The organism is Streptomyces triticisoli, assembly GCF_003270085.1.
GTDB lineage: Bacteria > Actinomycetota > Actinomycetes > Streptomycetales > Streptomycetaceae > Streptomyces > Streptomyces triticisoli.
The window spans coordinates 1-57671 of the sequence record NZ_QFDQ01000055.1 but is presented as its reverse complement, the minus strand read 5'-3'; the positions used below and the strand labels follow the sequence as shown (position 1 = coordinate 57671).

49 protein-coding genes and 1 pseudogene (1 of these 50 running past the window's edge) are annotated in these 57671 nt (G+C 71.6%); 23 read left to right on the top strand and 27 right to left on the bottom strand.

From position 1 onward, the window contains the following. Nucleotides 1-478, top strand: partial view of a GntR family transcriptional regulator gene (locus tag DEP02_RS10220; protein ID WP_112467036.1) — the 3' portion only. The gene continues 173 nt to the left of window position 1, outside the view; 478 of the gene's 651 nt are visible here — the last part of the coding sequence; its start codon lies off the left edge, out of view; it ends in the stop codon at nt 476-478. Beyond that, a complete protein-coding gene (locus DEP02_RS10215) occupies nt 475-1791 on the top strand; it encodes an MFS transporter (protein ID WP_112467018.1) in 1317 nt (438 codons plus the stop codon). Before DEP02_RS10220 ends, DEP02_RS10215 begins: the two co-directional genes overlap by 4 nt. 153 nt (nt 1792-1944) lie before the next feature. Here the strand turns inward: DEP02_RS10215 and DEP02_RS10210 are convergent, their stop codons facing one another. Next, complete coding sequence (locus tag DEP02_RS10210; RefSeq protein ID WP_112467017.1) at nt 1945-2769, bottom strand: maleylpyruvate isomerase family mycothiol-dependent enzyme; 825 nt, start codon at nt 2767-2769, stop codon at nt 1945-1947. A gap of 181 nt (nt 2770-2950) precedes the next feature. Between DEP02_RS10210 and DEP02_RS10205 the strand changes: the two genes are divergently transcribed. Continuing rightward, the gene (locus DEP02_RS10205) at nt 2951-3745 is read left to right on the top strand and encodes a carbon-nitrogen family hydrolase (RefSeq protein ID WP_112467016.1); all 795 of its coding nucleotides are present in this window, start codon (nt 2951-2953) and stop codon (nt 3743-3745) included. A gap of 84 nt (nt 3746-3829) precedes the next feature. Here DEP02_RS10205 and DEP02_RS10200 read toward each other — a convergent pair whose 3' ends face one another. Then, on the bottom strand, nt 3830-4324 hold the full coding sequence (locus DEP02_RS10200) for an LURP-one-related/scramblase family protein (protein ID WP_112467015.1): 495 nt from the start codon (nt 4322-4324) through the stop codon (nt 3830-3832). Nucleotides 4325-4453: 129 nt separating this feature from the next. Between DEP02_RS10200 and DEP02_RS10195 the strand changes: the two genes are divergently transcribed. Beyond that, nucleotides 4454-6304, top strand: coding sequence for a thioredoxin-like domain-containing protein (locus DEP02_RS10195; protein ID WP_112467014.1), 1851 nt, complete (start codon nt 4454-4456; stop codon nt 6302-6304). A gap of 17 nt (nt 6305-6321) precedes the next feature. Here DEP02_RS10195 and DEP02_RS10190 read toward each other — a convergent pair whose 3' ends face one another. The 3 genes from DEP02_RS10190 to DEP02_RS10180 form a co-directional block, all read right to left on the bottom strand. Beyond that, entirely contained in the window at nt 6322-6573 is a 252-nt protein-coding gene (locus DEP02_RS10190; protein WP_112467013.1) for a DUF6458 family protein, read from the bottom strand. 134 nt (nt 6574-6707) lie between these two features. After that, nucleotides 6708-8012 (bottom strand): M18 family aminopeptidase, encoded by a 1305-nt coding sequence (locus DEP02_RS10185; RefSeq protein ID WP_112467012.1) that lies wholly within the window; start codon nt 8010-8012, stop codon nt 6708-6710. 81 nt (nt 8013-8093) lie between these two features. After that, nucleotides 8094-9920: an acyl-CoA dehydrogenase gene (locus DEP02_RS10180; protein WP_112467011.1), complete on the bottom strand. Its 1827-nt coding sequence runs from the start codon at nt 9918-9920 to the stop codon at nt 8094-8096. Between the two features lie 159 nt (nt 9921-10079). On the opposite strand from DEP02_RS10180, the gene DEP02_RS10175 reads away from it, so the two are divergent. The 3 genes from DEP02_RS10175 (at nt 10080) to DEP02_RS10165 (ending at nt 13211) form a co-directional block, all read left to right on the top strand. Then, a complete protein-coding gene (locus tag DEP02_RS10175; protein WP_112467010.1) occupies nt 10080-10562 on the top strand; it encodes an SseB family protein in 483 nt (160 codons plus the stop codon). Between the two features lie 153 nt (nt 10563-10715). Further along, complete coding sequence (locus DEP02_RS10170) at nt 10716-11693, top strand: pirin family protein (protein ID WP_112467009.1); 978 nt, start codon at nt 10716-10718, stop codon at nt 11691-11693. Nucleotides 11694-12176: 483 nt separating this feature from the next. Then, on the top strand, nt 12177-13211 hold the full coding sequence (locus DEP02_RS10165) for an AI-2E family transporter (RefSeq protein WP_112467008.1): 1035 nt from the start codon (nt 12177-12179) through the stop codon (nt 13209-13211). 9 nt (nt 13212-13220) lie between these two features. Here DEP02_RS10165 and DEP02_RS10160 read toward each other — a convergent pair whose 3' ends face one another. Continuing rightward, nucleotides 13221-15362, bottom strand: a complete 2142-nt coding sequence (locus DEP02_RS10160) for a SpoIIE family protein phosphatase (RefSeq protein ID WP_112467007.1) — start codon at nt 15360-15362, stop codon at nt 13221-13223. A gap of 187 nt (nt 15363-15549) precedes the next feature. Between DEP02_RS10160 and aspS the strand changes: the two genes are divergently transcribed. Next, nucleotides 15550-17313, top strand: a complete 1764-nt coding sequence (aspS, locus tag DEP02_RS10155) for an aspartate--tRNA ligase (RefSeq protein WP_112467006.1) — start codon at nt 15550-15552, stop codon at nt 17311-17313. A 94-nt stretch (nt 17314-17407) separates the two neighbouring features. On the opposite strand, the gene DEP02_RS33915 is transcribed toward aspS, so the two are convergent. The 8 genes and pseudogenes from DEP02_RS33915 to DEP02_RS10115 form a co-directional block, all read right to left on the bottom strand. After that, nucleotides 17408-20515, bottom strand: a complete 3108-nt coding sequence (locus tag DEP02_RS33915; RefSeq protein WP_112467005.1) for an FG-GAP repeat domain-containing protein — start codon at nt 20513-20515, stop codon at nt 17408-17410. A 223-nt stretch (nt 20516-20738) separates the two neighbouring features. After that, on the bottom strand, nt 20739-21077 hold the full coding sequence (locus DEP02_RS10145) for a hypothetical protein (protein WP_232839047.1): 339 nt from the start codon (nt 21075-21077) through the stop codon (nt 20739-20741). 93 nt (nt 21078-21170) lie between these two features. Then, nucleotides 21171-21770 carry an RpnC/YadD family protein gene (locus tag DEP02_RS10140; protein ID WP_232839046.1) on the bottom strand — a complete coding sequence of 200 codons (600 nt, stop codon included), beginning with the start codon at nt 21768-21770 and terminating at the stop codon, nt 21171-21173. 145 nt (nt 21771-21915) lie between these two features. Further along, nucleotides 21916-22239: pseudogene (locus DEP02_RS10135) on the bottom strand (hypothetical protein); the annotation flags it as partial. A gap of 197 nt (nt 22240-22436) precedes the next feature. Then, the gene (locus DEP02_RS10130) at nt 22437-23366 is read right to left on the bottom strand and encodes a hypothetical protein (RefSeq protein WP_112467004.1); all 930 of its coding nucleotides are present in this window, start codon (nt 23364-23366) and stop codon (nt 22437-22439) included. Next, nucleotides 23363-23947: a DUF6932 family protein gene (locus DEP02_RS10125; protein WP_112467003.1), complete on the bottom strand. Its 585-nt coding sequence runs from the start codon at nt 23945-23947 to the stop codon at nt 23363-23365. The genes DEP02_RS10130 and DEP02_RS10125 overlap by 4 nt, the downstream gene beginning before the upstream one ends. A gap of 60 nt (nt 23948-24007) precedes the next feature. Next, entirely contained in the window at nt 24008-24943 is a 936-nt protein-coding gene (locus tag DEP02_RS10120) for a helix-turn-helix domain-containing protein (RefSeq protein ID WP_112467002.1), read from the bottom strand. After that, complete coding sequence (locus tag DEP02_RS10115; RefSeq protein ID WP_438947745.1) at nt 24924-25388, bottom strand: ATP-binding protein; 465 nt, start codon at nt 25386-25388, stop codon at nt 24924-24926. Before DEP02_RS10115 ends, DEP02_RS10120 begins: the two co-directional genes overlap by 20 nt. Before the next feature lie 155 nt (nt 25389-25543). Between DEP02_RS10115 and DEP02_RS10110 the strand changes: the two genes are divergently transcribed. Together DEP02_RS10110 and DEP02_RS10105 are read left to right on the top strand one after the other, a co-directional pair. Beyond that, nucleotides 25544-26419: a helix-turn-helix domain-containing protein gene (locus DEP02_RS10110; RefSeq protein ID WP_112467001.1), complete on the top strand. Its 876-nt coding sequence runs from the start codon at nt 25544-25546 to the stop codon at nt 26417-26419. Next, nucleotides 26416-26625, top strand: coding sequence for a DUF397 domain-containing protein (locus tag DEP02_RS10105; RefSeq protein ID WP_112467000.1), 210 nt, complete (start codon nt 26416-26418; stop codon nt 26623-26625). Before DEP02_RS10110 ends, DEP02_RS10105 begins: the two co-directional genes overlap by 4 nt. 469 nt (nt 26626-27094) lie before the next feature. Here the strand turns inward: DEP02_RS10105 and DEP02_RS10095 are convergent, their stop codons facing one another. From DEP02_RS10095 to DEP02_RS10080, 4 genes are all read right to left on the bottom strand, one after another. Next, nucleotides 27095-27313 (bottom strand): DUF2191 domain-containing protein, encoded by a 219-nt coding sequence (locus tag DEP02_RS10095; protein WP_112466999.1) that lies wholly within the window; start codon nt 27311-27313, stop codon nt 27095-27097. Nucleotides 27314-27718: 405 nt separating this feature from the next. Beyond that, nucleotides 27719-28660: an RpnC/YadD family protein gene (locus DEP02_RS10090; protein ID WP_112466998.1), complete on the bottom strand. Its 942-nt coding sequence runs from the start codon at nt 28658-28660 to the stop codon at nt 27719-27721. A gap of 213 nt (nt 28661-28873) precedes the next feature. Continuing rightward, nucleotides 28874-30589, bottom strand: a complete 1716-nt coding sequence (gene metG, locus DEP02_RS10085; RefSeq protein ID WP_112466997.1) for a methionine--tRNA ligase — start codon at nt 30587-30589, stop codon at nt 28874-28876. A 146-nt stretch (nt 30590-30735) separates the two neighbouring features. Next, nucleotides 30736-32328 carry a VWA domain-containing protein gene (locus DEP02_RS10080; protein ID WP_112466996.1) on the bottom strand — a complete coding sequence of 531 codons (1593 nt, stop codon included), beginning with the start codon at nt 32326-32328 and terminating at the stop codon, nt 30736-30738. 278 nt (nt 32329-32606) lie between these two features. Here DEP02_RS10080 and DEP02_RS10075 point away from each other — a divergent pair, with 278 nt between their 5' ends. After that, on the top strand, nt 32607-34670 hold the full coding sequence (locus DEP02_RS10075) for a PhoX family protein (RefSeq protein ID WP_112466995.1): 2064 nt from the start codon (nt 32607-32609) through the stop codon (nt 34668-34670). A gap of 149 nt (nt 34671-34819) precedes the next feature. Here the strand turns inward: DEP02_RS10075 and DEP02_RS10070 are convergent, their stop codons facing one another. Both DEP02_RS10070 and DEP02_RS10065 read right to left on the bottom strand, forming a co-directional pair. After that, a complete protein-coding gene (locus tag DEP02_RS10070; RefSeq protein ID WP_112466994.1) occupies nt 34820-35758 on the bottom strand; it encodes a hypothetical protein in 939 nt (312 codons plus the stop codon). A gap of 126 nt (nt 35759-35884) precedes the next feature. Beyond that, nucleotides 35885-36340 (bottom strand): hypothetical protein, encoded by a 456-nt coding sequence (locus tag DEP02_RS10065; protein WP_112466993.1) that lies wholly within the window; start codon nt 36338-36340, stop codon nt 35885-35887. Between the two features lie 133 nt (nt 36341-36473). Between DEP02_RS10065 and DEP02_RS10060 the strand changes: the two genes are divergently transcribed. From DEP02_RS10060 to DEP02_RS10050, 3 genes are all read left to right on the top strand, one after another. Then, nucleotides 36474-37535 carry a hypothetical protein gene (locus tag DEP02_RS10060; RefSeq protein ID WP_112466992.1) on the top strand — a complete coding sequence of 354 codons (1062 nt, stop codon included), beginning with the start codon at nt 36474-36476 and terminating at the stop codon, nt 37533-37535. 631 nt (nt 37536-38166) lie between these two features. Next, entirely contained in the window at nt 38167-39510 is a 1344-nt protein-coding gene (locus DEP02_RS10055) for a tetratricopeptide repeat protein (protein WP_112466991.1), read from the top strand. A 176-nt stretch (nt 39511-39686) separates the two neighbouring features. Further along, nucleotides 39687-40460 (top strand): GAF and ANTAR domain-containing protein, encoded by a 774-nt coding sequence (locus DEP02_RS10050; protein WP_438947744.1) that lies wholly within the window; start codon nt 39687-39689, stop codon nt 40458-40460. 362 nt (nt 40461-40822) lie between these two features. On the opposite strand, the gene DEP02_RS10045 is transcribed toward DEP02_RS10050, so the two are convergent. Next, entirely contained in the window at nt 40823-41590 is a 768-nt protein-coding gene (locus DEP02_RS10045) for a hypothetical protein (protein WP_112466990.1), read from the bottom strand. A 408-nt stretch (nt 41591-41998) separates the two neighbouring features. Between DEP02_RS10045 and DEP02_RS10040 the strand changes: the two genes are divergently transcribed. Continuing rightward, nucleotides 41999-42973 (top strand): nucleoside hydrolase, encoded by a 975-nt coding sequence (locus tag DEP02_RS10040; protein ID WP_232839045.1) that lies wholly within the window; start codon nt 41999-42001, stop codon nt 42971-42973. A gap of 197 nt (nt 42974-43170) precedes the next feature. On the opposite strand, the gene DEP02_RS10035 is transcribed toward DEP02_RS10040, so the two are convergent. The 5 genes from DEP02_RS10035 to DEP02_RS10015 form a co-directional block, all read right to left on the bottom strand. Beyond that, nucleotides 43171-43938 carry a DUF4142 domain-containing protein gene (locus tag DEP02_RS10035; protein ID WP_112466988.1) on the bottom strand — a complete coding sequence of 256 codons (768 nt, stop codon included), beginning with the start codon at nt 43936-43938 and terminating at the stop codon, nt 43171-43173. 261 nt (nt 43939-44199) lie between these two features. Next, entirely contained in the window at nt 44200-44853 is a 654-nt protein-coding gene (locus DEP02_RS10030) for an Rv1733c family protein (RefSeq protein ID WP_112466987.1), read from the bottom strand. Nucleotides 44854-44894: 41 nt separating this feature from the next. After that, nucleotides 44895-45716, bottom strand: a complete 822-nt coding sequence (locus DEP02_RS10025; protein WP_112467032.1) for a rod shape-determining protein — start codon at nt 45714-45716, stop codon at nt 44895-44897. Nucleotides 45717-45718: 2 nt separating this feature from the next. Further along, complete coding sequence (locus DEP02_RS10020; RefSeq protein ID WP_112466986.1) at nt 45719-46093, bottom strand: TraR/DksA family transcriptional regulator; 375 nt, start codon at nt 46091-46093, stop codon at nt 45719-45721. 67 nt (nt 46094-46160) lie between these two features. Then, entirely contained in the window at nt 46161-46487 is a 327-nt protein-coding gene (locus tag DEP02_RS10015; protein WP_112466985.1) for a TraR/DksA family transcriptional regulator, read from the bottom strand. Between the two features lie 397 nt (nt 46488-46884). Between DEP02_RS10015 and DEP02_RS10010 the strand changes: the two genes are divergently transcribed. The 6 genes from DEP02_RS10010 to DEP02_RS09985 all read left to right on the top strand — a co-directional run bounded on the left by DEP02_RS10010 (nt 46885) and on the right by DEP02_RS09985 (nt 52522). Beyond that, nucleotides 46885-47838 (top strand): HAMP domain-containing sensor histidine kinase, encoded by a 954-nt coding sequence (locus DEP02_RS10010; protein WP_198668371.1) that lies wholly within the window; start codon nt 46885-46887, stop codon nt 47836-47838. A 2-nt stretch (nt 47839-47840) separates the two neighbouring features. Continuing rightward, nucleotides 47841-48500 (top strand): response regulator, encoded by a 660-nt coding sequence (locus tag DEP02_RS10005; RefSeq protein ID WP_112466984.1) that lies wholly within the window; start codon nt 47841-47843, stop codon nt 48498-48500. 68 nt (nt 48501-48568) lie between these two features. Continuing rightward, nucleotides 48569-49060, top strand: a complete 492-nt coding sequence (locus tag DEP02_RS10000) for a hypothetical protein (protein WP_112466983.1) — start codon at nt 48569-48571, stop codon at nt 49058-49060. 105 nt (nt 49061-49165) lie between these two features. Continuing rightward, the gene (gene secD / locus DEP02_RS09995; protein WP_438947743.1) at nt 49166-51436 is read left to right on the top strand and encodes a protein translocase subunit SecD; all 2271 of its coding nucleotides are present in this window, start codon (nt 49166-49168) and stop codon (nt 51434-51436) included. Nucleotides 51437-51600: 164 nt separating this feature from the next. Continuing rightward, on the top strand, nt 51601-51933 hold the full coding sequence (locus tag DEP02_RS09990; RefSeq protein WP_112466981.1) for a TraR/DksA family transcriptional regulator: 333 nt from the start codon (nt 51601-51603) through the stop codon (nt 51931-51933). A 223-nt stretch (nt 51934-52156) separates the two neighbouring features. Continuing rightward, nucleotides 52157-52522 carry a hypothetical protein gene (locus DEP02_RS09985; RefSeq protein WP_112466980.1) on the top strand — a complete coding sequence of 122 codons (366 nt, stop codon included), beginning with the start codon at nt 52157-52159 and terminating at the stop codon, nt 52520-52522. 22 nt (nt 52523-52544) lie between these two features. Here the strand turns inward: DEP02_RS09985 and DEP02_RS09980 are convergent, their stop codons facing one another. Further along, on the bottom strand, nt 52545-53462 hold the full coding sequence (locus DEP02_RS09980; RefSeq protein WP_112466979.1) for an NAD(P)-dependent oxidoreductase: 918 nt from the start codon (nt 53460-53462) through the stop codon (nt 52545-52547). A 483-nt stretch (nt 53463-53945) separates the two neighbouring features. On the opposite strand from DEP02_RS09980, the gene DEP02_RS09975 reads away from it, so the two are divergent. Together DEP02_RS09975 and DEP02_RS09970 are read left to right on the top strand one after the other, a co-directional pair. Then, complete coding sequence (locus tag DEP02_RS09975) at nt 53946-55979, top strand: SPFH domain-containing protein (protein WP_112466978.1); 2034 nt, start codon at nt 53946-53948, stop codon at nt 55977-55979. Between the two features lie 88 nt (nt 55980-56067). Next, nucleotides 56068-57671, top strand: a 1604-nt coding sequence (locus tag DEP02_RS09970; RefSeq protein WP_198668370.1) for a DNA repair ATPase, incomplete at its 3' end; no start/stop codon positions are given.

Sequence of the window (57671 nt, the reverse complement as noted above, 5' to 3'; positions counted from 1 at the left end):
CGAGGGGCTCATCAAGCTCTACCCGAAGAAGGGAGCCCTCGTCCTGCCGGTCTCCGCACAGGAGATCGCCGACGTCGTCGAGACCCGGCAGCTGGTCGAGGAACACGCGGCCAGAAAGGCCGTACCCGCACCACCCGGGCTCATCGAGCGCCTCGAGGAACTGCTCGAGAAGCAGAAGGAGCAGGCCGAGGCCGGCGACTTCGCCGGGGCCGCCGTCACCGACCGCTGCTTCCACGCCGAGATCGTCCGCAGCGGCGGAAACGAGATCCTGTCGCGGCTGTACGACCAGTTGCGCGACCGGCAGCTGCGCATGGGCGTCGCCGTCATGCACTCCCACCCCGACCGGATCGCCAAGACGCTCGCCGAGCACGAGGAGATCCTGGACGCGCTGCGCTCCGGGGACGCCGAGGCGGCCGTCGACATCGTGCACCGGCACGTCAGCTGGTTCTCCCACCTGGCGCGGGGTGAGGTCCGGTGAGCGCTCCGTCGGGTTCCGCCGCCTCCGCTTCCCTGCCCGGTGATCCGCCCGGCGGCCGGCGTGCCCTCGCCGTCTGGAGCATCGGCGTCGCCGTCTACTTCGTCGCCGTCATCTTCCGTACGTCCCTGGGCGTGGCCGGCCTCGACGCCGCCGACCGCTTCCGCGTGGGCGCCTCGGCGCTGTCGACGTTCTCGATCCTGCAGCTCCTCGTCTACGCCGGCATGCAGATACCCGTGGGCCTGCTCGTCGACCGGCTCGGCACCAAGAAGGTGCTGGCCATCGGCGCCGTACTCTTCACGGCCGGCCAGCTCGGCTTCGCCCTCTCGCCGTCGTACGGCACCGCGCTCGCCGCCCGCGCGCTGCTGGGCTGCGGTGACGCCATGACGTTCATCAGCGTGCTGCGGCTGGGCACCCGGTGGTTCCCCGCCCGGCGCGGGCCGTTGATCGCCCAGTTCGCCGCGCTGGCCGGGATGGCCGGCAACCTGGTGTCCACGTTGGTGCTGGCCCGGCTGCTGCACGGGGTGGGCTGGACGACCGCCTTCGCGGGCAGCGCGCTGGCCGGAGTGGTGGTGCTGGTGCTGCTGCTCCTGTTCCTCAAGGACCACCCCGAGGGCCACGAGCCGGAGCCGCTGCCGCACCGGGGCGCGGTGTACGTACGCCGGCAGATCGCCGCGTCCTGGCGGGAGCCGGGGACGAGGCTGGGGCTGTGGGTGCACTTCACCACGCAGTTCCCGGGGATGGTGTTCCTGCTGCTGTGGGGGCTGCCGTTCCTGGTCGAGGCGCAGGGGCTCACCCGGGCGACCGCCGGGGAGCTGCTCACGCTCGTCGTGCTGTCCAACATGGCCGTCGGCCTGGTGTACGGGCAGATCGTCGCCCGGCACCACGCGGCGCGGCTGCCGCTGGTGCTCGGCACGGTCGCGGCGACCGCGGCCCTGTGGGCGGTGACGCTGGCGTATCCCGGCGGGCCGGCGCCGATGTGGCTGCTGGTGGTGCTGTGCGTGGTGCTCGGGGCGTGCGGGCCGGCCTCGATGATCGGATTCGACTTCGCGCGGCCGGCGAATCCGCCGGAGCGGCAGGGGACCGCCTCCGGCATCACCAATATGGGAGGTTTCGTCGCCTCCATGGCGACGTTGTTCGCGGTGGGTGTGCTGTTGGACGGGACGGGGGGCGACTACGGGGTCGCGTTCTCGGTGGTGTTCGCTCTCCAGGCGCTCGGGGTGAGTCAGATTCTGCGGTTGCGGAAGCGGGTGGCCCGGCGGGAGCGGGAGCGGTTGGTTGCCAGCCGGGTGGAGACGGTGCACGTTCCCGTGTGACGGTGCCCGGTGTCGATGCGGGCGCGCTGGGGGCTGCCGCCCCCAGACCCCGCACCGGCCTGAACGGCCTCGCCCTCGATCTCCCCCGAGCTCTGCGAGCAGGAGGTACCCCCGGACGGGCTGGATGGCGCCGATCCGCGTCGCGCAGTCCCCTTACTGCGTCACCACGAAGTTGCGCAGGATCGCTGTTGCCAGGTCCTGGTCGCCCTCCGTCTTCACCCGGTCCGCCACCGCCTCCGGGGTCACGCGGCCGCAGGCCAGGCGAACGTAGGTCTCCCAGTCGAGGATGAGGGTCGCGGCCGGACCGAGAGCGGGGGCCGTTTCCAGGGTGCCGCGGCCCTTGATGTCGACGCGGATGGTGCGCAGGAACTCCACCGGGCCGTGGACGTCGAAGACGACCGCCGAGCTGCGTGGGGCCTCCGCCTTGACCGCGACCACGTCCGGGAGGGCGGCCAGCAGGTAGTCCCGGGTGACGTGGGCGCCCGGGGAGTCGAGGGTGCCGGGGTGGCCGAGGGCCGCGCGCAGGTCCTGCTCGTGCACCCAGATGTCGAAGGCGCGGTAGCGCATGGCCTCCTCGAGGGTGATCTCCGCGCCGAGCGGGCCGCGCACCTTGGTTCCGGGGTCACGGGACTCGTTCCGCAGCTGGCGGTTGCGGCGGATGATCGTGTACTCCAGCTCGGAGGTCATCTCCGGCGACGTGTGGTGGCGGCGGACGTCGACCTGCATCTCCATGTAGCGCTGGTGCTCGTTGGTGACGTGGAACAGGTCGCGCGGGAGCGTGTGGATGGGGCGCGGGTCGCCGAGCGCCTCGCAGTCCAGGCCGATGACGTGCGAGACGAGGTCGCGGACGGACCAGCCGGGACACGGGGTCCGCCGGTTCCACTCGCCCTCCACAAGGGGCTGCACCAGCTCGGATATCGCCTCGACGGAGTGGGCCCAGGCATCGGCGTAGGGCTGGAGGGTGGGATGCAGACTCACGGAACGGGACCCCTCGGCGGTTGGTACTCGGGCAGGTTGTCTCGGCATTGCCAGCGGGAGGTGGCTGCGGTCGGCGGCGTCTTGAGGTGCTAAGTTACGCTGCCCTGAGGCACCCCGGCAGTGCTTTCGTGTGACGATCGTAGGCTGCCGGGGAAAACTCGTATGCCAGGACGGTGGTAGTGTGCGCGCCTCGCTGATCCAGATTGCCGTGAACGAGGGCGAATCGGCCGAATCACGGCGGCGGCGGGCGGCCGCGCTGGTCCGCGAGCAGGCCGGCGCCGACCTCGTCGTCCTGCCGGAGCTGTGGACCACCGGGGCCTTCGCCTTCGAGGAGTTCGGGCGTGAGGCCGAGCCGCTGGAGGGCCCCACGTACGAGGCCATGGCGAAGGCGGCGAGCGACGCGGGTGTATGGCTGCACGCGGGTTCGATTCCCGAACGGGACCCTGAGGGGCCCCTCTACAACACCTCCCTCGTCTTCACCCCCTCCGGCGACCTGGCCGCCGCCTACCGCAAGATCCACCGCTTCGGCTTCGACAAGGGCGAGGCCGTGCTGATGGGCGCGGGCCGGGACCTGGTGACGGTCCGTCTGCCGGACACGACCCTCGGCCTGGCGACCTGCTACGACCTCCGTTTCCCCGAACTCTTCCGCGGGCTCGTCGACGCCGGGGCCCAGACCCTGGTGGTTCCGGCGGGCTGGCCCGAGCGCCGGCGTGCGCACTGGACGCTGCTGGCCCGGGCGCGGGCGGTGGAGGACCAGGCGTTCGTGCTCGCCTGTGCAACGGCCGGCACGCACGCCGGGGTTCCCCAGGCGGGTCACTCGATCGTGGTGGATCCCTGGGGCGAGGTCCTGGCCGAGGCGGGCCACGACGAGGAGGTCCTGACGGTCGACTTCGACCCGGCGAAGGTCGCGACCACCCGCGAACAGTTCCCGGCCCTGAAGGACCGGGTCCTGGGCCTGGAGCCACCACGCCGCTGAGCGCGCACCGCGCCGAGCGCCTGCCGCACTGGGCGCGCCCTGTGCTGAGCGCTTGCTGCGCCGGGTGTCCACCGCGCGGGGCGGCTACCGCTCGTCCCGCTCCTTCTCCGCCATGTGGATCACGCACACCGCCACGGCGATCAGCAGGGCCGGGTCGGCGTCGTCCCGCACGATGTCCACGCCGTACGTCTCCACGACGCGCAGCCACCGCCGGGAGATCACCGCCAGCAGCTCCCCGTCGTACTCGACGGCGAACTCCCGGTCGAGGATCTTGCCGCTGACGTCGAGCTCGGTGCCGTCCACCAGGGACACCCGGTAGTGGTTGCGCAGCAGCGACAGCCACTTGCGCCGGACCTTCGCCAGGGTCTCCCCGTCCCGCTCGATCACCATGGTGTCCCGCAGGGAGAGCATCTTCTGGTGGATGTCGATCAGGACCCGGCCCCGGGCGTCCTTCAGTTCGAAGGTGTCCCGCAGCCGCATCGCCTTCCCGTCGACCAGGAAGACCTTGTTGCCGTGCTCGTCCTCGATCCAGTAGTCCTCACCGATGCCGAAAATCCGGTCCCGCACAAGAAATCTCATGCCTTCACCGCTTCCCCGGCACCGACCCGGGAACGCCGCCGGTAGGCCGACGGGCCGAGCCCCGTCCCACGCCCGGCACAGGTGAGGCCGAGCGGATGAGGACGGGGAGCGGATGGCACCCTTGGTGCCATGAGCGACTCCGCACCCCGACGCGCCCGTGTCCGAGCCCCCGAACTGATCGGCAAGGGCGGCTGGCTGAACACGGGCGGCAAGCAGTACACCCTCGCCGACCTGCGAGGACGTATCGTCATTCTGGACTTCTGGACATTCTGCTGCGTGAACTGTCTGCATGTTCTCGACGAGCTGCGGGAGCTGGAGGAGAAGCACCGGGACACCGTGGTGATCGTCGGAGTGCACTCACCGAAGTTCGTGCACGAGGCGGAGCACCAGGCGGTCGTGGACGCCGTGGAGCGGTACGGGGTCGAGCATCCGGTTCTGGACGATCCCGAGCTCGTGACCTGGAAGCAGTACGCGGTGCGGGCCTGGCCGACGCTCGTCGTGATCGACCCGGAGGGGTACGTCGTCGCGCAGCACGCCGGTGAGGGGCACGCGCACGCGATCGAGCGGCTGGTGGAGGAGCTGGAGGCCGAGCACGGGGCGAAGGGGACGCTGCGGCGCGGCTGGGGGTACCTCCCATGCTCTTCAAGCAATGGGGGAGGGCCGTACGTGCCGCCGGAGCCGGAGCCGACCACCCTGCGCTTCCCGGGCAAGGCCCTCCTGCTGCCGTCCGGCAACTTCCTGGTCAGCGACACCACCCGGCACCAGCTGGTGGAGCTGGCGGAGGACGGGGAGACCGTGGTGCGGCGGATCGGGTCCGGGACGCGCGGGTTCGCCGACGGGGGCCCCGCGGACGCGACCTTCAGTGAGCCGCACGGGCTCGTGCTCCTCGACGACGGGTCGGTCGTCGTCGCCGACACGGTCAATCACGCGCTGCGCCGCCTCGACCTCGCCTCCGGCGAGGTGACCACCCTGGCCGGGACGGGCCGGCAGTGGTGGCAGGGATCCGCGACCTCCGGGCCGGCCCGCGAGGTCGCCCTGTCCTCGCCCTGGGACGTGGCCTGGTGGAACGGCAAGGTGTGGATCGCCATGGCGGGCGTGCACCAGCTGTGGGCGTACGACCCTGCCGACGGCACCGTGTCCGTCACTGCCGGGACCACCAACGAAGGGCTCGTCGACGGGCCGGGTGGGGACGCCTGGTTCGCGCAGCCCTCCGGGCTCGCGGCCACGCCCGAGCGGCTGTGGCTCGCCGACGCCGAGACGTCCGCACTGCGCTGGGTGGACCTGGACGGCCACGTCCACACGGCCGTCGGCACCGGCCTGTTCGACTTCGGCCACCGGGACGGCGCCGCCGGACAGGCCCTGTTCCAGCACCCCTTGGGCGTGACCGCCCTCCCCGACGGCTCGGTCGCCGTCAGCGACACCTACAACCACGCCCTGCGCCGCTACGACCCCGCGACCGGCGAGGTCACCACGCTCGCCACCGACCTGCGCGAGCCCAGCGACGCCGTGCTCGTCGGCGAGGACATCGTGGTCGTGGAGTCGGCGCGGCACCGCCTGACCCGGCTGCGGCTGCCGGAGGAGGCCGTACGCGTCGAGGCAGTCGCCCACCGCACCCAGCGGGCGGCGACGGAGGTGGCCCCCGGTGCCCTCCGGCTGGACGTGATCTTCCAGGCCCCGGCGGGCCAGAAGCTGGACACGCGCTACGGCCCGTCCACCCGTCTGCTGGTCTCCGCCACCCCGCCCGAGCTGCTGTTGAACGGCGGGGGCACGGGAACGGACCTGTCCCGCCCCCTGCACCTCAACCCCGCCGTCCCGGAGGGTGTCCTGCACGTCTCCGCGATGGCGGCCTCGTGCGACGACGACCCGGCGAACGAGTACCCCGCCTGCCATGTGCACCAGCAGGACTGGGGTGTCCCGGTCCGGCTGACCGAGGGGGGCGCGGAGCGGCTGCCGTTGGTCCTGGCCGGCATGGACGCCTGACCGGGCGCCGGGCGCGCTCAGACGCCGTAGCCGTCGCTGTAGCCGTCGCGTGTGTGGTGGTGGCGGTCCTCTTCGACGACCGCTGTCGTGGGGGGCACCATGATGCGGCGGCGCCGGTAGATGCTGCTGAAGGTGGTCACGCCGATGAGGCCGACGATCATCAGGATGACGCCGACCATCTGCAGGTTGACGCCCTGCATGTGCCAGTCGGTCGCGAAGGTGAGGATGGCTCCCACGGCGATGAGGATGATGCACCCGCCGAGGCCCATGAGTGTCGCCTCCTTGTCCGGTGTCGGGTCCGGTGGTTCCGGCCTGTTCCAGTCCCTTCCGGTCAACTCCGGGTACCCGCAAGCGGGGTGACCATGCGGAGGCGGCCCCTCATGGGCCCGGCGGTCGGGCCCTCTCAGCCCTCCAGGAACGCCACCAGGGCGTTGGCGAGGAGGAACGGGTCGTCCGCGGCGCACAGTTCGCGGGCGCTGTGCATCGACAGGATCGCCACGCCGATGTCGACGGTCCGGATGCCGTGCCGGGCCGCGGTGATGGGGCCGATGGTGGTGCCGCAGGGCATGGAGTTGTTGGAGACGAAGGACTGGAAGGGGACTTCGGCCTTCTCGCAGGCCGCCGCCCAGACCGCGCGGCCCGAACCGTCCGTGGCGTAGCGGTTGTTGACGTTGACCTTGAGGATGGGGCCGCCGCCCGCGCGCGGGTGGTGGGTCGGGTCGTGCCGCTCGGCGTAGTTGGGGTGGACGGCGTGACCCGTGTCGGAGGAGACGCAGACCGCGCCGGCGAAGGCACGCGCCCGGTCCTCGTGCGATCCTCCCCGCGCGAACACCGAGCGCTCCAGCACCGAGCCGAGCAGCGGGCCGTCCGCGCCGGTGTCCGACTGGGAGCCGTTCTCCTCGTGGTCGAAGGCGGCCAGCACCGGGACGTACGGCAGGTCCGCCGCCCCCGGGCCGGTCGCCACGGCGGCCAGCGCCGCCGTGCCGGCGTGCACCGACAGCAGGTTGTCCATGCGGGGGCCCGCCACCAGCTCGCGGTCCCGGCCCAGGTAGGCGGGCGGTTCCACGGAGTGGGTCATCAGGTCCCAGCCGGCCACCTCGCCCGCCGGGAGCCCGGCCTCCTGCTCCAGGAAGGCGATCAGGTCGCCGTCGCGGACGTCGTCGCCGAGGCCCCACACCGGCTGCAGGTGGCGCTGCTTGTCGAGCTTGAGGCCGTCCGTGGAGACCGAGCGGTCCAGGTGGATCGCCAGCTGGGGGACGCGCAGCAGCGGGCGGTCGACGTTCACCAGGTGACTGGAGCCGTCCCGGAGCGTGAGCCGGCCCGCCAGGCCCAGGTCGCGGTCGAGCCAGGAGTTCATCAGCGGGCCGCCGTAGATCTCCACGGCGACCTGGCGCCAGCCGTGCGCCCCGGTGTCGGGCAGCGGCTTGACGCGCAGGTTCGGGGAGTCGGTGTGGGCGCCGACGATGCGGAACGGGGTGTGCGGCGCGGCGCCCTCGGGGACGTACCAGGCCACGATGGCCCCGCCGCGCAGCACGTACTTTCCGCCGCTCGTACCGTCCCAGGCGTCCGTCTCGGCGACCCGGCGGAATCCGGCCTTCTCCAGCCGCTCGGCCGCGTTCGCCACGGCGTGGTACGGCGACGGGCTCGCCGCCAGGAAGGACATCAGGTCGTCGGTGTGGCCGAGGTCGAAGCGCTGGCTTGTACTCATGGGGTTCACCTTAACGACGCCACGAGGGTCCGCTCCCGCCGACGGGAGCGGACCCTCGTGAGCACCGCGGCTGCCGGGGGGCTAGAACGCGTCCTCGTCCAGCTCCATCAGGTCCAGGTCCACGTTCTGAGCGACCTTGCGGGCCAGGGTGACGCCCGGCAGGACGTTGGCCGCGAAGAACTTCGCCGCCGCGATCTTGCCCTGGTAGAACGCCTTGTCCCTGCTCGACGCCGTCGGAAGCTTCTCCGCGGCGATGGCCGCGCCCTTCAGCAGCAGGTAGCCGACGACCACGTCACCGGAGGCGAGCAGCAGGCCGGTGGTGTTGAGCCCCACCTTGTAGATGTTCTTGACGTCCTGCTCGGTGGCCGCCAGGTCGGTCAGCATCAGGCCGACGATGGCCTCCAGCTCGACGGCCGCCTTGGCGAGGTGCTCGCGGGCGCCGGCCAGCTCCTCGCCGCCGGTGCCGAGCGCCAGGAACTTCTTGATGTCCTCGGCGAGCGAGTTCAGCGCGGCGCCCTGGTTGCGGACGATCTTCCGGAAGAAGAAGTCCTGGCCCTGGATCGCCGTGGTGCCCTCGTACAGGGTGTCGATCTTGGCGTCGCGGATGTACTGCTCGATCGGGTACTCCTGCAGGAAGCCGGAGCCGCCGAGGGTCTGCAGGGACTGGGCGAGCTGCTCGTAGCCCTTCTCGGAGCCGTAGCCCTTGACGATGGGCAGGAGCAGGTCGTTGAGCGCGTGCTCGGTGGAGGCGTCCTCGCCGCCGGCCTCCTTCACGGCGATCGCGTCCTGGACGGAGGCGGTGTAGAGGACGAGGGCGCGCATTCCCTCGGCGTACGCCTTCTGCGTCATCAGCGAGCGGCGCACGTCGGGGTGGTGGGTGATGGTGACCTTGGGCGCGGTCTTGTCCATGAAGTTCGCCAGGTCCGGACCCTGGACGCGCTCCTTGGCGTACTCCAGCGCGTTGAGGTAGCCGGTCGACAGCGTGGAGATCGCCTTCGTGCCGACCATCATGCGGGCGAACTCGATGATGCGGAACATCTGGCGGATGCCCTCGTGCTTGTCGCCGATCAGCCAGCCCTTGGCGGGGTGGCGGTCGCCGAAGGTCATCTCGCAGGTGTTGGAGACCTTCAGGCCCATCTTGTGCTCGACGTTGGTGGCGTAGACGCCGTTGCGCTCGCCCAGCTCGCCGGTCTCGAAGTCGAAGAGGTACTTCGGGACGAGGAAGAGGGACAGGCCCTTGGTGCCGGGGCCGGCGCCCTCGGGGCGGGCGAGGACGTAGTGGAGGATGTTCTCCTCCATGTCGTGCTCACCGGAGGTGATGAAGCGCTTCACGCCCTCGATGTGCCAGGAGCCGTCCTCCTGCTGGACCGCCCTGGTGCGGCCGGCGCCCACGTCGGAGCCCGCGTCGGGCTCGGTGAGCACCATGGTGGAGCCCCACCGCTTGTCGACGGCGATCTGCGCGAGCTTCTTCTGCTCCTCGGTGCCCTCCTCGAAGAGGATGCGGGCGAACGCCGGGCCGGAGGAGTACATCCACACGGCCGGGTTGGAGCCGAGGATCAGCTCCGCGTACGCCCAGATGAGGGACGGCGGAGCGGTGGTGCCGCCGATCTCCTCGGGCAGGCCGAGCCGCCAGTACTCGGAGTCCATGAAGGCCTCGTAGCTCTTCCTGAAGCTCTCCGGTACCGGCGCGGTGTTGGTCTCGGGGTCGAACACCGGCGGGTTGCGGTCGGCGTCGGCGAAGGACTCGGCCAGCTCGTTCTCGGAGAGGCGGGCCAGCTCCTCCAGGATGGTCCTGGCGGTGTCGGTGTCCATCTCCTGGAACGGTCCGGTGCCGTACAGCTCGTCACGTCCGAGCACTTCGAAGAGGTTGAACTCGATGTCGCGGAGATTCGACTTGTAGTGCCCCATGGCCACGGCTCCCGTCGATGACTCGGCGAGGCACTGACTCCTCGCATCTGGTTCACGTACCAACTAGTAACTCCGATGATGCTACCCGCCGGTAATAAGAAGCAACCCTGATCCGGGTTACTGTGACCCAGCCCTCGCCGGGTCAGTACGCTTTGGGGCATGTACGGATACGGCCAGCCGATGGACAACGGGGCAGCACAGCAGGGATACGTCCCCCCGCAGCAGCAGATGCCCGGCGGCGTCGGAGGGTACGGGCAGCAGGCGCCGCTCTACCCCGAGCCGTCGCCGCCCTCGCTCGCGGACGCGGTACGCGCCTTCACCACGGGGCAGCTCATCGCGGAGGACTTCCAGCAGATCTTCGCGACCTCCAAGGTGTACTGCCCACGCGGGGACAACCCCGGGTTCCTCGCGCTGCACAACACCCAGCAGCCGGTGATCCCGATGTTCACCTCGCTCAAGGAGCTGCGGCGGTACGCCGGCAAGGAGTCCAAGTACTTCGTGATCACCGGTGCCGAGGTGATCGACCTGCTGCCCACCGGCTACGGCTTCGTGCTGGACATGGAGGGCGAGCACCGGATCGTGTTCGACGCCAAGGCGGTCGAGCAGATGGTGGAGTTCGCGATGCGCCGGATGTACGGCTGAGGCGCGGCCGTACGGCTGAGGCGTGGCCGGGCCTGTCGGCAGCGGTGCGCTCGGCGTGAGGGGCCCGGAGGGAATGTCCTCCGGGCTCCTTGCTGTTGAATCTGGTAGAAAGTTCAACGCTCAACTAAGCTGGGCGCACAAGGAGGAACCGACATGCCTGCAGTGACCGTCGAGAACCCGCTGACGCTGCCCCGTGTGGCAGCTCCGGCCGATGCCGTGGCACGTCCCGTGCTCACCGTCACGACCGCGCCGAGCGGCTTCGAGGGCGAGGGCTTCCCGGTGCGCCGGGCGTTCGCCGGGATCAACTACCGCCATCTCGACCCGTTCATCATGATGGACCAGATGGGTGAGGTGGAGTACGCGCCGGGTGAGCCCAAGGGCACCCCCTGGCACCCCCACCGCGGCTTCGAGACCGTTACGTACATCATCGACGGCGTCTTCGACCACCAGGACTCCAACGGCGGTGGCGGCACCATCACCAACGGCGACACCCAGTGGATGACGGCGGGCTCGGGCCTCCTCCACATCGAGGCGCCGCCGGAGCACCTGGTCATGTCCGGCGGTCTCTTCCACGGCCTGCAGCTGTGGGTGAACCTGCCGGCCAAGGACAAGATGATGGCCCCCCGCTACCAGGACATCCGCGGCGGTCAGGTGCAGCTCCTGACCTCCCCGGACGGCGGCGCGCTGCTCCGGGTGATCGCCGGTGAGCTGGACGGCCACGAGGGCCCCGGCATCACGCACACGCCGATCACGATGATCCACGCGACCCTCGCGCCGGGCGCCGAGGTCACCCTGCCCTGGCGGGAGGACTTCAACGGCCTGGCGTACGTCCTGGCCGGCCGCGGCGCGGTCGGCGCCGAGCGGCGGCCGATCCACCTGGGCCAGACCGCCGTCTTCGGCGCGGGCTCCTCGCTGACCGTCCGCGCGGACGACAAGCAGGACTCCCACACGCCCGACCTGGAGGTCGTCCTCCTCGGCGGGCAGCCGATCCGTGAGCCGATGGCCCACTACGGCCCCTTCGTCATGAACACCCGCGAGGAACTCCAGCAGGCCTTCGAGGACTTCCAGAAGGGCCGCCTGGGGACCGTCCCGGCCGTCCACGGCATGACGGAGAAGGGCCCGCGGGACTGACGACCGAGGACCCCGGGCCCGCTGCGGCGACTCACCCCTGTGCGGGGGTGGACTCCCCACGGGGGTGAGCCCGTACGGGGCGGGCCCCACCGGCCCGGGGTCCGTGTCGGGCGGCCTCCACCGGTTCGGGGTTTGTGTCGGGCGGGCCCCACCGGTTCGACGTCCGGCGGGCGGTGCCGCCCGGAGCCGTCCCTTTTCGCCAGGTTTCCGTCAGGTATTCGTCGGGTTGTCCCGTGCGGGCCCGGTGCTTGCGGGGACGGCGCCCCGGTCGGTACCTCGAACCGGGGTTCGGGGCCGGGATGCGTCCGTGGGGACCTTCGAGGCCGCGTCCGTATCCATCAACCTGTCCGTCCTTCGAGGACGAGGCCGTTCAGGCCGAAGTGCCGAAGCGGGGGTCCGGGGGCGGGCGGTCCCCGGCGGCCGGACAGGGGACCTCGGGCGGGTCGCGGGGCGCTCGCGGGTGACGTGTAGTCAGCTGTTCCTGTGCTGTTACTGCCCGAGCCCGTCCGGCGTCTCGCCTCCTGGTGTGCCGTCGTGCTGCTGGTGTCCGGGGTGGTGTGGATCGGGGTCCGGCTGTGCGTGACCTTCCGGACCGCCGTCACGCCCGTGCTGCTCGCCCTGCTGGGGACCGCTCTGCTGCGGCCGTTGTTCCGGCGGCTCGTGGCCGGGCACGTCAACCGTTCGCTCGCCGCGGGGATCACCTGCGTGGCCGTCGTGGTGGTCGTCGGCGGGGCCGTCTACATCGTCGTGACCGCGCTGATCGACAGCGGGGACCAGATCGTCGCCTCCCTCAAGCGGGCCGGGAAGTCGCTCGCCACGTACTTCGGCGGGGCCGGGACCTCGCTGGACGACCTGGCCTCCCACGGCAGGCGGCTGCTGGAGAAGTTCGGCGGGACGGCCGTGTCCAACGTCATCAGCGGGGTCAGCGTGGTCGGGGAGTGGCTCGCCATGGCCGTACTGGCCCTGCTGCTCGTGTTCTTCTTCCTGCGCGACGCGGACCGGGCCACCGGCGCCCTGCGCACGTTCGTCCCGCCCGGCACCGCCGACGCCGCGGAGGCCATGGCCCGGCGGGCCTTCGAGGGCGTGGAGGGCTTCATGCGCGGTACGACGTTCATCGCGCTCATCGACGCCGTCTGCATCACGGCCGGCCTGCTCCTGCTCCGGGTGCCGGGCGCCCTGGGACTCGGCGCGCTGGTCTTCGTCGGCGGCTACATCCCCTACCTGGGCGCCTTCCTCTCCGGTACCGTCGCCGTGCTCGTCGCCCTCGCCGACCGCGGGTTCGTCGTCGCGCTGTGGGTGCTCGGCGTGGTGCTCGCCGTGCAGGTGCTGGAGGGGCACGTGCTGCAGCCGATGATCCAGAGCCGGACCGTGCGGATGCACCCGGCCGTGGTGCTGCTGGCGATCACCGCGGGCGCGTCGGTCGCCGGGATCGTCGGGATGCTGCTCGCGGTGCCGCTCACGGCGGCGGTGTTCGGGATCACCCACGAGCTGCGGGAACGGTACGCGGCTGCCCCGTAGGGGCGGGCTTCACGGGCCCGCCGGAGACTCGTACAGCTCGAACCAGATGTTCTTGCCCCGCCCCCGCGGCACGACCCCCCACGCGTTCGCGAGCAGCTCGGTCAGCACCAGGCCGCGCCCGGAGGAGGCCAGCTCCCCGGGCCGGCGCTTGTGCGGCAGGTCGTCGCCGGCGTCGGTGACCTCCACCCGCAGCCGCCGCTCGCCCTTCTCCCCGCCGACCTCGGCCAGCAGCAGCGCGTCGCTGTCGGTGTGCACGAGCACGTTGGTGAGCAGCTCCGACAGCAGCAGCACCGCCGAGTCCACCTGGTCCTCGGACGCCCAGTCGTGCAGCACCTCGCGCAGCTGCTGCCGGGCGGCCGCCACCCGCTCGGGCTCGTCCTGCGCGACCGTCAGCAGGGTGCGCCGCACTTCCGGGAGGAGGACGCCTTCCTCGCCGTGCCGGCTCAGCAGCAGGACGGCGATGTCGTCCTCGCGCCGGTCGATCAGCGGCCCCGGGGTGTGGTGCGAGGAGGGCCCGTACACGGCCTGGACGAGTGCGTCGGCGAGTTCCTCGGTGTCGCCCCCGTGCCGCTCCAGGGCCGTACGGATCCGCTGCCAGCCGGTGTCCAGGTCGTGGCCGCCGGTCTCGATCAGGCCGTCCGTGCAGATCATCATCGTCTCGCCCGGTTCCAGGGTGAACCGGGTGGTCGGGTAGTCGGTGTCCGGGTAGACGCCCAGCGGCAGCCCGCCGGCCGTCGGCCGCATCAGCACCGTGCCGTCCGCCATGCGGATCACCGGGTCCGGGTGGCCCGCGCGGGCGATCTCCACCACGCCGCTGCGGGGGTCGACCTCGGCGTACAGGCAGGTCGCGAAGCGCAGCTCGGCGCCGCCCTCGCTGCTGTCACCGCCGGTCATGCCGTGCAGGAAGCGGGAGGCGCGGGAGAGCACCGCGTCCGGCGGGTGCCCCTCGGAGGCGTAGGCGCGCAGTGCGATGCGCAACTGGCCCATCAGGCCCGCGGCGCGTACGTCGTGTCCCTGGACGTCCCCCATGACCAGGGCGAAACGCCCCGAGCCGGACTTCGTGCCGGACCGCGAGGTGCCCCCGGGCAGCGGGATCATGTCGTACCAGTCGCCGCCGATCTGGAGGCCGCCGCCGGTGGGGACGTAGCGGGCGGCCACGTCCATGCCGGGGACATCGGGGCCCAGCGTGGGCATCATCGAGCGCTGCAGGTTCTCGCTCAGCTCCCGCTCGGTCTCGGCGGTCCCGGCGCGGGACAGGGCCTGGGCGAGCATCCGGGCCACCGTGGTCAGCACCGAGCGCTCGTCGGGCGTGAAGGCCACCGGGTAGGAGAAGGCGGCCATCCAGGCGCCCATCGTGCGGCCCGAGACGGTCAGCGGCAGGAAGGCCCAGGAGCGGCGGTTGAAGCGTTCGGCGAGCGGCCAGGTGAGCGGGTAGCGGGACCTGTACTGCTCCGGGGAGGACAGGTAGACCGCCCGTCCGGTGCGCACCACCTCGGCGGCCGGGTAGTCCGTCTCCAGTGTCATGTGCAGGAAGGGGCCCTCGTCACCGGGCCGCTGTCCGTGGTGGCCGACGACCGTCAGCCGGTCGCCCTCCACACCGAAGACGGCCAGCCCGTCCGGCGAGAACCCGGGCATCGACAGGCCCGCCGCGACCCGCAGCACCTCCGCGGTGGAGCGGGCCTCGGCCAGCGCCCGGCCGGCGTCCAGCAGGAACGCCTCGCGGGAGCGCCGCCAGTCGCCGGTGACCGCCCTGCGCCCGGCCGGGGAGCCCGGTGTCGGCTCGGCGACCTCCTGCAGCGTGCCGATCAGTTCGTACGCCTTCCTCCGGGCGTCGAAGGTCGGCTTGGAGCGGCTGCGCACCACCCGGATGATCCGGTTCCGCTCGTCCATGATCCGGATGCGCACCTCGGCGAGGGTGTCCTCGGCGACGGCGAGCTGCACGACGCCCGTGATCTCGTTCCAGTCGACCGGGTGAAGGCGGGCCCGTACCTGGGCCTCAGTGAGGGTGGCCCGCTCGGCGGGCAGGCCGAGCAGCCGAGCCGCCTCGGCGTCGACCGACACCGTCCCCGTGGCGGTGTCCCAGTGCCACATGCCGGTCGCGAGGGCGGCGAGTACGTCCCCCACGGCGGGCAGGGGCTCACCAGTGCGCATTGACCCACTGTAAGAAGAGACGATCGAACACTGCCACTGATGGCGTACGGGTGCGCGGTCCCGTACGGCTCCGCTGTGCCGCCCTCAAAGGGTGGGGAGCCGAGGTGGGGGCGGCCGGTACGCTGGGTAGGTCCGGGCCGTGTCCGCGCCCCGGTGATCCCGATCCGCGAAGACTGGATGAACGACGATGCATCGGTACAGGTCCCACACCTGCGGCGAGCTCCGCGCCTCTGACGTCGGCACCGGCGTCCGGCTCAGTGGCTGGCTGCACAATCGGCGCGACCTGGGCGGCATCCTCTTCATCGATCTGCGCGACCACTACGGCATCACGCAGCTCGTGGCCCGTCCCGGCACGCCCGCGTACGAGGCGCTGGACAAGCTGTCCAAGGAGACGGTGGTCCGCGTCGACGGCAAGGTTGTTTCACGTGGAACCGAGAACGTGAACCCGGAGCTGCCCACCGGTGAGGTCGAGGTCGAGGTCGGCGAGGTCGAGGTGCTCGGCGCGGCGGCCCCGCTCCCCTTCACGATCAACACCGAGGACGGGGTCAACGAGGAGCGGCGCCTGGAGTACCGCTTCCTGGACCTGCGCCGCGAGCGCATGCACCGCAACATCATGCTGCGCACGGCGGTGATCTCGGCGATCCGTCACAAGATGGCGGCGATGGGCTTCAACGAGATGGCGACGCCGATCCTGTCCGCCACCTCCCCCGAGGGCGCCCGCGACTACGTGGTCCCCTCCCGGGTGCACCCGGGCAGGTTCTACGCCCTCCCGCAGGCGCCGCAGCAGTTCAAGCAGCTGCTGATGATCTCCGGCTTCGACCGCTACTTCCAGATCGCGCCCTGCTTCCGCGACGAGGACGCGCGCGCGGACCGCTCGCCGGGCGAGTTCTACCAGCTCGACGTGGAGCTGAGCTTCGTCGAGCAGGAGGACGTGTTCCAGCCGATCGAGCGGCTGATGACGGAGCTGTTCGAGGAGTTCGGCGGCGGCCGTCACGTCACCTCGCCCTTCCCGCGGATCCCGTTCCGCGAGGCGATGCTGAAGTACGGCTCCGACAAGCCGGACCTGCGTGCCCAGCTGGAGCTCGTCGACATCACCGACGTCTTCGAGGGTTCGGAGTTCAAGGCGTTCGCGGGCAAGCACGTGCGCGCGCTGCCGGTGCCGGCGGTCCAGGACCAGCCGCGCAGGTTCTTCGACCAGCTGGGTGACTTCGCGGTCTCGCTGGGCGCGAAGGGCCTGGCGTGGGTGCGGGTGACCGAGGACGGCTCGCTGACCGGCCCGATCGCGAAGTTCCTCACCGAGGAGAACGTCGCCGAGCTGACCAAGCGCCTCTCCCTGGCCCCCGGCCACGCGGTGTTCTTCGGCGCGGGCGAGTTCGACGAGGTCTCGAAGATCATGGGCGCGGTCCGGGTCGAGGCCGCGCGCCGGGCGGGTCACTTCGAGGAGGGCGTGTTCCGCTTCTGCTGGATCGTCGACTTCCCGATGTACGAGAAGGACGAGGAGACCGGCGGGATCGACTTCTCGCACAACCCGTTCTCCATGCCGCAGGGCGGCCTGGAGGCCCTGGAGACCCAGGACCCGCTGGACATCCTGGGCTGGCAGTACGACATCGTCTGCAACGGCGTCGAGCTGTCCTCCGGCGCCATCCGGAACCACGAGCCGGAGATCATGCTCAAGGCCTTCGAGATCGCGGGCTACGACCGCGAGACGGTGGAGGAGAAGTTCGCGGGCATGCTCCGCGCCTTCCGCTTCGGCGCCCCGCCGCACGGCGGCATCGCCCCGGGCATCGACCGCATCGTCATGCTGCTGGCCGACGAGCCCAACATCCGCGAGACCATCGCCTTCCCGCTCAACGGCAACGCCCAGGACCTGATGATGGGCGCGCCCACGGAACTGGACGAGGCGCGGCTGAAGGAACTGCACCTGACGGTGCGCAAGCCGCAGCCGAAGTAGGGCGGGACCACAACATGAAAGCGGCTCGGAACCGGTGTCCGGTTCCGAGCCGCTTTCTGTTCGGACGTGGTCGGGGACGTGGGTGGTACAGGGCTCAGTACAGGGCCTTGTATCCGCCCCAGCCGGTGCCGATCTGCGTCCGCGCGCCGATGCCGCCCTTTCCGTTGCCGTAGTTGCGGAACAGCCTGCCGGAGGTGTCCCGGGAGATCAGGTCGCCGATGCCGTCGCGGTTGAGGTCGCCCACGCCGACGACGGCGTTGTAGGAGCCGCCCCACTTGGTGGCGATCCTGACGCGGGCCTTGAAGGTGCCGGTGCGTGTGCCGTTGTAGCGGTAGAGGTTGTTGGACTTGTCCTGGGCGAGCAGGTCGCCGATGCCGTCACCGGTGATGTCGCCGACGGCGACGATCTTCTTGTACTTCTTCCAGTTGCTCGCGATCTTGACGCGGGCGGAGAGCTTGCCCGTGCTGGTGCCCTTGTGGAGGTACATGTCCCCGGTGGACGCCTTGCGGGTGATCAGGTCCGGGCGTCCGTCCCCGGTGATGTCACCGGTCGAGACCATGACGTCGTACTGGTTCCAGCCGCTCTTGCCGATCGTGGTGTACGGCGTCGACGCCTTCAGCGCGGCCCCGCACTTCGGCTTGTACAGCCGCAGCGAGCCGTTGCCCGGCCGCACGACGAGGTCGTTGCAGCGGTCGCCGTTCAGGTCGCCGAAGGGCACGACCGTGGTCCCCTTCGGCCAGCCGGTTCCGCTCACCTTGGTCGAGAGGGTGCCCTTGGCCGTGCCCCGGTGGATGGTCAGGGAGCCCTTGGAGTTCATGGTGAGCAGGTCGCCGATGCCGTCCGAACCGAGGTAGTCGTGGCGTACGGGCGAGCCTCCGATCAACGAGCCGCTGCCGCTGCCGACGGTCACGGCCTTGGAGGTGCCGAGGCCGGTCGCCTTCAGGGTCCACTTGAACCGCCCGTTGGGGAAGCGGACGCCGCCCGCCGTCTTGCCGTTCCACTTGGCCGTCACCCGTGCGGTGGCCGCGCCGCCGGTGAGGGTGCGGGTGGCCCTGCCGGTCTCGCCGATCTCCGCCGACGTGAACGTCAGCGACCAGGAGGTGACGGGGCGGGACAGCAGCCAGGTGCCGGTCCAGGGCGTCGAGGTGGTCAGGTTGATCTGGGTGGCGGTGTCCGTCTCGAACGCGGTCGGGGCCGACGGGGTGAAGCCGGTCGTGGCGACGTGGGTGCGCTCGTGGACGTCGAACCAGGCGACCAGGCCCGTGTACTCGTCCACGGTCCAGCGTTGGCGGCGGTCGGCGGCCGGGCCGGTGTCCGGCACATCGGAGGCCAGGACGCGGGTGGCGCCGGTGGCCGCGTCGGTCAGGACGAGGGTGCCGGCCCCGTGGTCGTGCCGGACCGTGAAGCCGTCGCCGAGCAGGACGTCACCCGGGGTGACAGCGCGGGAGGTGCCGGCCTTGGTGTCGTACACGCCCGCCGAGGTGGTGCCGCAGGCCCAGTACAGCCAGCGGCCCGCCGCCTGCAGCTCGCTCGGGACGCAGCGCGCGCCCGGGACGGTGACCGTGGTGAGGGTCTTCTTCTCCGTCAGGCTGTAGGAGGTGACCCGGCCGGCGGTGGTGGTGGCGCTCCACAGGACGGGGCCGTTGAGGGCGGCCGCCCGGACCGAACGCTTCAGCAACTGGCCGTAGCCGAACCGGCCGACGTACTGGGCCGGGGCGGCACCGCGGGAGTCGTAGACCACGTAGTCGTCGGAGACGTCGACGATGCTGCCGCCCGTGGTGTTGAACCACAGGGGCTGGTAGCCGATCGGGACCAGCCGGTCCGTGCCCGGCAGGGGGTCGTCCTCGTCCTGGTGGGCGACCTCCTCCAGGTAGACGTCCCGGGGCGAGGTGACCATGTTGCCCCACAGCGTCGGGCACGGGGTGTCCGGGTGGGGGCACTTCGGGAGGATCTTGGTGCTCTCGGTGGCAGGGGACGCGGTGAGCGCCGTACCGCCGTTGGTCGTCAGGGTCCGTACGGAGGTGGTGTCGAAGCCGTTGGCGTGCTCGGGGTCGTGCTCCGCGACCCGCAGGCTGCCGCGGCTGAGGGCGATGCCCGTCTTGGCGTTCTCCCGTGCGGGCACCTGGTACAACTTCGTCAGCTCCGGCGTGCCGTCCGCGGTCAGGCTCACGCGCTGCACCCACCAGTCGGTGGCGCCCGTGCCGCCGGTGACGAGAGCAGTGTCGCCGGGGCCGCGGACCGCGGCCTTGCCGGCCTTGTCCAGCAGGGTGCGGGACGAGCCGTCGATGAGGGAGAGGGCCGTCAGACTGGTGGTGCTGGTGCCGGCGCCCGTCTGCGGAGGCAGCAGCAGCCAGTCACCGGTCAGGACGGGCTTGGCGAACTGGTAGGGCCCCGGCAGCTCGACGAACTCCTCCTCGCCACCCGGCTCGCTGCGCGGCTTGAAGTGCAGGCCTCCGTCGCCGTACCAGCCGATCCGGCCCTCGCTCAGGACGACGGGGGCGGTGGCGGAGACGCCGCTGAACGCCTTGGTGGCGGCGGCCGACTCGATGTCGATGTAGTACAGACCGGTGCCCCACCTGACCAGCACCCCGGCCGCGTCGGCGGCCATGACGTAGCCGTTGTTGACGGTCACCTCGGCCGGAGTGAAGGGGCGTTCACGGCGCTCGCCGTCCACGGTGTCGATGAGGGTACGGCTGGTGACGACGGTGGTCCCGGCCAGCGCCCGGTAGGGGTACGCGGACGTCACGGTCGACGTCTTGCGCGTGGCCGGATCCCACAGGGTGACGGTCGTGTCGGACGTGCTCGTCGGCAGGGCGACGAGGTCACCGTCCGAGCCGTACCAGGCCTGCTGGCACGTCGAGCTGAAGGTACTGCACGGTCCCGTCGGCGTGAAGAGGCCGTCCGGGGTGCGCACACTGACGGTGGTGCCGTCGGCGTAGCTCGTCCACAGCAGTCCGGCAATCCCGGACTGCCCGTGCAGGAAGCCGCTGGGGCCGGCCGCGAACGGCTGGTCGAAGCGCGGCTGGGCCGAGGACGGGTCGGTGAGCGTGATCTCGGTGGTGCCGGCCGCGTTCTGCGCGCCCGCGGCCTGGGCGGGGTCGCCGCCCCCGGCGAGGACGGTGGCGGACGCGGCCATGACGGCGACCGCGAGCGTGGCGACGGTGGCGGCCAGTCCGCCCCGTCCCAGGGCGTGTCTGCCCACGTGAGGTTCCCTCCCGGCGAGGGTCCCCTGCCCTCGCCCAAGTGGGCGGACTTTACCAGGGTTTTGCTGTCCTTTTCCGCGTTCCCTGGATCTCGAAAGGGCGTCGACCGCATCGTCATGCCACCGGCCGAACCCGATGAAGGGGGTGCCTACGGAGACGAAGCGGCCCGGAACCGATCAGGGGGCTCCGGGCCGCTTTTCCGTGTGGGTGGTTACTGGGGACTCAGGCCGGGGGCTCGGTGAAGAGGTCCTCGGCCCGGGTGACCGTGGTGGCCAGCTTCAGCCACCGGGTGAGGGTGGCCAGATCGGAGCAGGTCGTCACGCGTTCCCATGTGTTGCCGGTGACCTCGATGTCCCGGCCCTGCAGGAGCCGCAGGACCGCTGTGGCCCGTCCCTCGGCGAAACCGGCGGCCCAGCCCTGCATGTACTCCTCGGTCCAGTTGCCCGCCATGGCGCGGAGACAGACGACATCGTCGAGGGACAGGGAGTCCCTTCGGCTGATCTCGTTCAGATGCGCCTTGTGATCGGCGATCGCCGCTTCCGGGGCCACCCCGATGGCCATGCAGAATGCCGTGACCCCGGCTCGGCCCGACACTTTCTCCCGCATTTCCGGGCTCATGCGGCGGTGCAGTCGAGGAAAGGGGATGTGCGGGGCTCATGCATGGCCAGGGCCGTCCTTGGAGGTCTCCGGGTCCTCCTTGAACATGTCCTCGGCCTTGGCGGCCGTCAGGGAACGGTCGAACCAGGCGGTGAGTGTGTCGAGGTCGGTGCAGGCGGTGACGCGTTCGCGGACGTTGTCGGAGATCGCGAGTTCACGAACTTCCAGTACGCGCAGGATGTCCTCGGCCTTGCCCTTGACCTTGCCTGCTGCCTCGCCCTCCGCCTTGCCTTCCGCCTTGCCTTCCGCCTTGCCCTTCAGGTACGTCTCCTCGAAGAGGGTTCCCCGGCCGGGGAAGTAAGTGGCGACCATCTTCTGCAGTCCTCTCCATGTCTCTCTGGCCGGAGTGTCCTCCAGGCCGACTTCCAGGAACTCGCACCAGTACTTCGCCGTCGGCTTGTCGGTGGTAGGCCCGCCTCGGGTTTCCTCGATCTTCGAGTCCCCGCGCTCGTACCGCGCCCGGGCACAGTCGACCGTCAGTTCCTGGACCTGGCTGTCCACACGGAAGGTCAACCCCAGCGTCGACGGATGGAGACTCGGCATGGTGGGCGCGGACAGGTCGGGATCCCCGGCCTCCGGCTCCTGCTCAGACGCCATGCCCGCCGGGGGACAGGTCGGGGCGCCGGGCGATCTCGGCAGCCGCGGGGTCGCCCCTCAGGAGCGCGCGCCTGCGCTCCCGCCGTACACCGCCCTACCTCCAGACGTCCGCGTACCGGGTCGGCCTCTCTGCCAAGGTCTGGAGCTACTCGTCCGTAAAGACGTCTTCGGCCGTCGGGGCTGTGACGGCACGCCGGTGCCAGTGGCGCAGGATCTCGGGGTCGCCGCAGCCGGTGATGCGTTCCCGGACCGCTTCGGGGACGTCGATGCCGCGCACTTCCAGGATGTCCAGGACATCCTCGGCGGCGCGTCGTCGCGCCTCGCCCTCGGCTCGGCCCTCCTCGCGGAGCTCCTCGGAGAGGGGTGACTTGTAAAAGGAGAGGTCCACGGCCACCAGTTTCCTCCACAGTTGTGCGGCTGGGTGCTTGTCCGGGCCTTGTGCGATGAATTCGATGATCGGGTTGGCGATGGGAGTGAGGTGGTAAGAGACGGAAAGGGTATTGCCTCTGGCACATGCCAATACGTGTTCTGCAGGGAGCATATGACTTCAACTCGGCCCGGCACGAGCGCAGTTGCTGATGTTCACCCGGAGGGGTGAAGACGGCTGCGAGCCGATCTCCAGCGGGCGCCGGGCCCTGGCCGACCCGTCAGGCGGCCGGGGCGCGCCTACGGTTCGAGCGGAAGGGATGTCTGTTCGGCCGCCGGGCCAAGGTAGGTGTACTCGGTGGACCGTGCGATGCCCACAGAGTCCAGCCGTTGCCGGAAGCGGACCCGGAAATGGACGTTGTCCCCGAGGCCCGGGCGCATGCGCAGCAACTCTTCCGGCTCTTCGAATCGGACATCGTAGGCGTACGCGTTCTTGGCGGTCCCTGTTTTGACCTTCACCCAGCCGCTTTCGCGTAGTTCGGTGATGCGGCCGGAGATCGTGATCTCCTGGTCGCGGTCCCGGGTCTCCCGCAACCGTTCCACGTAGCGCCTGCCTCGTTCAGTCAGTTGCGCGCGGCGCATGCCCCCGTCGGCGGCGTACCAGGTCATCCCCAGGTCGAGGCTGTACCTGCTCAGGGCGCGGGACAGCGAGTCCACGGCGTCGAAGAGCCGGGCCCACTCGCGGACATCGCTCTCCGACTCCAGCGCGGTCAGCAACTCGGTGAGAGCGCGCATGCCCGTGCTTGCCGCGGAGGCGGCGGGGGCGTCAAGGGTGTACGGCTCCGGGGAGGCACCGGTGGCCACGGGCCGGGCGTGCACCACGGTGCTGCCCGCCGAGACGCCGGTGAGTTCCAGAAGGACGGGCGTGCCCGCGGCAGCGGAGATCGCTGCCTCGACCGGGTGCAGGAGGGCGTCCCCCCATTGGAAGCGGAGCGCACCTGCTTCGGTGTCCGGGCCGGTCAGGCGCAGCTGAAGCTCCTCGTCGAGCCGTGCCCCCGGCGCGTATTCGCGTGCCGCGGTGAGACGACTGGCCCGGTGTTCGGCCTCGATCTCCTCGTCGTCCCTGTCCTCGGTGCCCAGCTCGTCCAGGAGCCGGGCTGCCCGGTCCGCCGCGGTCGGATCGTCCCCCAGGAGCGCGCGCCTGCGCTCGCGCCAGCTGTCGCCGTTCACAGTCGCACCTCCAGATATCCGCGCGCCGGGGCGGCACTCTGTTCGGAGGGCGAGCGGTCGGCCTGGCCGGGCAGCCTGCAGCGCTGCCACCAGTCGTCCCACACACCCCGTTGCGTGAAGTATGTCCGCTCTTCAGGTGTGAAGCGCTCCGGCTCGAAGATACGGGCAACCGGCTGGTACCCGATGCGGAGGGGAGAGACGCCGAACTTCTCCCTCATTCTGTCCCGGCTCTGGAAAGCGGTGGTCAGCCATTTGGAGCCGGGTTTGCCGCGCACCGCACGCTCGGCCCGGGTGTCGATCAGAAGCGTCGCGTCGATGTTCCTGGGGTCGGGTTTCGTACTGACGAAGCTGCCACCGAGCCACATCCGGTGAATGAGCCGGAGGCCGGCAAGGACGTCCGCGTACGCGTCCTCGAGCGTGAGGAAACGGTCGACATAGTCGAGTAAGCCGTCCCACAGAGCCGTGCGCGTCGTGCAGTCCTGAAACTCCGGGGCGCTGACCAGCATGGACTTCGCCTCGTCGAGGGAGACGGAGTACCAGCCCAGGGGGAGGAATCCGTTGGCGGCGAAGGTGGGCAGCACGTGAGGTCCTGTTGAGTGTCGGAGAACATCGTCACAGTGGTCGGGGCAGGGCGGTACGAGTCATCCTGCCGGGGCGGCTTCGGGGGCGCTGACGGTTCCGGACAATTGCTTCGTTGACGCGCACCCCTGGCAGTTGTGTGGGTCGGGGCCCCGGTAGCCGCGGTCGCAGGTGTCGCAGTTGCGGAGTGGGTGCCGGACGGGCGGGGGCGGCTCGGGGGCGCGGAACGGTGGCAGGGGCGGGAGCTGGGCGGTGAGGCGGTGGGCCAGGAGGGCGGCAGGGCGGCGCAGGGGCTCCGCCGGCAGGTCGCTGGTCAGGGCGTGGCGTACGGCGGTGGGGGTGAGGTCCCGTTCCAGCCAGGCGGCGACGCCGGGCGCGAGGTGCTCGGCGTCGGTGGCGGAGAGGAGTAGGCGGGGGTCCGTGCGGCGCAGGCCGGCGAGGACCTCGGTGGCTGTTTGGAGGAGGGCGGGGGAGCTGTACACGGGCTTCGGTACGGCGGGCAGGGCCCGGCGGCGTTCGGGTTTCTGCTGCGGGGCGGTGGCCGCGCGGCGGGTCGGGGGCCTCGGCGGTTCCGCTTCGGGCGCGTCGCGGTGACGGCCCGGCTGGTTGCAGGAGACGGTGCGCGTGACGATGCGGCCGGTCTCGGTGCGCTCCCGGGTGCGGCGCAGGTAGCCGTGGGTCTCCAGCTCGCGCAGGGCGGCGGCGATCCGGGTCGGGCCCTCCGGGAAGCGGTTGGCGAGGGTCTTGATGTCGACGGGGGCACCGGTGGGAAGGGACTGGATGTGCACCGCCAGCCCGATGGCGAGCCCCGACAACTCGGGGTACTGGGCGAGGTGGTTGCCGATCACCGTGAAGCGGGTGGTGTGGCGGGTGTTCTCGTGCGTGACGCCGTAGGCACGCGGGCGGGCAGAGGTGCGTGGATTCGCCCGGGAGTGGGGTTCGTCGGCGGCAACGGCTGACTGGGAGTGCGGGGGCACGCTAGGGTCGTGGGTATCCATCAGGAAGGTCCGTTCTTCCTCGGTGGTCAGGCCCTCGATCGGGATTGCTACTCCCGGCCGGGGGCCGATCGGCCACGCCCCAGCGGTCGGCGAGCGCGGCCACGAGGAGCAGGCCGCGCCCCGACTCGGCGTCCGAGGCGGGCTGCTGGGGTGCGGGGAGCCGGTCACCGCGGGTGTCGGTGACCTCGATGCGCAGCGTGTCGCCGATCAGGTGGAGCGTCAGCCGGAAGTCGCGTCCGGGAACGCGGCCGTGCGTGATGGCGTTGGCCGCCAGCTCGGCCACGAGAAGGTTCGCGGGCTCCGTGGGCAGCCCCCAGCGGCGCAGCTGCGCCTGGGCGAGCAGACGCGCGAGACGGGCCCCGCGCCGTGTGGACGACAGCAGCACGCTGAAGTTGGGGAACTGGACGCTCTGCTCGGCCGTGAGGTCGGCGATTTCCTGATTCACGTCACTCAGAGTGGCCGAGCACACCTACCGTGAGGAGTGACTGAACGGTTGCGTGCGGTGACTGTCGGCTGCTTGTCCGGTGCTGTCCGGGCCGTCGGCACCGTTGGTAGGGGTAGGGCGTCGCGGTGCGGCGCGGGACTAGGGAGGGGTGCGGCATGTCGGTGGACGGCGGGGCGGTACGGCTCGGGGGCGAGGCGGACGAGCCGGGGTGGGAGGTGGACCCGGATGACGAGTGGGGAGTCGCGGTGATTGCCACCGTGGGGCGGCAGTTGAAGCTGCGGCGGGAGGCGGTGGGGATGCGGGCCGCCGAGTTCGGGGCGGCGATGGGGTACGGGGAGGACCTGGTCTACAAGATCGAGGGCGGGAAGAGGATCCCGCGGGAGGAGTACCTGGACAAGGCCGACGAGGTGCTGCGCGCGGGTGGGCTCATCTCGGCGACCTGGGAGGACGTGAGGAAGGTCCGGTACCCGAAGAGCGTGCGGGCGCTGGCTGATCTTGAGGCCAAAGCGGTTGAGATCGGGGTGTACGTCGGGCTCAGCATCCACGGCCTGTTGCAGACACCGGAGCATGCGCGAGCCTTGTTCGAGGCCTGGCAACCGCCGTACTCGGAAGAGGAAGTGGAGCGCTTGGTCGAGGCTCGGATGGCCCGAAAGTCGATCTTCGAGCGGTCACCTGCTCCGGCTCTCAGCTTCGTCCTGGAAGAGGCGACGCTACGCCGACGGGTTGGGGGCACAATGGGGTGGCGTCAGCAGCTCGAACACATGCTGGAGGCGGGGCGGTTGCGCAACGTCACGCTTCAAGTGATGCCGACGAGCGCAGGGGCCCACCCTGGGCTGGACGGCAGGATCGAGGTGTTGAAGTTCGCCGACGGCACGGCGGCGGGTCGTTCCGACGGTGCGTTCAATGGCCGGCCGACTTCGGATCCGAAGCAGTTGCGGATCCTTGAGCTGCGGTATGGGACCATCCGTGCGCAGGCTCTCACGCCGCGGGAGTCGCTGGCCTTCATCGAGCGAGTGCTGGGAGAAACATGATCCGCAAGGCCTCTGCCGGGGACGCCTCCGAGCTGGTCTGGTTCAAGAGCAGTTACAGCGACGGCCCTGATGGCAACTCCTGCGTCGAGATCGCGACAGCGCCCTGCACCATCCACGTCCGTGACTCCAAGAACATCGAGGGCCCTCGGCTCGCGCTCGGGCCCGGCGCTTGGGCCCACTTCGTGATGTACGCCTCGGAAAGCTGACCCTCAGCGGCACGTGCCCCGCTCCTGGTTGTCACCGGGTGCGGGGTGCTGTGGTGTCTTGGGTCAGTTGCTTCGTGCTTCCCCCGGACCGTGGGGATGTCTGGTCTCACCTTGGCGATGGCCGCGAAGTCGTCGTCGACATGGAGAACGGTCAAGTGGTGTTGCTCGGCGGTGAGAGCGATCAGGATGTCCATGGGGGAAGGGTCGCGATGGTGGCCGATCTTCGCCAGGTCCCGCTGCACCTCCACGACCTTCGGCCAGGGATCGTCGAGTGCCGGCACCCAGCCGAAGGTCTGGCCGAGCATGGTGAAGAAGGGCTCGTAGTCCCGGTCGGAGCGCAGGCCGGGCATCAGTTCGGCCTCGACGGGTGGGTAGATGGCGACCAGTCCTCATGCCACGTGACTGGGCCACGGTGAGCCGAGCTTCCCGCGCGGCAGCCGCCACACGGCGGAGGTGTCGGCCAGGTAGGTCACAGGCCCGCCCGTTCCCTGTCCTCAAGGACATCGAAGTCCAGGAACGCGTCGGCGTTCTCCTGAAGCCGGCGCAGGGCACGTGCCCGGTCGTCGGCGCTGATCGCGGACGCTGTGGTCAGCGCGCGGTCGATGGTCTCCCGTTCGGTCCTGGTGCCGAGCTGCCGCTGAGCGAAGGCCGGCTTGTCGTCGTCGATGTCGGCCAGAGTCCTGGACATGAGACCTCCCGCAGTCAGGCTTATGTATCAGCACCAAGCTGATATCAATCCGCGCCGGCCGGGGCAGGTGTGATGCGTGCCCGGATCTTGGACAGGGGGTCGGGTGAACAGCGAAGGGCGCGACCGTTCACCCGACCATCCTGCTCTCCCTCTGCCAAGCCCTTGGGTACCCATGATCCCGACGAGTGCGACGCAGGGCCCACTCCGGGCGCCTTGAGATGGACCCGACGTCACAACGGACATGGCATGGAGAGGCTTGCCGGGCCCGGTCGAGGTGTGCGCTGTGATCTGCGAGCGCTTTCCTGGCGTCCAGTCGGATGGCCCTGACAAGTGCTGCGACCGCTTCCTGACTCTCCACGATCTCCCGCAGATCCGGGCGGGCATGGCCGGCCAGGGCGTGTCCTTTCATGCGGGAGTGTCCGTGGCGGACTCCGGGTCCTCCTTGAACATGTCCTCGGCCTTGGCGGCCGTCAGGGAACGGTCGAACCAGGCGGTGAGTGTGTCGAGGTCGGTGCAGGCGGTGACGCGTTCGCGGACGTTGTCGGAGATCGCGAGTTCTCGAACTTCCAGTACGCGCAGGATGTCCTCGGCCTTGCCCTTGACCTTGCCTGCTGCCTCGCCTTCCGCCTTGCCTTCCGCCTTGCCCTTCAGGTACGTCTCCTCGAAGAGGGTTCCCCGGCCGGGGAAGTAAGTGGCGACCATCTTCTGCAGTCCTCTCCATGTCTCTCTGGCCGGAGTGTCCTCCAGGCCGACTTCCAGGAACTCGCACCAGTACTTCGCCGTCGGTTTGTCGAAGGACCGCATGCCGCGGGCCAGCATGTCCAGTATGGCGGCGATGTGCTTGCTCTCGCTGTGCACGATGGCCGCGATGGTCGCCAGCGCGGGCTCCCGCACGATCATCGACTCGTCCGTGATCTCCGGAATCGTGTCCGGCCCGAGGACGAACGGACGCGTGACCTGGGTCGCCCAGGGACCGACGCGGCACTCGAAGGGTCCAGCGGCCCAGGAAGCCGTGGACCGGTTCTTGCAGACGGCGACGAGCAGCACGGGAAGGTCGTACTTCGCGCGCATGTACGCCACGTAATAGGCCCAGTTGGCCCCCTTGTCCGGGGCGCGCTTCGTCTGCATCTCGACGGCGACCATGAAGCCGTCCCCCTCGGAGGGCTCCACCTTGAGCACCGTGTCCACACGGCGCTCCATGGGACGGAGCTCCGTGGCGTCAGGTGAGAGCGCTGCGATGTCCGCCTTCGCCGGCGGCGGCAGGCCCAGCGCCTTGAAGACGGGGGCGAGGACCTCCGGATGCTCCTGGAAGATCCGGTGTGCGGCCTCGTGTGTCGATGTGACCATGTGTGCAACCTAGGTCGCCCAAGGAGCGGGCTGCCCGGGAGATCCAGAGTGTTCACTCTTTCGGGAAGTGAGTGAACGTTCAGCCCGGCAGTCGTGCTGCGGCGCCTTCAGGTGAACCTTGACGCGGGCCGTGGAAGCACGACACCCGCCGGGAAGCGGACGGCCCCACGGCTGTATCGGCAACGTGGGGTCGTCCGAGGGGTGGAACCAGGATTACTGCTCCTCGCCGCCGAAGCGCTCCTTGTACGTCTCCAGGTCCTCGTCCGTCAGCTTGGTGAAGAGGACCGGCGGGACCGTGAAGGGGGTGCCCGGGGTGAGGGTGGTGAGGGAGGTCGCCTCCTCCTGGGTGACCCAGGTGGCCGTGTCGTCCCGCAGGTCGAACGCCGCGCGCATCGCCGCCGACGAGGCCGGGATGAACGGCTCCGAGACCACCGCGTAGAGGTGGATCAGGTTCATCGCGGTGCGCAGGGTGAGGGCCGCGCCCTCCTTGTCGGTCTTGATCTCCAGCCAGGGGGCCTTCTCCTCCAGGTAGGAGTTGCCCGCCGACCACAGGGCGCGCAGCGCGGCCGCCGCCTTGCGGAACTGGATGGCCTCCATCTGCTCCTCGTACTCCGCGAGGAGGCGGGCGATCTCCTCCCCGAGCCTGGCCTCGGCCTCGCCCGGCTCGCTGCCCTCCGGGACCTCGTCGCCGAAGCGCTTGCGGGAGAAGGACAGCACCCGGTTGACGAAGTTGCCCAGGGTGTCCGCCAGGTCCTTGTTCACCGTGGCCGTGAAGTGTTCCCAGGTGAAGGAGGAGTCGTCGGACTCCGGCGCGTTCGCCATCATGAAGTAGCGCCAGTAGTCGGCCGGGAGGATCTCCAGCGCGTCGTGCGTGAAGACGCCGCGCCGTTGCGAGGTGGAGAACTTGCCGCCGTAGTAGTTGAGCCAGTTGAAGGCCTTGATGACGTCGACCTTCTTCCACGGCGCGCGGGTGCCCAGCAGGGTCGCCGGGAACATCACGCTGTGGAAGGGCACGTTGTCCTTGCCCATGAACTGCGTGTAGTGGACGTCCGCCTCCGACTCCCACCACCACGAACGCCAGTCCCGGTGCTCCGGATCCTGGTCCGCCCACTCCTTCGTCGCGCCGATGTACTCGATCGGGGCGTCGAACCAGACGTAGAAGACCTTGCCCTCGGCGGCCAGGTCCGGCCAGGTGTCCGCCGGAACCGGGACGCCCCAGTCCAGGTCACGGGTGATCGCACGGTCGTGCAGGCCCTCGGTGAGCCACTTGCGGGCGATGGAGGAGGCCAGCACCGGCCAGTTCTCGGCCCGCTCGTCCACCCATGCCTCCACCTCGCCGGCCAGGACCGACTGGAGCAGGAACAGGTGCTTGGTCTCGCGGATCTCCAGGTCGCTGCTGCCGCTGATCGCCGAACGGGCGTCGATCAGGTCGGTCGGGTCCAGGACCCGCGTGCAGTTCTCGCACTGGTCGCCGCGTGCCTTGTCGTAGCCGCAGTGCGGGCAGGTGCCGATGATGTAGCGGTCGGGCAGGAAGCGGCCGTCGGTGTTCGAGTACACCTGGCGGATGGCCCGCTCCTCGATGAACCCGTTCGCCTTGAGCTCGCGGGCGATCTCCTGCGTGATCTCGTGGTTCTGCGGGGAGGAGCTGCGGCCGAAGTAGTCGAAGGCCAGGTTGAAGCCGTCGTAGACCGCCTTCTGCGCGTCATGGGCCTGCGCGCAGAACTCGTCGACCGGGATGCCCTGCTCCTTGGCCGCCAGTTCGGCGGGCGTGCCGTGCTCGTCGGTCGCGCAGATGTACAGGACCTCGTGGCCGCGCTGGCGCAGGTAGCGGGAGTACACGTCCGCCGGGAGCATGGACCCCACCATGTTGCCCAGGTGCTTGATCCCGTTGATGTACGGAAGGGCGCTGGTGATGAGGTGTCGAGCCATCGCGGGCTGCTCCCAGGTCGCTGCTGAGGGTGACGATCTCGTCGGGTTCGGGTCGTCTACGGAACCTTGAAATCGTAGCCGACACGGGTGGGCCGCCCGCTTCCCGTTTTACTGGACGGGAAGGGGCGGCCCCTGGTGCGTGTGGATCACGGACGCCAGTTCGCCAGGACGCCCTCGTAGAGCTCCTGGTCCGTGAGCTCGCGCGGGGTCGGGCCCGCGTGGAAGAAGGACGCGGTGTCGGTCTTCAGTCTGCGGAGGTAGTCGAAGGCCTTGTTGTCGTGCTCGCCGAAGGCGACGAAGGAGAAGAAGACGGTGGGGTGCTTCTTCGCCGCCTCGGTGAGGGACTGGGTGGCCGGGGTCTTGGCGTCCGGGGCGCCGTCCGTCTGGAAGATCACCAGAGCGGGGGCGGCCGGGTCGTCCGCCGACTTCGTGTGGTGGTCCAGTACGGCTTCCACGGCCGCGTGATAGCTCGTACGGCCCATGCGGCCGAGGGAGCCGTGCAGGTCGTCGATCTTGTTCTCGTGCTCGGTGAGGGTGAGCTCACCGGTGCCGTCCACTTCCGTGGAGAAGAACGTGACGTGGACCGACGCCTCGGCGTCGAGGTGGGCGGCGAGGGCGAGGGTCTGCTCGCCGAGCGCCTGGGCGGAGCCGTCCTTGTAGTACGGGCGCATGGAGGCGGAGCGGTCCAGGACGAGGTAGACCTTGGCCCGGGTGCCGGTGAGGTCGTGCTTCTTGAGGGCGGCTCCGGCGGCCTTGTAGGCGGTGGTGAGGCCGGGGGCGCGGGACTGCACGTGGGTGAGGGGGGTGGCGGAGGGGGTCGGCGGGGTGGGTTCGGCCGCCTCGACGGTTTCCTCCGGGAGCGGGGCCGGTTCGGCCGCCTCGGCGGTCTCCTCCGGGAGCGGGGCCGGTTCGGCCGCCTCGGCTTCGCCTTCGGCGGGGTCGTTCCCACCCGCACCACCCGTGCGGGTTTCGTGGTCGGGTGCGGGTGGCCCCTGTGGGGTGTCCTCGCCGTCGGCGGCTGCGGGTTCGGCCGTGGCCGCCGGCTCCGGAGCGGCTGTCTCCGCGGCCGGGACGGGCTCGGGCTTCGGCTGCGCAGGCTCCGCCTCGGTCGCCGCTTCCGGAACGTTTCCGGCCTCGGTCTCCGGCTTGGGCTCGGGCTCTGCTTCCGCCGGCTTGTCCTCTTCTGTCGCCGGTTCGGTTTCTGTTACCGGTTCGGTTTCCGCTACTGGCTTGGTTTCTGCTGCCGGTTCGGTTTCCGCTGCCGGTTCGGCTTCTGCTGCCGATTCGGTTTCCGTCGCAGGCTCGGCCGCGGCCTCGGGTCGGGGCTCCGGCTCGGGGGCCGGCTCCGCTTCCGGAGTTGGCTCCGGCGCCGTCTCCTCAGCGGCGGACGGCGTTTCCGTCGGCACCTCCTCGGCGGCCGACCCCTCCGGTGCCGGCCGGTCCGCAGAGCGGGTGGGCTTCGGCACCGCCACGTTGTCGAAGGACGCTGAGACGAGGTCGTGCTCGTCGCGGGGTTCCGGAACGGAGGCCGTGGGCTTCGGCGTCGGTTCGGGGGACGGGGAGGGGACCTTCGGGGACGGGGTCGTGGCCTCGGCCGGCTCCGGGGCCGGCTCGGACGGCGTCGGGGTGGCCTCGGCCGCACCGTGCGTTTCGGCGGCCTGCGCCGCACCCTCCGCCTCGGCGGTCCTCGCTCTGCGTGACCGGCCGAACGCGTTCCGCAAGAGAGTGAGAATGCCCATGTGCGCAACCCTTCGCTGAGTTGAAGCCCGTCAATCCCTGGCCAGGACGGACACGTAAGGTTAGCTGCCCCCATGGACGATCTTGGGCAGGGTCGGGTCTCCGGTGCCGCGGCTGTCAAGAGCGGTATCCGGCCCGTGTACGGCGCCGTACGGCGACTTCGGGGCAACTTCCTTGATGCTGCCGCAGGTTCACTTGTCGTTCATCCTGGCGCCCGGCTATCGCAGATATGTGTTCCTACGGTTCGCGTTGGCATCACGGGCACCCGAGGAGAGAACCATTGCGCAAGCTGCTGCCGTTGATCAAAACGCCCTCCGGCTCGCATCCCGGTGGACGGTCCGCCCTGACCTGTCGTTTCCGGTGTGGTGACGCCTGCTTCCAGGAAGTACCCAACACCAGCTCCAACGAGTACGTCGGCGATGTCGTCGCCGGCGTACTTGCGCGCCGTTCGGTGCTGAGGGCCGCCACGGTCGTCGGCGTCGCGGCCGGCACGGCCACCATCCCCGGGGCCCGTCCGGCGGAGGCCGCCCCCGCGGACCCGGCGCCGTCCCGGAAGAAGCCCACCGGCGCGCGCGGGCTGCGGTTCGCGCCCGTCGCGCCCAACACCGCCGACACCGTCACCGTCCCCGACGGCTACCGGCAGAACGTCGTCGTCCGCTGGGGCGAGCCCATCCTGCGCGGGGCACCCGCCTTCGACCCGGAGCACCAGACCGCGGCGGCTCAGGCCGGGCAGTTCGGGTACAACAACGACTTCCTGGCCCTGCTGCCCCTGCGGGGTGAGCCGCACCGGCAGCTCCTCGTCGCCAACCACGAGTACACCGACGAGGTGCTCATGTTCCGGGGATACGACCCGGAGAACCCCACCCGGCAGCAGGTCGAGGTCGCCTGGGCCGCGCACGGGCTGTCCGCCGTCGTGGTGGAGGAGGACCGCAGGACGGGGAAGCTCACCGCGGTGCCCCGGCACCACCTCAACCGGCGGGTGACCGCCACCACCGAGTTCCGGCTCACCGGGCCCGCCGCGGGGTCGGACCTGCTGAAGACCTCCGCCGATCCGAGCGGGCGCCGGGTGCTCGGCACCCTCAACAACTGCTCCGGCGGAACCACGCCGTGGGGAACGACCCTGCACGGCGAGGAGAACTTCAACCAGTACTTCGCCCACGGCGGCCGGGACACCGACCGGCGTTACGGCATCGGCACCGGGGCCACCGAGCGCAAGTGGGAGCGGTTCGACCAGAGGTTCGACGTCGCGCGGGAGCCCAACGAGGCGCACCGCTTCGGGTACGTCGTCGAGTTGGACCCGTACGACCCGTCCTCCACGCCGCGCAAGCACACCGCGCTCGGGCGGTTCAAGCACGAGGGGGCGACCGTCCGGCTCACCGAGGACGGGCGGCCCGTCGTGTACTCGGGCGACGACGAGCGGTTCGACTACTTCTACAAGTTCGTCGGCAGCAAGCGGATGCGGAAGGGGTCGTCCCGGGCCGCGCGCGAGCACAACCTGTCGCTGCTCGACGAGGGGACCCTGTACGTCGCCCGGCTCACCGGCGATTCGCCCGCCGCGGAGATCGACGGGAGCGGGAAGCTGCCCGCCGACGGGGAGTTCGACGGCCGCGGCGAGTGGCTTCCGCTGGCCACGGCGACCGCGGAGGGAGCCGTCTCGCACGTGGCGGGGATGACCGCCGAGGAGGTGTTCGTCTTCACGCGGCTCGCGGGCGACAAGGTGGGCGCGACGAAGATGGACCGGCCCGAGGACGTCGAGCCCTCGCCGCACACCGGCAAGGTGTACGTCGCCCTCACCAACAACAGCAACCGGGGCAGGGCGGGTTACGCGCCCGCCGACGAGGCCAACCCGCGCAACGCCAACAAGCACGGGCACATCCTGGAGCTGACCGAGCGCGGCAACAGGGCCGACGCGACGCGCTTCGACTGGTCGGTGTTCCTCGTCGCCGGTGACCCGGCCGATCCGTCGACCTACTTCGCCGGGTTCCCCAAGGAGCACGTCAGCCCGGTCTCCTGCCCGGACAACGTGGCCTTCGACCGGTACGGGAACCTGTGGATCGCGACCGACGGCAACCAGCTCGGGTCGCACGACGGGCTGTTCGGCGTCGCGGTGAAGGGGGACCGGCGAGGGGAGCTGAAGCAGTTCCTGACCATGCCCGCGGGTGCGGAGACCTGCGGGCCGATCGTGCAGGAGCGGCGCGTGGTCGTCGCCGTGCAGCACCCGGGCGAGGTCGACGGGGCGTCGGTGGAGCAGCCGGCGAGCACCTGGCCGGACGGGCCCGGCAGGGTGCCGCGGCCCGCGGTGGTGGCGGTCTGGCGGGCGGACGGGGGCGGCATCGGCGTGTGAGGACGCCCGTGTGAGGACGCCACCCGGCGTGGGCACCCCGGCCGGGCACCCGCGGGTGTCTCGGTGGGGTGCTCACGGGTGTCTCGGCGGGGCGTCCGTGGGTGTTTCGGTGGGGTGTTCGCGGTCCCGGAGCGGGCTCGGGCCCGGACTCAGACCTGGACCCGGGGTGGCGGCTGCTGGTTGTGGGGCGGGGTGGTCGGGGGCTCCGGCGTGCGGCGACGGCGTACGAGGCGGAGCGGGCGTCGGCGGCGGGTGAGCCAGGTCAGGGCGGCCGCCGTCAGGCCGAGGGCGACCAGGAGCCAGGAGGTGGTGCGCAGGGTGGCGGTGAGGGCGTCGTAGACGGCGCCGGCGGCCGGCTGGGAGACCTCGGCGGGCAGGTCGGCGAGGGTCACGCTGCGGCCGACGGCGACGGCGAGGGCGAGGAGCGCGCCGCCCAGGGCGGTACCGAGCGCGGTGGCGGTCAGCGCGCGGCGGCGGCGGACGGCCAGGGCGAGGCCGGCGAGGGCGAACACCACGGCCGCCACCGGGAGCCAGAAACCGGCGACTTCGAGCGCGTGGAACCCCTTTTGCAGACGGCCCAGCTGCTGGGCCGGAAGCAGGTCGACCTCGGTGTGCTCGACGGGGATGCGGCCGGCGAGCGGCACGCGGTCCTCGGTGAGCCGTGCCTTGATCTGGGCGGTGACCGGCGCGAGGTCGACGGTGACCGGGCGTCCGCGCTCGCCGCGGCCGTCGCGCAGGGCACGCAGGACGGCGTCGTGGGCGGCCCGGTTGCCCTCGTTCCACGCCGTGCGGAAGGCTTCCGTCCGGGTGAAGGAACGCGCCGCGTCGTGCACGAAGGGCGCGACGGTGCCGCGCAGCACACCGGCGTCCAGTTCGTGGCCGATCCGGCGCACGATCCCGTCCCCGACGGTGTCCGCGACGGCGTCCCGCACGTCCGGGTCGTCGGCGAGCGGTGCCATCGTGGCGACGTAGCGGCCGGTGTCGGCCAGGCCGTACGCGGCCCAGGCCGACAGCACGCCGAGCGGCACGAGCAGGCACGAGAGGACGATCAGTACGGCTGACAGACCACTTCGCAGGCGTCGGGACACATGTCCCAGCCAAGGCCGCCCGCGGGGGGCCCGCGAGCGGAGGAAGGGTGTTCGGGTGACTACGACGGGTTGCGGGGGCGGGGGGTCACGGGGTGCGGGGGTTACAGGTCGCGGGGCCCGGTGGAGTCAGGTGATGCGGTTCCCCCGCGCGTCCTCGTGCGTGTAGAACCAGTAGAAGGTGGTGACGCCCGCGCCTACGGCGAACAGCAGGGACAGGCCGACGGACAGCAGGATCGGTTCGCCGCTCTGGCTGTAGAGGAAGCCGAACGCCACGCCGATGAAGGCGAACCAGAGCGCGGCGTGCAACTCGCGCCCCAGGCGCCGGCCGAGCGTCAGGACACCCGCCAGGACCACCGTGAACACGATGACGGTCACGGCGGCGAACACGAGGTTCCCGGTCGTGACCGGACCGCCGGCGCGCCGGATCTCCGCCGCCCAGAAGCCGTAGATCAGTCCCAGCGCGAACGGCACCGCCCACCGGCCGATGGCGTGGGCGCGTGGGCTGAACAGGTCGGGCCTGCGGGTGCTGCCGCGGGTGGTGTCGGGGGTGGTGCGTTCGTACACGGATACCGGGTGAGCCATGAGAGCGCTCCTCTCTCCTCGCCCCCGCCTACCAGAGCACACCTGGGAACGGGCCCTGGCAAGTCGGTGGAGCCGTTACCGTGTGCTCGGAGCCTGTCGCAGGCGACCGACGGATCACCGACGCGGGGGGACGATGCCCGGAACCGTGCTGCTGCTCGCGGCCGCGCCCGTGGGCAGGGGGCGCCTGGTGGACGCCGCGTCCGTGCTGCCCGTGCTGGCCGCCGTACCGCCCTCGGTGCTGTCCGGCACGGACACCGCGACCGTCGTCGAACTCGTCGACCCGCTGCAGCCGCAGGCCGTGCTCACCCGGCTGCGCGCCGCCGCGGCGGCCCCCGGCCCGCTGACCGTGTTCGTCACCGGCCAGCTCCAGCTGGACCGCCGCCAGCACCTGCCCCACCTGGCGCTGGCCCGCACCACTCCGGCGACCGTCCGCTACACGGCGCTGCCCTGGCACTGGCTGCGCGAGGAGCTGCGGCTGCGCCCGGACGGCACGACCACGGTCGTGGCCGATCTGCACGCGGACGCGGAGTGCTGGGAACTGCTGCGGCGGCGCCCCCTGGACCCGGGCCGCAACATCGCGGTGTACGGCCGCCTCGCGCCGCCGCCCGCCCGGCGCACGGTGGCGGCGCCGGCGTACATGAAGGCGGTGGCGACGATCCTGCGCAGCGGGCGCCGACCGCCCCTCCAGGAGCTGCACCGGCAGGCGCTGACGCGGCTGGCCGACGAGGGCGGCGGGCCCGGACTCGTGCTCACCGCTCCCCGGCCGGCGCCGGCCGACCCGCACGCGGCCATCGCCACCTGTGTGGAGGCCGGGCGGCACGGCGACGCCGACGCGCTCGCCGCCCGCTGGGAGCAGGACGCCGTCCGTGCGCACGGGGCCGCCTCCGAGGACGCGCTGCACTGGGCCGAGGTCCGCGCGGACCTGGCGATGTTCGCGGGCGACGCCGCCCGCAGCTGCCGGGCCTGGCTGACCGTGGCCGCCACCCGCCTGGCCATGGGGCAGGCCGCCGACGCCCCGGCGGTCGAGGCCGCCGTCGACCGGGCGCACCACCAGTGGGGACGGATCCGTGACCCCGGGCGGGCCCGCGAACTCGGGCCGGTGCTCGCGGAGTTGCGCGGGCGGGTGCCCGGTCGGCGCCGGGGCGCGCTGGACCACGTACGGCAGCAGTTGCGGCAGCTGCAGACGCAGGGCTGACGGCACGGAGCACGGCGGCGCCCGCCTCCGGGTCCGCCCCTGGGGCGCCTCCGTGGCGCGCCGTCGGTGTCGCCCACCGGTGAGCGCACCTGTAACACGCTCCGAGACGTGACTGGCCGGCCCGGCTGCCTGTTCACCGGGGACGCGGTCCGGCGATCCGGTCCGGCGATCCGGTCCGGCGATCCGGTCCGGCGACGCGGACCCGGCCCGTCGGCCGGACAAAGCGCTGCGGCGGGCACTGCCGGACTGGGCCGGAAACGCGGCAGCACGAACTAGCGGCTCTGGGCGACCTGTTGGGCCGGTATCGGGGTGGGCTCCTGCGCCGGGCCCGCGTTGGCCGCCGCGACGAGGGCGGCCACGGCCATGACCGCTGCGCCGAATCCTCTGACGAGACGTGCGGGGATGAGTCCGAGTCCTTGGCGCGCGACAGTGCGTCCGAGCACGGCAACCGACCTCGCAACGACAGTGGGGGATCAAGCAGATTTGACGCGCTTTCCAAAGTAGGGGGTCGGGTGGCCCAACGGAAAGAGCATCAGGGAGAGTTGGGGCCTCATGGGCGGAAGGTCCGGTGCTGATTTCCGGTCAGTGCGCACCGCTCGCCGCAAGCCGGTCTGCTGGCATGATGAACCGCATGGCGAAGCGGGACGACCCGGAGACCATCGGGCGCAGGGTGCAGCGGTTGCGGCGCGAGCAAGGGCTGACCCAGCGGCAGTTGGCGGAACCGGCTTACACCCCCGCCTACATCTCCACGCTCGAGGCGGGCCGGGTGCGGCCCTCCGACGAGGCGCTGCGGCACGTCGCCGAGCGGCTCGGGGTCTCCTTCGAGGAGCTCGCCACCGGGCGCCCCGCCCACCTCGCCACCGACCTGCGGCTCAGGCTGACCGAGGCGCAGCGCACGCTCGCCACCGGGGAGGCCGACGAGGCGGCCGAGCAGTACGCCCGGCTGCTGGCCGAGGCCGAGGAGCACGAGTTCGCCGACGTCCGGGCCGAGGCCCTGCTCGGGCTCGGCGAGTGCGCCCTGGAGACCGGTGAGCTCGAGAGCGGCCGGCGGTTCTTCGAGCGGTCCGAGCAGGCCCTCGCCGAGGCGCCGCTGCCCGCCCGGGTGCCCGCGCTGCGCGGCCGGGCCGTCTCCCACTACCTGGCGGGCGAGCTGCGGTACGCCGTCTACCTGTTCGAGTCCACCCTCGACGAGCTCAACCGGGGCGGGCTGCACGACCCGGACGCGCTGCTCCTGCTGTACACGAGCGTCATCGGGCCGTACATGGACATGGGGGCGCACGTGCGGGCGGCCCAGGCGGCCGAGCTCGCCCTCGCGCTCGCCCCGCGGGCGGGCGACCCGGCGCTGGTGGCCCGGATGCACCGGTCGGTGGCCCGCACCCTGCTCGCCGAGGGACGCATCGCCGAGGCCGACGCCTCGCTCGCCAAGGCGGCCGAGCTCTACCGGCACCTGCAGCTGCGCACCGAACTCGCCAACTGCCACTGGATGCGCGGCTACGTCTGCGCGCAGAACGGCGAACTCCAGCGCGCGGAGGAGGAGCTGCGGGCCGCGCAGAGCATGCTGTCGGCCAAGCGCGCCGCGCTCTACACCAGCCAGGTCGCGGTCGAGCTGGCCGACGTCCTGCACCGGCGCGGCAAGTCGGAGGAGGCCGCCGGGCTGCTCCAGCAGGTCCTCGGGGACCTCTCCTCCGAGCGGGGCGCCGTCCACGCCGCCGCCGCGCACCGGCTGCTCGGCATCATCGCCGAGGACGCCCGCGACACGGAGGCGGCCGAGGAGCACTACGTGCGCGCGCTGAGCCTGCTGGAGCGCGCGGGCGCGGCCGGTGACCTCGCCGACCTGTGCCGCCTCCTGGGCGACCTGCTCCGCCGCACCGGCCGCGTGGAGGCGGCCCTGGACGCCTACCGCACGGGCCTCGGCCACCGCACGGCCCCCGGCACGACCACCCTGGGTCCGGCCCCCGCCCAGCCGCCGCTGTGACGGCGGGCGAGCGCCCTGTGGCCCGTAGGTTTTCGGGGGAGGCGCGCGGGTACCCGAGGGGCCGGTCTGGGCAGGTGGACCCGCGATGGGGTGTCTCCTCGTTCAGCGTGTGTACGTCTGTTCCCGGGAACCGTGGACGACAGTGGCCGCGCTGATGTGGTGAGGAGGCGGTGGCCGTGCAGCCCAGGGACGACGGCTTCCAGAGCCGTCGCGGTGAGGGCGTGCGCGAGCGGGACCGCGTGCGTGAGCCGGTGAACGCCGCCGACGTGATCGCCGAGGGCGTCAGGGGCATGGCGCCCGCCGAGATCCCGCACCGGCTGTGCGTGCTCGCGGTCGGGCTGCTGCCGGTGACCGGCGCCAGCGTCTCGCTGCGCGGCAACGGCATGCCCGTACGGATGAGCGCCAGCGACGACGAGGCCGCCCGGATGGCCGAGATCCAGGCCACTCTGGGCGACGGGCCGTCGCTGTACGCCGCGGAGATCGGCGCGCCCGTCCTGGCCTCCGACCTGACCACGGGCCGCGACGCCCGGCGCTGGCCGGTGTTCGCGCAGCAGGCGGCCGAGGCCGGCGTCCAGGCGGTGTACTCCATCCCGCTCGGCAACGACGCCGTCTGCGTGGGCACGCTCGACCTCTACGGCGACGTCCCGCAGGAGCTCACCAAACGGGAGCTGCACACCGCCCAGCTCGTGGCCGGCGTGATGACACTGGCCCTGATGTCCCTGCCCCACGGGGAGGACGACGAGGATGCGGGCGGAGAGTGCTGGCTGAGCGGTCTCACCACGGATCAGGACGAGGTCCACCAGGCCATCGGCATGATCATGGTCCAGCTCGGGGTCGGCGCCGAGGAGGCCCTGGCACGGTTGCGCGCCTCCGCCTTCGCCCAGGGCCGTACGGCACTCGACGTGGCACACGAGGTGATCACACACAGGAAGAGCTTCGAGCACGACTAGGGCCTGTCCGGCGGATCAAGTCACGGGAAATCGGCGGTCGGCCCTCGGCCCAGGTGAGCGGGGGCGATGGGGGGGGGGTCCTGCTCGAAGAGCTCGGGGGTGGGGTCCCCCCTGCTCGAAGAGCTCGGGGGAGTGCCGGACCCCGCGTCCGCGGCATGATCCGCCGGGCAGGCCCTGGGATCCCGGCGGGTGGCGTCCGCCCGCCGAGGAGCGGTGTCCGTCCGCCGCGACCCGGCCGAGAGCAAGCTCACGCCGGCCGGAGGATCGAGGCGGTCAAGGCCTGCCGCAAGGCCACGGGCATCGGCCTGAGGGAGGCCAAGGAGACCGTCGGCCGGCTCACCACCTGATTCCCCGCCGGCCCCTCAAGCCTGGGCCCGCTCCTGGTGGTGGACCGTTGTGAGGCGGTCCGTGCTCAACAGGAGGGACTCGGTGGTGGTGTCCTCCGGCGGGGTGCCGAGGGCACCGGTGGTGAGGGTGATGGCGTCGTCGCCGAGGCGTACGGCGGCCACGTCGAGGGTGAGGGTGGCCAGGTCGCCGGTGAACGTCACGCGCAGGCCCTGGCGGGCGTCGCCGACCTCCGGGAGGGCGAGATCCGTGACCTGCACGTCCTGGAGGCCGGACCGGACGGTCGTCGCCATGAAGCGGGCACAGGTCTGCGGCAGGGTTCTCAGCCAGGCCAGGGCGCGGTCCGCGTCCGCCGCGCGCAGCGCGAACACCTGGTGGCGCAGCTGGGCCTCGTCGTCGCCGTCGTCGAAGGCGGCGACCGCGTGCGCTCCGGAGGGGGCGCCGAGCGGTTCGTCGGCGTAGAGGGCGTCCAGCAGGCGCTGGCAGTCGGGCACCTCGGTCTGCGCCTTGAGCACGCCGTCCCGCCAGGTCGCCGCCCCCTGGGTGGGCGCCCACACCGGGCCCAGGTCGGCCTCGGTGAGCAGCGCCTCCTGTGCCTGCTCCTGGGTGAGAGCGGTGGTCGGAGGCACGGAGACGGGGGCGGGGGCGGCCGGGCGGGTCACCGACGGGGAGGCGGCGGTCTCGGCGGCCCGGCCGGACCGCCCGGAGGTGCAGGCCGCCGCGGTCAGCAGGACGAGTGCGGCCAGGACCGAGGCGGGCAGGACACGGGCCGGGGGACGGGGCATACGGGGCCTCCGGAGGGGGTGCTGTTTCTCTCACCGCACCACCCGGCCGCCCCGCCCACCAGCGCGCCGGTCCGTCCGGGTGAGCGGCGCCGGGAAAACCGTTCGCGCGGACGCGCACCCCGCTGTTGGCGCCCCGCTCATGCGGCGCGCCCAGCCGTCCCCCATGACGACGACGCCGGACAGTGTCCCGGCGCGCTGACAACTGGGCTGGGCTGAGCTGGGCTGAGCTGGGCGAACAAGCCCCGGGACGGGCGTCGCCCGGGTGCCGTACCCGTCGAGGAGCTGCAGCGGCGGATCGGAATGGGAGTCTCCCTGCTCGTTCAAGAGCTTGGGGGAGGGTGGCCGCGCGCGGCAGCGGGCTGTGGGAGTGACGATGGGGGTGGGGCCGGTCCGACGGAAGGAGCCCTCGTGACCTCACGGCCCACCCCCGTGGTCATCGACTGCGACACCGGCGTCGACGACGCCCTCGCCCTGCTGTTCGCCGTCCGTCACCCGGGCCTCGACCTGCGCGCGGTCGGCTGTATCGCCGGGAACACGGACGTGGACCAGGTGGTACGGAACACGCTGACGGTCCTGGAACAGGCGGGCGCACCCGCCGTTCCCGTGGCCCGGGGTGCCGAGCGACCGCTGCTCGAACCCCTGCGCACCGCCCACCACGTGCACGGCCGTGACGGCATGGGCGACCTCGGGCTGCCCGCGCCGGCCCGGCGGCCCACCGAGGTGGACGCGGTGATGCTGATGCACCACGCGATCCTGGACTCGCCCCGCCCGGTCACGCTGATCCCCACCGCTCCCCTGACCAACATCGCCCTGCTGCTGCGCACCCACCCCGAGGTGACCCGCAACATCGAGCGGATCGTGTTCATGGGCGGCGCGGTGGCCACCGGAAACGCCACGCCGGTCGCCGAGTTCAACGTCTGGCACGACCCGGAGGCCGCCGCGATCCTGCTCACCGCCGGGGTGCCGACCACGATGTACGGCCTGGACGTGTTCCAGCGGGTGCTGGTGCCGGAGGCGGACGTACGGCGGCTGCGCGAGTGCGGTGAGCCCGGCGCCCGGCTGGCCGGGCGGCTGCTGTCCCACCGCGACCCGGCCACCGGCAACGACGTCCCCTACGGCGGCCTCGGCGACGCGGGCGCGGTGTGCTCGGTCGCCGACCCGGCGGGACTGACCACCCACCGGCTGCCGGTGGAGGTCGACCTGGCGCCGGGCCCGGCCCGCGGGCAGACGGTCGTCGACCGCCGCCCGCGCCCGGGCGAGGCGGAACTGCACGGCGAGACCCGCGAACAGCCCCTGGTGGACGTGGCGTTGGACATCGACGTCGAGCGGTACGTCAAGCTGTTCCTGGCCATCGTGGAGGGGCTGGACCCGCCCTGGACGTAGGGCCCGCGCGTCTCACGGGGCGCGGTTCACCGCCCGGCGTCGCGCGGCGACCACGACCGCCGCGCCGTCCGCAGGCGGCACCGCGCCGCCGCCTCCGGTCTCCGCCAGGTGACCACTGCCGCCGTTCGGGGTCGGAGCCCGGCTCGGGCTCGGTGACCATGTCCGCGTCCGTCCCCAGCAGGCGCCCGCCCCGCGGCTCACCCCACCTGCGGGCTGGGGGACTGCTGCGGGGCGGGCGCCTGCTGCGGGTCGGGGGTCTGCGGGCTGGGGGCCGGCTCGCCGGGGATCGCTATCGGGGTCGACGTGGCGGTCGGCGGCGGGGTGAGCACGACCATGGGCTGGCGGCCGGACGGGGGCGGCGGGGTCAGGTCCGATTCGGGCAGCTTCGGCGGGCTCGTCTGCATGTGCAGCGTCTGCTCGAAGTTGACCAGTCCGGTGGCCTCCAGAACCATGATGTGGTCGAGGACGGTGTCGTTGGCCTGGTTGGCGAGCTCGCGGATCAGGCTGTTCTTGGTCGTGGAGCGGACCTTCGCGATGGTGTTGAAGATCGCGCCGTGTGTCATGCGCATGGTGTTGGCCAGCTCGGAGTCGAAATCCTTGCCGCTCTTGTTCGAGATCGTGACGATGAAGCCCTCCTGCTGCGGGCTGGCCACGTTCGGCAGCGTGATGTTGAGCAAGGGGGCGATCCTGCGGCAGCTGGCGTCCAGCGCCGCGTGACCGTCGACCAGGTGCTCGCCCGCGGTGACGACCTCCGGGGTCGTCCCCTTCTTCAGGGCTATCTGACCGAGGGGGTACTCCCACAGTCCGGCCGCGCGCACCTTGACCACGAAGTCCCGGTCCGACTCCGTCAGCGGCCCCCACTCCGTCTGGGCGATGATCCGGTCGCCGTCGCTGGAGACCTTGTCCAGACCGAGCATGGCCGGGTAGGCGAGTGCGGCCAGGGTCAGGCTGAGGGCACCGCCCACGAAGAGAGTTCCCGTCGCGTTCCGCGAAAAGCGCACCGTGCCTCCAACGCGGTCGTGGATCCGCCCGGAGGCGGTTCGAACACCCACTGATACGTGCGGGGAAGCGTAAAGAATCTTTTGATTTGGTAAAAACCCGCCGTCAGTGATGTGACGCTTGTCACTCGTCGGTGGGGTCCTCGCTCGCCGTGTTCCGTCGGCGCCGGGCGCCCGCCGCCAGGCACGCGCCTCGGCGCGCCCGGCTGCCTCAGTGGCGCCGCGTGGCTACCGGGGCGCCGTCCAGCGGGGGGCCGTGCGGGACCAGGCCGCGGCCCAGGCGGAGAGGTTGCGGCGGCGCAGTATCAGGGCGGTGAGCCCGTACGTGGCCGCGCCGACGGCGCAGACGGTCAGGGCGGCGATGATCGCCCAGCCCATGCTGCGGCTGCGGATCTGGTCGTCGGTCATGGGCGGCTCGGTGATCCGCCCGTCCGTGTCCGCCCACACGTCGACGCCGCTGCCGGCGGACAGGCCGGGATGGACGTCGGCCTGCGCGGTGCGGGTATGGCCGCCCGGGTCGGTGAAGCGCACCTGGACCGGGTAGCGGGTCTGCTTCGCCTCCTCCGAGCCCGGCTCGGGGTGGCGGGGGGCGTCGTGGACGAGCACCGCGGTGGTCAGCCACCGCGTCTGTTCCTGGTGGTCGGCGGTCCGGGCGTAGTGTCGGAAGGCCGCGTCGCCGACGAGGAACATGGCCGCGGGCACGGCGGCCAGCACGACCAGCAGCAGGCCGAGACCGAGCCACGCCTGCAGCAGGTCGGTGGGGCGGCGCAGCGGATTGCGCCGCAGGCGCCACAGTTTGACGCGCGGGAGTTCTTCGGGGACCGGGTCTTCGGAGGGCAGGTTCTCGGAGGGCGGCTGTGCCTGGGGGAGGCCGCCGGACATGGTGTGACTCTCCTTCCTGGGATTCCTGGATTCCTGGTTTTCTAGGACGACTTCGGCTCGGAGGGGGCGGAGTCCTCGTCCGAGGAGTGGTCGCGGGCGGACCGCAGGAGTGTGGCGGCGCCGCGGACGGCGGCGGTGTGCGGCGCCGCCACGGCTCTGAGGGGCGCGTGCAGCCTGCCGGTGAGGTGGTAGGTGATCTCGGGACGCAGGGCGCCCCCGCCGGCCAGCAGCGCGCCCCGGCGCAGGGCGTCGATGGTCAGCGACGTACGGTCCTGCCGCAGCATCGCGGTCACCATGGTGGCCACCGCGTCGCAGATCTGCAGCGGCGAGGCGGTGTCGAGGTCGGTGGTGCCCAGCGCGGTGCGGCGCGCGTCGACGACGGCACCCTCGGACAGCAGCACCACCTCGGTGAGATGCGCGCCGATGTCCACCACGAGCAGCGGACGCGACATGTCCGCGCCCGCGGCCAGCGCCACGGCCCGAGCGCTGGGGATGGTGAGGACGCCGCGCGGCCGCAGCACCTCCACCGCCGTACGGGCCTCGTTGCGGTAGGCGACGCCGTCCAGCACGGGAGCGGTGACGACGACCAGCGGGCGGGTGAAGCGGGGCAGCCGGTGGCCGAGCAGGCGCTCGAGCATCCGGGCGGTGCCCTCGGTGTCGATGATCGTGCCGCGCTGGATCGGGTAGACCGCGCCGACGCCGGGGAAGGTCACCGTGGGGACGTCGATGACCAGTCCCCGGCCGGCGACCCAGGCGCGGGTGCGGGCGCTGCCCATGTCGAGGGCGACACCGCAGCCCTGCCGGCCCAGCGGCCACGGTCGGTTCCGGGGGGCGGCGGAGGCGGCGCGCGAGCGCTGGGTCATGGTCACCGTCCGGCCTCCCTGACCTGCTGGCAGCGCGCGCAGTAGCGGGCCTGCGGCACGATCGTCAGACGTTCCCGTTCGATGGGACGCCGGCACAGGTGGCAGGCGCCGTAGCTGCCCTCGTCCATGCGTGCCAGGGCGGCCTCGACATCGGCGAGGACCATGCGGGCGGAGGCCGCGAGTTTGACGCGGACCTCCACCTGCGAGGCCGCCTGCCGCTGAAGCACCGTGTCCGCGCGGGATGTCGCGACGGCCGAGAACTGCTGCAGCTGCTCCTGGCGGAACAGCCGCTGCTCATTGAGGTTCTCGCGGAGCGCGGCGAGGTCCTCGGGCGTCAGGCGCGTGTCGCGGTCGCCGATGATCTGGTTGTTCACCACTTCACCCCTTGGGCAGGGCGGGAGACGAGGGCAGGGCGGAAGACGAGGGCAGGGCGGGAGAAGAGGATCAGGCGGTACGGCGCCGGCAGGAGACGCAGTGACCCGTGTAGGGCAGGATCTCCAGGCGCTCCGCGGGGACCGGCTTGCCGCAGTCCAGGCAGGTTCCGTAGGTGCCGTCCTCGATACGGGCGAACGCCTCGTCGATCTCCTTCAGGACGCGCTCGATGGCCTCCCGCTGGGAGGACATCAGGTGGTCCTCCGCCGTCTGCCCGGTCTCACCGAGGGCCTCCAGCTGGACCAGCCGGGTCCCGCGGGCGTGTTCCAGACGCTGGCGGGCCTCCTCGGCGGCCACGCGCTCAAGGCGGGGTTCGGTCCGGGCGGCGTCGAGCGACATCGTCAGTGCCTTTCTGTCAGCATGGTCTGCGTAGCCCGCGTGGTCCGCGGGGCTGCGTGGACCGCATGGTCCGCATGAGGGGACGGAGGTCGGTCACATCCCCACCCTGGACGACCGGGCCGAGGTTTCCCATCGGGTCCAGGACCCATTTGCGGGTGGTCCGGGAGTCCAGTCGGTGGAGGCATGGGCAGGCCGTGCCCGGTCAAATGGGGACCGTGCCCCATCGCTCCCCGGCGGTCGGCGGCGGCACACTGGCGGATGGCCCGGTCGGGACCGGCAGGTCCGGTCGGGACCAGGGCTCGTCCTGTCGGACGGATCCCGGGGGCCGCGGCTCGTCCGGGGTGCGCGATGCCCGACAGTGGAGGCAGACCGCGTCACGGAAGGAGGCGTAACCCCGGTGTCCCTGTTCTGGCGGATCTTCGGGCTCAACGCCGTGGTGCTGGGTGTGGCCACCGCGCTGCTGCTGTGGGCCCCGGTGACCGTCTCGGTACCGGTGGTGCTGACCGAGGCGATCATCCTGGTGGTCGGCCTGGCCGTCATGCTGGTCGCCAACGCCGCTCTGCTGCGGTGGGGGCTGGCCCCGCTGGACCGGCTGACGAAGCTGATGACCACGGTGGACCTGCTGCGCCCCGGTCAGCGGCTTCCGGTGCACGGCGGCGGTGAGGTCTCCGAGCTGATCCGTACGTTCAACGCGATGCTGGACCGGCTGGAGCGCGAGCGGGCCACGAGCAGCGCGCGGGTGCTGCTCGCCCAGGAGGCCGAGCGGCGCCGTATCGCGCAGGAACTGCACGACGAGGTGGGCCAGAGCATGACAGCGATCCTGCTGGCGCTCAAGCGGGCCGCGGACGAGGCCCGACCGCCGCTGCGCGACGAACTGCAGCAGGCGCAGGAGATCACCCGGGGCAGCCTGGACGAGGTCCGCCGGCTGGTGCGCCGACTGCGGCCCGGGGTCCTGGACGACCTCGGTCTGGTGGCCGCGCTGACCTCGCTGACCAGCGATTTCGCCACCCACACCGGGCTGCGGCTGGTACGGCGCTTCGCCACCGATCTGCCCTCTCTGGAACCGGAGACCGAGCTTGTCCTCTACCGTGTCGCACAGGAGAGCCTGACCAACGCGGCCCGGCACGCGGACGCCGAACGGATCGTGGTCAGCCTGCGGCGCACCGACGGTGCCGTGGAGCTGGCCATCACCGACGACGGACGTGGCATCAAGGCCGCGTGCGAAGGCGCCGGCATCCGCGGCATGCGCGAGCGGGCCCTGCTCATCGGGGCCCGTCTCGACATCGCCGCCGCCCCTGTGGCCGGAACCCAGGTCCGGCTGACCGCGCCCGTCCCCAGGAAGCAGCCCTGATCATGTCCGACCCGACCAAGATCCGTATCCTGCTCGCCGACGACCACGCCCTGGTACGGCGGGGGGTGCGGCTGATCCTCGACCGGGAACCGGACCTGGAGGTGGTCGCCGAGGCCGGTGACGGCGCGGAGGCCATCGAGATGGCCCGCACCCACGACGTGGACCTCGCGGTCCTGGACATCGCGATGCCCCGCCTGACCGGTCTGCAGGCCACGCGCGAGCTGGTGGCGCTCAAGCCGGACCTGCGGATCCTGATGCTCACGATGCACGACAACGAGCAGTACTTCTTCCAGGCGCTGAAGGCCGGGGCCAGCGGGTACGTGCTGAAGTCCGTCGCCGACCAGGACCTGGTCGCCGCCTGCCGGGCCGCGATGCGCGACGAGCCGTTCCTCTACCCCGGGGCGGTGACCGCGCTGATCCGCAACTACCTCGACCGGGTCCGCCACGGCGAGGAGACCCCGGACCAGGTCCTGACGCCCCGTGAGGAGGAGGTCCTGAAACTGGTGGCCGAGGGGCACTCCTCGAAGGAAATCGGTGAGATCCTCTTCATCAGCATCAAGACCGTGCAGCGGCATCGTGCCAACCTGTTGCAGAAGCTCGGTCTGCGCGACCGTCTCGACCTCACCCGCTACGCCATCCGCGCCGGTCTGATCGAACCCTGACCGCGCTCCACGACCACCCCGGTCGCACTCCGGGTCCGACACCCGCGCCCACAGGAAGGGGACGCTGCATGCACCACGCTCCACGTGGCGCCCCCAGCCATCCCCTGGCCCTCCTGACAACGGTCCTCCTCACCCTCCTCGCCCTCTTCACGGGCAGCCCGTCCCCGCATCCCGCGACGGAGGTATCCGCCGCGGACGGCGACACGGGCACCCTGCCCGCCCCGGCGCACGCGGACCACCACCCCGCCGCGCCCCCCGCCCAGCAGCACCCCGACCCCGCGGACGCGGGCGGGGACGCCGGCCGGGGAGACCCTCCCGGCGGTGCTCCGCGGACCGGCGAGCAGTGCGGGGCCGTGTGCTCCCTGCAGAGCGGAACGCGGCAGGAGACGCACGGGGAGCGGCCGCCCCAGCACGCGCAGCCGGCGACGGCCGTGCAGGAGGCGGTGGTGGCCGCGCCCCCGAGCCGGCGCGTGACAGCGGCGCACGGGTACGTACCGTGCCCGGTGGGGCACGTGATCCAGGCCGGCGGACGGGCGCCGCCCGGTGGCTGCGGCATCTGACGTTCCTGTTCTGTTCGCCGTTCGAACCGCCGTGACCGCGTCGGCCGTGGTCGTGGTGTGCCCGCCGGAGGCTTTTCGTTGATTCGTTCAAACAAGGTGAGGGCGTTGTTCGCCCTCATCGTGATCGCCCTGTCCGTCTATATCGCCGTCACCGTTCCGGTCCGCCTCGGACTCGACCTGCGGGGCGGCACCCAGATCGTCCTGGAAACCAAGTCCACCCCGACCACCAAGGCCGACAGCGCGGCCACCGACCGCACCCTGGAAGTGCTCCGCGGCCGGGTCGACGCGCTCGGTGTGGCCGAGCCGACCCTCGTCCGCTCGGGCAACAACCGGATCATCGTCGAGCTGCCCGGCGTCCAGGACCCGAAGAAGGCGGCCGATGTGCTCGGCCGTACCGCCCAGCTGACCTTCCACCCGGTGCTCGGCGTGGCCGACCCCACCGAGGATCCCGCCAAGTCCAAGCCCGGGCAGTCGAAGGAGCTCGTGCTCCCCGACGAGTCGGGGCAGAAGCTGCGCCTGCAGAAGACCGCCATGACCGGTCAGGACGTCAAGGGCGCCGACGCACGCTTCGACCAGGAGACGGGTGCCGGCTGGCACGTCACCATCGACTTCAACAAGGCGGGACGCAGCGGCTGGGCCAAGCTGACCGGTGAGGCCGCCTGCAAGCCGATGGGCGACCCCATGCGTCGGGTGGCCATCGTGCTCGACGACCGGATCATCTCCTCCCCGCAGGTCGACGCGTCGGTTCCCTGCGGTACGGGCATCGCGGACGGCTCCACGCGGATCACCGGCTCCTTCAGCGACGCCGACGCCCGCGAGCTGGCCCTGCTGATCAGCGGCGGTGCCCTGCCCGTGCCGGTCGAGACGGTCGAACAGCACACCGTCGGCCCGACCCTGGGCGCCGACGCCATCGAGGCCACCGCCTGGGCCGCGGTGATCGGCACCGCGTTGACCGCGCTGTTCATCATCACCGTCTACCGGCTCACCGGCTTCCTCGCGACCGTGGCCCTGGTCTGCTACGGCGTGATCTCCTACGCCGCCCTGGCCGGCCTCGGCGCCACCCTGACCCTGCCGGGCCTGGCCGGTTTCGTGCTGGCGATCGGCATGGCCGTGGACGCCAACGTGCTCGTCTTCGAACGCGCCCGGGAGGAGTACGCCGGCATGCACCGGCCCAGCACGCGCTCGGCCCTCACCGCCGGCTTCCGCAACGCCTTCAGCGCGATCGCCGACTCCAACATCACCACGCTGATCGCGGCCGGACTGCTGTTCTTCCTGTCCACCGGCCCGGTGCGCGGCTTCGCCGTCACCCTCGCCATCGGTGTCATCGCCTCGATGATCAGCGCCCTGGTGATCACCCGGGTGCTCGCCGAGTTCGCCGTGTCCCGCCGGTCGGTGCGCCGCCGCCCGCTGTTCACGGGCCTGGCGACCACCGGCCGGGTGCGCGACTTTCTCGTGCGGCGCGACCCGCAGCTGATGAAGAGCCCGCGCCGCTGGCTGGCCGTCTCCGCGGTCGTGCTCGTGCTCGCCGGTACGGGCATCGCGGTCCGGGGCCTGAACTTCGGTCTGGAGTTCACCGGCGGCCGGATGATCGAGTACAGCACCAGCACCCCCGTGGACCCCGAACGGGCCCGCACCGCCCTCGCCGACGCCGGGTTCCCCGGCATGGTCGTGCAGTCCTCCGGCGACAACGGACTGTCCGTGCGCACCGAGCAGCTGACCAACGCCGAGGCGTCCAAGGTCGCCGACACCATCGGCACCCTCGGTGGCGAGACGGAGAAGGTCCGTGACGAGCTGATCGGCCCGAGCATCGGCGAGGAGCTGCGCCGCAACGCCCTCATCGCTCTCTCCGTGGCCCTCGGCGCCCAGCTGCTGTACCTCGCCGCCCGCTTCCGCTGGCTGTTCGGCTCCGCCGCGGTCGTCACGCTCGCGCACGACGTGCTCATCCTCGTCGGCGTCTTCGCGTGGCTGGGCAAGCCCATCGACGGCGTGTTCCTGGCGTCCCTGCTCACCGTCATCGGCTACTCCGTCAACGACTCGGTCGTCGTCTTCGACCGCATCCGGGAGCTGGTCCGGCGGAACCGCAAGGCGCCCCTGCCCGAGGTCTGCAACAAGGCGATCCTGCAGACCGTGCCCCGCACCGTCAACACGGGCATGGGCGCCCTGCTGATCCTCGCCACCCTGGCGGTGTTCGGCGGGGACTCGCTGACCGACTTCGCGCTCGCGCTGCTCATCGGCCTGGTGGTCGGCACCTACTCCTCGGTGCTCACCGCGACCCCGCTCGCCATCGAGTTCAGCAACCGGCGGGGGAGCACCCCGAGCCGACCGCAGCGCCGCAAGCCGGCGGCCCGCCGTCCCGCACAGGGCGCGCAGGTCTGATTCGGCCGTTCCGGTGGGCGGTGCACCCCGCCGCCCGCCGGAAATGGGTGCTGCGACCGATGGCCGCGGCTTTTGTACCGGGCCAGTCTGGAAGGGCAGGAGGGGGGCCGCGTCACCGCGGCCCCCCTCGTCACCGGCTCTTGCCAGAAGGGACCGTATCGCCGATGTCGTTGGAGACCACCCGCAGTGACTCCGCGGCCGAGCGCATGAGCGCGCACGAGGCCCGGCAGCGCCTGGAACACGAGCGCAACTCCCGCCTCGCACAGATGCGGGCCATCGAGGAGAGCGCCAACGGCGGTCAGGAGGCCGACGACCTCCTGAGCGCGCAGAAGACCGCCCTGAAGCGGGCGCTGAAGGACATCGAGGCCGCCTTCGGACGGCTGGACGACGGCTCGTACGGAAGCTGCGAGGACTGCGCCGAGCCCATCCCGGTGGAACGGCTGGAGATCCTGCCGTACGCCCGCTGCTGCGTGCCCTGCCAGCAGCGCGCCGGCTGACCGGCGGCCCCCTCCACGCGGCTCCTCGAACCGAGCCGCGGTGCGGCGGTGCGGGGCAACAGGGAGGAGACGTGCCCTCCGGCGGACGCCCGTCCACGCCGGCGGGCGCCCGGGCGGGAGTGGTTCCGGTGGCCGGGGCGGGGCCGTCCGCTCGTGTCCCGGGTGACGACGCCCGGCCCACCACCACTTACCCTGAACTCATCAGAGGGAGGGGGAGCCGACGATGCGCTGGATCTGGTGGGTGGTGATCCTGTTCTGGACGGGCGGTTTCGCCTGGTTCGCCGACACCGTCCGCACCGCGCTGCGCAACCGGCACGAGCGGAAGCTGGAGCTGATGGAGGCGGCGAAGGCGGAGCGGCTGGCCGTGGAGGCGGCGCACAAGCCGCCGGAGCCGGTGTGCGGGTGCACCCACCACCTGGCCAAGCACGACAGGAACGGCCGCTGCCACGAGCGCGTCGAGGTCCCGACCGCCTGGGACGAGAACAAGAAACCCCTGCGCTTCGAGCCGGGCGAGTGCAACTGCCAGCAGTACGTGGGTCCTCAGCCGCTGTCCCAGGTGTACGCCGACGAACTCACCGACCGCGCCTGACCCCCGGCGCCCCACGCCACCGTCACGGCTCCGCCTGCCCGGGGCCCGCCCCGGCCGGGTCGCGGTCGGTGAAGCTCGCGAAGTACGCCGCTGCCATGTCCTCCTCCCCGTGCCCCCGGGCGGCGGCGCGGGCGAAGCGCTCGGCGCTCGCGGCGGCCACGTCGAGGCGGACGCCGTGGAGCTCGCCGGCCCGGACGATCAGACGGGCGTCCTTCTCCGCGGTGGTCACCGCGAAGCTCGGCGGGAGGAACCTCTCCTCCAGGATGACGCCGGCCTTGGCGTGCAGGTAGCCCATGTCGAGCGGGCCGCCCGCGATGAGGTCGAAGAAGTCCCGCGGGTCCACACCGAGCCCCTTGGCCAGGGCCAGCGTCTCGCCGGTCGCGGCGGTGACCGCGACGACCCAGCTGTTGGTCACCAGCTTCAGCCGCGTGGCGGTGGCCGCCGCGGCGTCCTCGCCGGTCCACACCGTACGGGCGCCGACCGCCTCGAACACCGGCGTCACCGCCGGCCGGCCCTCGACCGGTCCCGCCGCCAGCACGGTCAGCTGCCCGGCCTCGGCCGGCTGCTTGGTGCCCAGCACGGGCGCATCGTAGAGGACCAGGCCGTGCTCGCCGGCGAGGGCGGCCAGTTCGGTGACCGACTCCAGTCCCACCGTGGTCGACTGCGCCCACGCGGCGCCCCGGCGCAGCGCGGGGGCGGCCTCGCGCATGACGTCCAGGACCGTGCCGCCGTCGTGGAGCATCGTCAGGACCACGTCGGCGTCGCGCACCGCCTCGGCGGGGGTCCCGGCGACCTCGGCGCCGTCGGAGGCCAGCGGCTCGGCCTTGGCGCGGGTGCGGTTCCAGACCCGGACGGTGTGTCCGGCGCGCACGAGGTTGCGGGCCATCGCGGCGCCCATGATCCCGGTGCCCAGGACGGCCACGGTACGGGTGTCGGTCATGTTGTCCACCTTCCTGATCAGCGCTGATCCCTGCGGCGGGTGTCGCGCGGGCTCCGTGCCCGGCGCCCGCGCGGGTGACGTACGGTGCGGGTACCCCTCCCCGGCCGGAGGCGGGGACGAAGCCGTGATCCTCACATCACCGGCCGCCCCATGTTTGACGGGGCCCCGTCATCATCCGGCATGGAAGACCTGCCGAACATTGCCGGAAACAGGCAATGCGTGCGCAGTGAACCTAATGACAGAATGCGGTACGGGGAGCACCGCGGACGGTTCCGGTGCCGGACACCGGCAGGTGCCCGGCCTGGAACCGGCAGGGGGAATGTCCGCCATCCGGTGTGCCGCAGGCTGAACGAGGGGGAACACTCCGCGGCGCACCCCCCGCTCGCCCGGCGCCCGTACACCGCGCCGGCCATCGCAGGGTCCCGGCCCCGGCCACCCCGGGCTCGCCCTTACTCACCGTCCCTCACATCAAGGACGTATGCCATGGATGTCATCGGCGCACTCGCCGCGGCCTGCCTGATCCTCGCTCTGCTCGTGCTGTTCACCTTCTCCCGGCTGTTCCGGAAGGTGGAACAGGGCAAGGCCCTGATCGTCTCCAAGATGCGCAAGGTCGACGTGACCTTCACCGGGCAGATCGTCCTGCCGGTGCTGCACAAGGCCGAGGTGATGGACATCTCGGTGAAGGCCATCGAGATCACGCGCACCGGCCGCGAGGGGCTCATCTGCCAGGACAACATCCGCGCCGACATCCGCATCACGTTCTTCGTCCGGGTCAACAAGACCGTCCAGGACGTCGTCAAGGTCGCCCAGGCCGTCGGCACCGCCCGCGCCAGCGACCGGGACACGCTGCAGGAGCTGTTCCACGCCAAGTTCTCCGAGGCGCTGAAGACCGTCGGCAAGCAGATGGACTTCACCGACCTCTACACCAAGCGCGAGGAGCTGCGGTACCGGATCATCGAGGTCATCGGTGTCGACCTGAACGGCTACCACCTCGAGGACGCGGCGATCGACTACCTGGAGCAGACGCCGCTGAACCAGCTCGACCCCGGCAACGTCCTCGACGCCCAGGGCATCCGCAAGATCACCGAGCTGACCGCCGTGGAGCACGTGCGCACCAACGAGGCGCAGCGCACCGAGGAGAAGGAGATCACCCGGCAGAACGTCGACGCGCGCGAGGCCATCCTGGAGCTGGAGCGCCGGCAGGTGGACGCCGAGATCAAGCAGAAGCGGGAGATCGAGACCGCCCGCGCCCGTGAGGAGGCCGAGACCGCCCGCGTGGTGGAGGAGGAGCGGCTGCGCGCGCAGAGCGCCTTCCTGCGCACCGAGGAGCAGCTCGGCGTCCAGCGCGAGAACCAGGCCCGCGAGGTCGCCGTCGCCGCGAAGAACCGCGAGCGGGTCATCGCCATCGAGAACGAGCGCATCGAGAAGGACCGTCTCCTGGAGGCCATCGCCCGTGAGCGGGAGACCCAGCTGACCCGGATCGCCGCCGACAAGGAGGTCGAGGCGGAGAAGCGGGAGATCGCCGAGGTCGTGCGCGAGCGGGTCGCGGTGGACCGTACGGTCGCCGAGCAGGAGGAGTCCATCAAGAAGCTGCGCGCCGTGGAGGAGGCGGAGCGCGAGCGCCAGGCCGTCATCATCGCTGCCGAGGCCGAGGCGCAGGAGAAGCTGGTCAAGGACATCAAGGCCGCCGAAGCCGCCGAGCAGGCCGCCGCCCACCGCGCGGCCGAGGAACTCACCCTGGCCGAGGCCCGGTTGAAGACCGCCGACCTGGACGCCCGCGCCAAGCTGCGCCTGGCCGAGGCCATCCAGGCCGAGGCCGCCGCCGAGGGGCTGGCCGCCGTGAAGGTCCGCGGGCAGGAGGCCGAGGTCATCGAGAAGGCCGGCCGCGCCGAGGCCGAGGCACTGCAGGCCCGGCTGCGCGCGGAGGCGGAGGGTGCCCAGGCCAAGGCTCTGGCCGAGGCCGCGGCGATCGGCGAGAAGCTGAAGGCCGAGGCGGAAGGCCTGACCGAGAAGGCGGCGGCGATGGCCGCCCTGGACGAGGCGTCCCGCGAGCACGAGGAGTACCGGCTGCGACTGCAGGCGGAGAAGGAGATCCGGCTGGCCGGGCTGGAGGCCCAGCGGCAGATCGCCGAGGCACAGGCCACGGTGCTGGCGACCGGCCTGGAGAACGCCGACATCGACATCGTCGGCGGCGAGTCGGTCTTCTTCGACCGGCTGGTGTCCGCGGTCTCGTTCGGCAAGGGCGTCGACGGGTTCGTCGAGCACTCCAGCACGGCGCAGGCACTGGTCAAGCCCTACCTGGACGGCTCGGCGAGCCTGCCGGACGACCTGGGCCGGATCCTCGGCTCCGTCTCCACGGCCGACGTGCAGAACCTGACCGTCTCCGCGCTGCTGATGAAGCTGATGAAGTCCGGCGGCAGCAACGCCGGGCAGCTGCAGCAACTCCTCGACCGCGCGGGCGAGCTGGGTCTGGCCGACACCCCGCTCACCGCCCTCAACGGCACCGTCAGGGCCTGAGAGCCTGTCGACCGGCGGGGTCCCGGGACGCCGTACTGGAGACGGCGGCCCGGGACCCGCATCTCCTCGTGAAAGGGACGCAGCACCCATGGCAACCGCCCTGGAGACGGGTTCGTACGACTCCGTGGACACCGGAACGTACGAGGTACTGCGCGACCGGCTCACCGCGCAGGCCGCCGAACTCGCCCGCGGCGCCGAACTCCTCAACGCCCGCCGGGCCGAGGAGTTCGGGGCCACGCGCCTGGAACTCACCGGCACCGGCCGGCTGCACACCGAGCACCCCAGCGTGCCCCGGGACGTCGTCGCCGTCGGCGACCACCTGCTGTTCGGCTACAACGGCACCCGCCCCGAGCCCGAGGTGGGCGATGTCCTCGCCCTGCACGACCGGGAGTTGAACCGGCTGCCCGAGGGCGCGGTGCCCGGACTCCTCGACGACCCCGCCTTCGTACGGGAGTTCGCGGCCCTGCACCGCTACTACCGGCAGACCCGCCTGCTGAGCCTGCGCCACGTCGACGGCCGGCTGCTGGCCGTGTTCCGCACCGGCGAGAAGGCCGACGACATCCGGGTGCTGCGCTGGACGCTCACCGCCGACGGCCGGGCGGAGTTCCTGGACGCGCGCGGCGAGCGCGACCACGTGCTGCCGCCCTCCCACGACTTCGAGTGGACCGGGGCGGGCCGCGAGGACCACGTGCTGGGCCGGCACCCGCACGTCTCGGTGTGCGGCGAGGTCTACGTCTCCACCGTCGGCGGCAGCCTCACCCTCAAGACCGAGAACGACACCGAGACCGGCGAGGGCATCCACAGCGAACCGGTCGACGAGCCCCTGCAGTCCCTGGCCGACGCCGACATCGCGCACGCGCGCGTGGGCGCGCTGATCCTGCTGAGGATCCGCCCCTACAAGGAGGAGACCCACCGCCACCTGGTCTTCAACACCCTCACCAGGACGGTCCTCCGCCTCGACGGCATCGGGCAGGCCTGCCGCCGCCTGCCCGACGACCAGGGCATCGTGTTCCCCGGCGGCTACTGCCTGGCCACCGGCGCCCACAAGACGTACGAACGGGACACCTCCGGCCTGGAGTTCGAGCGCGAGGTGCGCTCGCCGTACGGCGAGGACGTGCTGTACGCCTTCCACGCGCGCGCGGAGGGACGCAGCCTGCTGCTGTCGTACAACACCATCCGCGAGGAGGTCGCCACCCCGCTGTCCTGCCAGGGCTGGGCCCTGTTCGACGACGGCACGCTGACGGCGCTGCGCACCGACCCCTCGGCGGGCCCCGCCGAGCCGGGCCGCGTGCACCCGCTCCAGCTGTGGTCCTCCCCCTACGTCTCCGACACCCACGCCGCCACGACCGGCACCGGCCCCCTCGGCCGGGTCGGCAATGCCGACCTCGTACGCGGCATCTCCGACTGCCTGTCCATCAGCCGCGCCGTCGACGGGACCACGCCGACCGTCGAGGTGTACGAGGCGCTGGCCGCCGCCTGTGTGCGCGCCCTCGACAGCCACCACTGGCTCGGTGAGGAGGACCTGGGCGACCTGCGCACCCCGCTGGACGCCGTACGGGCCACCGCCGAGCAGGTGCTGGAGGAGTTCCGCACCGTACGGGCGCTGACCCGGCGGGCCGCCGACGCGCTCGAGGCCGCCGCCGAACGGCTCGCCGCGGTGGTGCGCCGGCTGCGCGGCGAGGCCCCGCGCGG

Coding starts and splice junctions, on each gene's coding strand:
- DEP02_RS10045 (WP_112466990.1), bottom strand. CDS start 41,590: ATGCCCCGTCCCCCGGCCCGTGTCCTGCCCGCCTCGGTCCTGGCCGCA.
- DEP02_RS10145 (WP_232839047.1), bottom strand. CDS start 21,077: ATGGCCATCGGGGTGGCCCCGGAAGCGGCGATCGCCGATCACAAGGCG.
- DEP02_RS10200 (WP_112467015.1), bottom strand. CDS start 4,324: ATGAGATTTCTTGTGCGGGACCGGATTTTCGGCATCGGTGAGGACTAC.
- DEP02_RS09975 (WP_112466978.1), top strand. CDS start 53,946: ATGGATGTCATCGGCGCACTCGCCGCGGCCTGCCTGATCCTCGCTCTG.
- DEP02_RS10015 (WP_112466985.1), bottom strand. CDS start 46,487: ATGTCGCTCGACGCCGCCCGGACCGAACCCCGCCTTGAGCGCGTGGCC.
- DEP02_RS10175 (WP_112467010.1), top strand. CDS start 10,080: ATGTACGGATACGGCCAGCCGATGGACAACGGGGCAGCACAGCAGGGA.
- DEP02_RS10030 (WP_112466987.1), bottom strand. CDS start 44,853: ATGTCCGGCGGCCTCCCCCAGGCACAGCCGCCCTCCGAGAACCTGCCC.
- DEP02_RS10000 (WP_112466983.1), top strand. CDS start 48,569: ATGCACCACGCTCCACGTGGCGCCCCCAGCCATCCCCTGGCCCTCCTG.
- DEP02_RS10060 (WP_112466992.1), top strand. CDS start 36,474: ATGCCCGGAACCGTGCTGCTGCTCGCGGCCGCGCCCGTGGGCAGGGGG.
- DEP02_RS10080 (WP_112466996.1), bottom strand. CDS start 32,328: ATGGGCATTCTCACTCTCTTGCGGAACGCGTTCGGCCGGTCACGCAGA.
- DEP02_RS10105 (WP_112467000.1), top strand. CDS start 26,416: ATGATCCGCAAGGCCTCTGCCGGGGACGCCTCCGAGCTGGTCTGGTTC.
- DEP02_RS10090 (WP_112466998.1), bottom strand. CDS start 28,660: ATGGTCACATCGACACACGAGGCCGCACACCGGATCTTCCAGGAGCAT.
- DEP02_RS10025 (WP_112467032.1), bottom strand. CDS start 45,716: ATGACCCAGCGCTCGCGCGCCGCCTCCGCCGCCCCCCGGAACCGACCG.
- DEP02_RS10110 (WP_112467001.1), top strand. CDS start 25,544: ATGTCGGTGGACGGCGGGGCGGTACGGCTCGGGGGCGAGGCGGACGAG.
- DEP02_RS10095 (WP_112466999.1), bottom strand. CDS start 27,313: ATGTCCAGGACTCTGGCCGACATCGACGACGACAAGCCGGCCTTCGCT.
- DEP02_RS10065 (WP_112466993.1), bottom strand. CDS start 36,340: ATGGCTCACCCGGTATCCGTGTACGAACGCACCACCCCCGACACCACC.
- aspS (WP_112467006.1), top strand. CDS start 15,550: ATGCATCGGTACAGGTCCCACACCTGCGGCGAGCTCCGCGCCTCTGAC.
- DEP02_RS10160 (WP_112467007.1), bottom strand. CDS start 15,362: ATGCGCACTGGTGAGCCCCTGCCCGCCGTGGGGGACGTACTCGCCGCC.
- DEP02_RS09980 (WP_112466979.1), bottom strand. CDS start 53,462: ATGACCGACACCCGTACCGTGGCCGTCCTGGGCACCGGGATCATGGGC.
- DEP02_RS09990 (WP_112466981.1), top strand. CDS start 51,601: ATGTCGTTGGAGACCACCCGCAGTGACTCCGCGGCCGAGCGCATGAGC.
- DEP02_RS10140 (WP_232839046.1), bottom strand. CDS start 21,770: ATGGCGTCTGAGCAGGAGCCGGAGGCCGGGGATCCCGACCTGTCCGCG.
- DEP02_RS10120 (WP_112467002.1), bottom strand. CDS start 24,943: ATGGATACCCACGACCCTAGCGTGCCCCCGCACTCCCAGTCAGCCGTT.
- DEP02_RS09985 (WP_112466980.1), top strand. CDS start 52,157: ATGCGCTGGATCTGGTGGGTGGTGATCCTGTTCTGGACGGGCGGTTTC.
- DEP02_RS10180 (WP_112467011.1), bottom strand. CDS start 9,920: ATGGGGCACTACAAGTCGAATCTCCGCGACATCGAGTTCAACCTCTTC.
- metG (WP_112466997.1), bottom strand. CDS start 30,589: ATGGCTCGACACCTCATCACCAGCGCCCTTCCGTACATCAACGGGATC.
- DEP02_RS10185 (WP_112467012.1), bottom strand. CDS start 8,012: ATGAGTACAAGCCAGCGCTTCGACCTCGGCCACACCGACGACCTGATG.
- DEP02_RS10005 (WP_112466984.1), top strand. CDS start 47,841: ATGTCCGACCCGACCAAGATCCGTATCCTGCTCGCCGACGACCACGCC.
- DEP02_RS10170 (WP_112467009.1), top strand. CDS start 10,716: ATGCCTGCAGTGACCGTCGAGAACCCGCTGACGCTGCCCCGTGTGGCA.
- DEP02_RS10195 (WP_112467014.1), top strand. CDS start 4,454: ATGAGCGACTCCGCACCCCGACGCGCCCGTGTCCGAGCCCCCGAACTG.
- DEP02_RS10055 (WP_112466991.1), top strand. CDS start 38,167: ATGGCGAAGCGGGACGACCCGGAGACCATCGGGCGCAGGGTGCAGCGG.
- DEP02_RS10190 (WP_112467013.1), bottom strand. CDS start 6,573: ATGGGCCTCGGCGGGTGCATCATCCTCATCGCCGTGGGAGCCATCCTC.